Source organism: Lactobacillus sp. YT155 (assembly GCF_030504545.1).
In the GTDB taxonomy this organism is placed as follows: domain Bacteria; phylum Bacillota; class Bacilli; order Lactobacillales; family Lactobacillaceae; genus BQUT01.
This window is the reverse complement of the sequence record NZ_JAUKWP010000004.1, coordinates 115,191-172,861: the sequence shown is the minus strand read 5'-3', so window position 1 is coordinate 172,861 and position 57,671 is coordinate 115,191. Positions and strand designations below refer to the sequence as shown.

The 57,671-nt window shown below is 34.5% G+C and carries 55 protein-coding genes and 2 other annotated features (2 of these 57 cut by a window edge); of the genes, 46 read left to right on the top strand and 9 right to left on the bottom strand.

Annotated elements, in window-relative coordinates; genetic code table 11:
• From Q2T76_RS06125 to Q2T76_RS06110, 4 genes are all read left to right on the top strand, one after another.
• Positions 1-128 carry the 3' end of a YlbF family regulator gene (locus Q2T76_RS06125; protein ID WP_302084651.1) on the top strand. 217 nt of this gene lie to the left of the window's left edge, so only the last 128 of its 345 coding nucleotides appear in the window; its start codon lies beyond the left edge, outside the window; its stop codon occupies positions 126-128.
• 83 nt (positions 129-211) lie between these two features.
• The gene (locus tag Q2T76_RS06120) at positions 212-1,396 is read left to right on the top strand and encodes a DNA repair exonuclease (RefSeq protein WP_302084650.1); all 1,185 of its coding nucleotides are present in this window, start codon (positions 212-214) and stop codon (positions 1,394-1,396) included.
• A gap of 4 nt (positions 1,397-1,400) precedes the next feature.
• Complete coding sequence (locus Q2T76_RS06115) at positions 1,401-3,833, top strand: AAA family ATPase (RefSeq protein WP_302084649.1); 2,433 nt, start codon at positions 1,401-1,403, stop codon at positions 3,831-3,833.
• Positions 3,814-4,749 carry a 3'-5' exoribonuclease YhaM family protein gene (locus Q2T76_RS06110; protein ID WP_302084648.1) on the top strand — a complete coding sequence of 312 codons (936 nt, stop codon included), beginning with the start codon at positions 3,814-3,816 and terminating at the stop codon, positions 4,747-4,749. Before Q2T76_RS06115 ends, Q2T76_RS06110 begins: the two co-directional genes overlap by 20 nt.
• Positions 4,750-4,789: 40 nt before the next feature.
• On the opposite strand, the gene Q2T76_RS06105 is transcribed toward Q2T76_RS06110, so the two are convergent.
• The gene (locus Q2T76_RS06105; RefSeq protein ID WP_302084647.1) at positions 4,790-5,548 is read right to left on the bottom strand and encodes a GntR family transcriptional regulator; all 759 of its coding nucleotides are present in this window, start codon (positions 5,546-5,548) and stop codon (positions 4,790-4,792) included.
• Positions 5,541-6,266: a GntR family transcriptional regulator gene (locus tag Q2T76_RS06100; protein WP_302084646.1), complete on the bottom strand. Its 726-nt coding sequence runs from the start codon at positions 6,264-6,266 to the stop codon at positions 5,541-5,543. Before Q2T76_RS06100 ends, Q2T76_RS06105 begins: the two co-directional genes overlap by 8 nt.
• A 265-nt stretch (positions 6,267-6,531) precedes the next feature.
• Between Q2T76_RS06100 and Q2T76_RS06095 the strand changes: the two genes are divergently transcribed.
• From Q2T76_RS06095 to Q2T76_RS06070, 6 genes are read left to right on the top strand one after another with little or no spacing between them, the layout of a single operon-like run.
• Positions 6,532-7,644 carry an SIS domain-containing protein gene (locus Q2T76_RS06095; protein ID WP_302084645.1) on the top strand — a complete coding sequence of 371 codons (1,113 nt, stop codon included), beginning with the start codon at positions 6,532-6,534 and terminating at the stop codon, positions 7,642-7,644.
• The gene (locus Q2T76_RS06090; protein ID WP_302084644.1) at positions 7,641-8,069 is read left to right on the top strand and encodes a PTS sugar transporter subunit IIA; all 429 of its coding nucleotides are present in this window, start codon (positions 7,641-7,643) and stop codon (positions 8,067-8,069) included. Before Q2T76_RS06095 ends, Q2T76_RS06090 begins: the two co-directional genes overlap by 4 nt.
• A 12-nt stretch (positions 8,070-8,081) precedes the next feature.
• Complete coding sequence (locus tag Q2T76_RS06085) at positions 8,082-8,558, top strand: PTS sugar transporter subunit IIB (RefSeq protein WP_302084643.1); 477 nt, start codon at positions 8,082-8,084, stop codon at positions 8,556-8,558.
• A gap of 4 nt (positions 8,559-8,562) precedes the next feature.
• Entirely contained in the window at positions 8,563-9,360 is a 798-nt protein-coding gene (locus Q2T76_RS06080; RefSeq protein ID WP_302084642.1) for a PTS sugar transporter subunit IIC, read from the top strand.
• The gene (locus Q2T76_RS06075; RefSeq protein ID WP_302084641.1) at positions 9,350-10,183 is read left to right on the top strand and encodes a PTS system mannose/fructose/sorbose family transporter subunit IID; all 834 of its coding nucleotides are present in this window, start codon (positions 9,350-9,352) and stop codon (positions 10,181-10,183) included. Before Q2T76_RS06080 ends, Q2T76_RS06075 begins: the two co-directional genes overlap by 11 nt.
• Positions 10,184-10,216: 33 nt before the next feature.
• Complete coding sequence (locus Q2T76_RS06070) at positions 10,217-11,236, top strand: SIS domain-containing protein (RefSeq protein WP_302084640.1); 1,020 nt, start codon at positions 10,217-10,219, stop codon at positions 11,234-11,236.
• 52 nt (positions 11,237-11,288) lie between these two features.
• Here Q2T76_RS06070 and Q2T76_RS06065 read toward each other — a convergent pair whose 3' ends face one another.
• The 3 genes from Q2T76_RS06065 to Q2T76_RS06055 form a co-directional block, all read right to left on the bottom strand.
• Positions 11,289-12,176, bottom strand: a complete 888-nt coding sequence (locus Q2T76_RS06065) for a peptidylprolyl isomerase PrsA (RefSeq protein WP_302084639.1) — start codon at positions 12,174-12,176, stop codon at positions 11,289-11,291.
• A gap of 111 nt (positions 12,177-12,287) precedes the next feature.
• On the bottom strand, positions 12,288-12,572 hold the full coding sequence (locus Q2T76_RS06060; protein ID WP_302084638.1) for a YtxH domain-containing protein: 285 nt from the start codon (positions 12,570-12,572) through the stop codon (positions 12,288-12,290).
• Between the two features lie 3 nt (positions 12,573-12,575).
• Positions 12,576-13,016, bottom strand: a complete 441-nt coding sequence (locus Q2T76_RS06055; RefSeq protein ID WP_302084637.1) for an HIT family protein — start codon at positions 13,014-13,016, stop codon at positions 12,576-12,578.
• Between the two features lie 88 nt (positions 13,017-13,104).
• Between Q2T76_RS06055 and Q2T76_RS06050 the strand changes: the two genes are divergently transcribed.
• From Q2T76_RS06050 to trmB, 3 genes are read left to right on the top strand one after another with little or no spacing between them, the layout of a single operon-like run.
• Entirely contained in the window at positions 13,105-13,839 is a 735-nt protein-coding gene (locus Q2T76_RS06050) for an ABC transporter ATP-binding protein (protein ID WP_302084636.1), read from the top strand.
• Positions 13,839-15,032: an ABC transporter permease gene (locus Q2T76_RS06045; RefSeq protein WP_302084635.1), complete on the top strand. Its 1,194-nt coding sequence runs from the start codon at positions 13,839-13,841 to the stop codon at positions 15,030-15,032. The genes Q2T76_RS06050 and Q2T76_RS06045 overlap by 1 nt, the downstream gene beginning before the upstream one ends.
• 11 nt (positions 15,033-15,043) lie before the next feature.
• Positions 15,044-15,688, top strand: coding sequence for a tRNA (guanosine(46)-N7)-methyltransferase TrmB (trmB, locus tag Q2T76_RS06040; RefSeq protein ID WP_302084634.1), 645 nt, complete (start codon positions 15,044-15,046; stop codon positions 15,686-15,688).
• On the opposite strand, the gene Q2T76_RS06035 is transcribed toward trmB, so the two are convergent.
• Positions 15,685-15,996: a hypothetical protein gene (locus tag Q2T76_RS06035; RefSeq protein WP_302084633.1), complete on the bottom strand. Its 312-nt coding sequence runs from the start codon at positions 15,994-15,996 to the stop codon at positions 15,685-15,687. The two genes, trmB and Q2T76_RS06035, sit on opposite strands and share 4 nt — an antisense overlap.
• A gap of 118 nt (positions 15,997-16,114) precedes the next feature.
• Between Q2T76_RS06035 and Q2T76_RS06030 the strand changes: the two genes are divergently transcribed.
• The 24 genes from Q2T76_RS06030 (at position 16,115) to Q2T76_RS05915 (ending at position 37,055) form a co-directional block, all read left to right on the top strand.
• The gene (locus Q2T76_RS06030; protein ID WP_302084632.1) at positions 16,115-16,438 is read left to right on the top strand and encodes a thioredoxin family protein; all 324 of its coding nucleotides are present in this window, start codon (positions 16,115-16,117) and stop codon (positions 16,436-16,438) included.
• A gap of 20 nt (positions 16,439-16,458) precedes the next feature.
• The gene (gene ytpR, locus Q2T76_RS06025; protein WP_302084631.1) at positions 16,459-17,073 is read left to right on the top strand and encodes a YtpR family tRNA-binding protein; all 615 of its coding nucleotides are present in this window, start codon (positions 16,459-16,461) and stop codon (positions 17,071-17,073) included.
• Positions 17,074-17,083: 10 nt separating this feature from the next.
• The gene (gene murC, locus Q2T76_RS06020) at positions 17,084-18,412 is read left to right on the top strand and encodes a UDP-N-acetylmuramate--L-alanine ligase (protein WP_302084630.1); all 1,329 of its coding nucleotides are present in this window, start codon (positions 17,084-17,086) and stop codon (positions 18,410-18,412) included.
• Positions 18,413-18,495: 83 nt separating this feature from the next.
• Positions 18,496-21,162 (top strand): DNA polymerase I, encoded by a 2,667-nt coding sequence (gene polA / locus Q2T76_RS06015; RefSeq protein ID WP_302084629.1) that lies wholly within the window; start codon positions 18,496-18,498, stop codon positions 21,160-21,162.
• Positions 21,163-21,179: 17 nt separating this feature from the next.
• Complete coding sequence (gene mutM / locus Q2T76_RS06010) at positions 21,180-22,010, top strand: DNA-formamidopyrimidine glycosylase (protein WP_302084628.1); 831 nt, start codon at positions 21,180-21,182, stop codon at positions 22,008-22,010.
• Complete coding sequence (gene coaE / locus Q2T76_RS06005) at positions 22,011-22,607, top strand: dephospho-CoA kinase (RefSeq protein ID WP_302084627.1); 597 nt, start codon at positions 22,011-22,013, stop codon at positions 22,605-22,607. It begins immediately after the preceding gene.
• A 60-nt stretch (positions 22,608-22,667) separates the two neighbouring features.
• Positions 22,668-23,153, top strand: a complete 486-nt coding sequence (gene nrdR / locus Q2T76_RS06000) for a transcriptional regulator NrdR (RefSeq protein ID WP_302084626.1) — start codon at positions 22,668-22,670, stop codon at positions 23,151-23,153.
• Between the two features lie 11 nt (positions 23,154-23,164).
• Entirely contained in the window at positions 23,165-24,493 is a 1,329-nt protein-coding gene (locus tag Q2T76_RS05995; protein WP_302084625.1) for a DnaD domain protein, read from the top strand.
• Positions 24,490-25,428 (top strand): primosomal protein DnaI, encoded by a 939-nt coding sequence (dnaI, locus tag Q2T76_RS05990; RefSeq protein WP_302084624.1) that lies wholly within the window; start codon positions 24,490-24,492, stop codon positions 25,426-25,428. The genes Q2T76_RS05995 and dnaI overlap by 4 nt, the downstream gene beginning before the upstream one ends.
• Positions 25,429-25,691: 263 nt before the next feature.
• On the top strand, positions 25,692-27,632 hold the full coding sequence (thrS, locus tag Q2T76_RS05985) for a threonine--tRNA ligase (protein WP_302084623.1): 1,941 nt from the start codon (positions 25,692-25,694) through the stop codon (positions 27,630-27,632).
• 45 nt (positions 27,633-27,677) lie between these two features.
• Positions 27,678-27,784 (top strand) — a sequence feature (ribosomal protein L20 leader region).
• Positions 27,785-27,829: 45 nt separating this feature from the next.
• Complete coding sequence (gene infC, locus Q2T76_RS05980) at positions 27,830-28,330, top strand: translation initiation factor IF-3 (RefSeq protein ID WP_302084622.1); 501 nt, start codon at positions 27,830-27,832, stop codon at positions 28,328-28,330.
• 32 nt (positions 28,331-28,362) lie between these two features.
• Entirely contained in the window at positions 28,363-28,563 is a 201-nt protein-coding gene (gene rpmI, locus Q2T76_RS05975; protein WP_302084621.1) for a 50S ribosomal protein L35, read from the top strand.
• A gap of 57 nt (positions 28,564-28,620) precedes the next feature.
• A complete protein-coding gene (gene rplT / locus Q2T76_RS05970) occupies positions 28,621-28,977 on the top strand; it encodes a 50S ribosomal protein L20 (RefSeq protein ID WP_302084620.1) in 357 nt (118 codons plus the stop codon).
• A 70-nt stretch (positions 28,978-29,047) separates the two neighbouring features.
• Positions 29,048-29,566, top strand: a complete 519-nt coding sequence (locus tag Q2T76_RS05965; protein WP_302084619.1) for a YqeG family HAD IIIA-type phosphatase — start codon at positions 29,048-29,050, stop codon at positions 29,564-29,566.
• Entirely contained in the window at positions 29,567-30,682 is a 1,116-nt protein-coding gene (yqeH, locus tag Q2T76_RS05960; protein ID WP_302084618.1) for a ribosome biogenesis GTPase YqeH, read from the top strand. It begins immediately after the preceding gene.
• Complete coding sequence (locus Q2T76_RS05955) at positions 30,682-30,999, top strand: YhbY family RNA-binding protein (protein WP_302084617.1); 318 nt, start codon at positions 30,682-30,684, stop codon at positions 30,997-30,999. The genes yqeH and Q2T76_RS05955 overlap by 1 nt, the downstream gene beginning before the upstream one ends.
• Positions 31,000-31,011: 12 nt before the next feature.
• Positions 31,012-31,647 (top strand): nicotinate-nucleotide adenylyltransferase, encoded by a 636-nt coding sequence (locus tag Q2T76_RS05950; protein WP_302084616.1) that lies wholly within the window; start codon positions 31,012-31,014, stop codon positions 31,645-31,647.
• Positions 31,634-32,224, top strand: coding sequence for a bis(5'-nucleosyl)-tetraphosphatase (symmetrical) YqeK (gene yqeK, locus Q2T76_RS05945; RefSeq protein ID WP_302084615.1), 591 nt, complete (start codon positions 31,634-31,636; stop codon positions 32,222-32,224). Before Q2T76_RS05950 ends, yqeK begins: the two co-directional genes overlap by 14 nt.
• On the top strand, positions 32,225-32,581 hold the full coding sequence (gene rsfS / locus Q2T76_RS05940) for a ribosome silencing factor (RefSeq protein ID WP_302084614.1): 357 nt from the start codon (positions 32,225-32,227) through the stop codon (positions 32,579-32,581).
• The gene (locus Q2T76_RS05935; protein WP_302084613.1) at positions 32,581-33,309 is read left to right on the top strand and encodes a class I SAM-dependent methyltransferase; all 729 of its coding nucleotides are present in this window, start codon (positions 32,581-32,583) and stop codon (positions 33,307-33,309) included. Before rsfS ends, Q2T76_RS05935 begins: the two co-directional genes overlap by 1 nt.
• Before the next feature lie 10 nt (positions 33,310-33,319).
• The gene (locus tag Q2T76_RS05930) at positions 33,320-34,426 is read left to right on the top strand and encodes a nucleotidyltransferase (protein ID WP_302084612.1); all 1,107 of its coding nucleotides are present in this window, start codon (positions 33,320-33,322) and stop codon (positions 34,424-34,426) included.
• Between the two features lie 2 nt (positions 34,427-34,428).
• Positions 34,429-34,971 (top strand): DUF177 domain-containing protein, encoded by a 543-nt coding sequence (locus tag Q2T76_RS05925; RefSeq protein WP_302084611.1) that lies wholly within the window; start codon positions 34,429-34,431, stop codon positions 34,969-34,971.
• 59 nt (positions 34,972-35,030) lie between these two features.
• Positions 35,031-36,452 (top strand): NADP-dependent phosphogluconate dehydrogenase, encoded by a 1,422-nt coding sequence (gene gndA, locus Q2T76_RS05920; RefSeq protein WP_302084610.1) that lies wholly within the window; start codon positions 35,031-35,033, stop codon positions 36,450-36,452.
• Positions 36,453-36,524: 72 nt separating this feature from the next.
• Entirely contained in the window at positions 36,525-37,055 is a 531-nt protein-coding gene (locus tag Q2T76_RS05915; protein ID WP_302084609.1) for a hypothetical protein, read from the top strand.
• Between the two features lie 34 nt (positions 37,056-37,089).
• Here Q2T76_RS05915 and Q2T76_RS05910 read toward each other — a convergent pair whose 3' ends face one another.
• Positions 37,090-38,316 carry an aminopeptidase gene (locus Q2T76_RS05910; RefSeq protein ID WP_302084608.1) on the bottom strand — a complete coding sequence of 409 codons (1,227 nt, stop codon included), beginning with the start codon at positions 38,314-38,316 and terminating at the stop codon, positions 37,090-37,092.
• Between the two features lie 241 nt (positions 38,317-38,557).
• Between Q2T76_RS05910 and Q2T76_RS05905 the strand changes: the two genes are divergently transcribed.
• The 5 genes from Q2T76_RS05905 (at position 38,558) to Q2T76_RS05885 (ending at position 51,979) form a co-directional block, all read left to right on the top strand.
• Entirely contained in the window at positions 38,558-41,893 is a 3,336-nt protein-coding gene (locus Q2T76_RS05905) for an LPXTG cell wall anchor domain-containing protein (protein ID WP_302084607.1), read from the top strand.
• A 166-nt stretch (positions 41,894-42,059) separates the two neighbouring features.
• Positions 42,060-45,365, top strand: coding sequence for an LPXTG cell wall anchor domain-containing protein (locus Q2T76_RS05900; RefSeq protein WP_302084606.1), 3,306 nt, complete (start codon positions 42,060-42,062; stop codon positions 45,363-45,365).
• A 105-nt stretch (positions 45,366-45,470) separates the two neighbouring features.
• Entirely contained in the window at positions 45,471-49,697 is a 4,227-nt protein-coding gene (locus Q2T76_RS05895; protein WP_302084605.1) for a SpaA isopeptide-forming pilin-related protein, read from the top strand.
• A gap of 147 nt (positions 49,698-49,844) precedes the next feature.
• Positions 49,845-50,528, top strand: a complete 684-nt coding sequence (locus tag Q2T76_RS05890; protein ID WP_302084604.1) for a response regulator transcription factor — start codon at positions 49,845-49,847, stop codon at positions 50,526-50,528.
• An 83-nt stretch (positions 50,529-50,611) separates the two neighbouring features.
• Complete coding sequence (locus Q2T76_RS05885) at positions 50,612-51,979, top strand: HAMP domain-containing histidine kinase (protein WP_302084603.1); 1,368 nt, start codon at positions 50,612-50,614, stop codon at positions 51,977-51,979.
• An 8-nt stretch (positions 51,980-51,987) separates the two neighbouring features.
• Here Q2T76_RS05885 and yidC read toward each other — a convergent pair whose 3' ends face one another.
• Positions 51,988-52,992, bottom strand: coding sequence for a membrane protein insertase YidC (yidC, locus tag Q2T76_RS05880; protein WP_302084602.1), 1,005 nt, complete (start codon positions 52,990-52,992; stop codon positions 51,988-51,990).
• A gap of 70 nt (positions 52,993-53,062) precedes the next feature.
• Positions 53,063-53,341, bottom strand: coding sequence for an acylphosphatase (locus tag Q2T76_RS05875; protein ID WP_302084601.1), 279 nt, complete (start codon positions 53,339-53,341; stop codon positions 53,063-53,065).
• Between the two features lie 65 nt (positions 53,342-53,406).
• Between Q2T76_RS05875 and Q2T76_RS05870 the strand changes: the two genes are divergently transcribed.
• From Q2T76_RS05870 to pheT, 4 genes are all read left to right on the top strand, one after another.
• The gene (locus Q2T76_RS05870; RefSeq protein ID WP_302084600.1) at positions 53,407-54,171 is read left to right on the top strand and encodes an RNA methyltransferase; all 765 of its coding nucleotides are present in this window, start codon (positions 53,407-53,409) and stop codon (positions 54,169-54,171) included.
• A 68-nt stretch (positions 54,172-54,239) separates the two neighbouring features.
• Positions 54,240-54,740 carry an HD domain-containing protein gene (locus Q2T76_RS05865; RefSeq protein WP_302084599.1) on the top strand — a complete coding sequence of 167 codons (501 nt, stop codon included), beginning with the start codon at positions 54,240-54,242 and terminating at the stop codon, positions 54,738-54,740.
• A gap of 42 nt (positions 54,741-54,782) precedes the next feature.
• Positions 54,783-54,967, top strand: a binding site (T-box leader).
• Between the two features lie 56 nt (positions 54,968-55,023).
• Positions 55,024-56,076, top strand: a complete 1,053-nt coding sequence (gene pheS, locus Q2T76_RS05860; protein WP_302084598.1) for a phenylalanine--tRNA ligase subunit alpha — start codon at positions 55,024-55,026, stop codon at positions 56,074-56,076.
• Positions 56,077-57,671 carry the 5' portion of a phenylalanine--tRNA ligase subunit beta gene (pheT, locus tag Q2T76_RS05855; RefSeq protein ID WP_302084597.1) on the top strand. The gene runs 865 nt beyond the window's last position, so the window shows 1,595 of its 2,460 coding nt (coding positions 1-1,595); its start codon is at positions 56,077-56,079; its stop codon lies beyond the right edge, outside the window.

The following is a 57,671-nucleotide window of genomic DNA, read 5'->3' as shown; positions in this document are numbered from 1 at the left end:
CTGAAGAATTTGGTAAATACCCAGTAATTAACGAATTGATGGAATCTGAGAAGAAAATCAATGACTTAATTAATGAATTAAACCAAATCATCACCAAACCAATTGCTGAAATTTACCAAGGTAAATAAATTAAAGACTTCCAAGGGAGGTCTTTTTTTGTTGATAAAAAAGTAAGGTATAATGTTTATAAAGATAAATTTAGGAGACATTTATGAAGTTCATTCATGCAGCTGACACTCACTTGGGACATTTATTTCAAGGAGTAAAAAGAATTTCGACAGATTTACAAGAAGAATTTAAAGAATCAACATTCAATGCTTTTGAAGTTGTTATTCAAACCGCAATCGAGCAACAGGTCGATTTTTTAGTGTTGGCTGGTGATGAATATGACCGTCATAAAAGAAGTCTTAAAGAACAAAATTTCTTACGTGAACAGTTTTTGAAATTACAAGAACATGAGATTGATGTCTTCATAATCTATGGTAATCATGATTATTTAGTTGAAGAATCGACTTTTATTGAATTCCCCGAGAACGTCCATGTCTTTGGTGAGAATGTTTCGACAGTTGACTTACAAACTAAAGCGGGTGAAAAAGTTGCCGTTTCTGGATTCAGTTATAAACAGCAACATGTTTTCAAAGATTACGTAACTGATTTTCCAAGTAAAATAAGCGATCAAGATTATCATATCGGGATGTATCATGGAATGCCTGGAACTCTAAGCAAAGACTACGCACCATTTGATATTCAAGAAATGATTACCAAAGGATACGATTATTGGGCCCTTGGTCATATTCACGATGCTGGAATAATTAATCAAAATCCACCGATTGTGTATTCAGGTGACATTCAAGGACTTAATCGAACCGAGACTGGTGAAAAAGGTTTTTATCTAGTGGAAATGAAGGATGGAAAAACCACTCAAGAGTTCATTTCATCGCAGATTTTTATTTGGGATGAAATTAACGCCATGATGGAACCAGGATTTACGATTGATGATATTAAGAATGCTGTAGTACAAGCAGCCGAAGAATTGAAACCAAATACCTTGATTTCTATTAATCTTGATAATGTCCAATGCTTGGCAAATGAAGTTCAAAATCAGATTGAAGATGGTGAATTTTTGCCATACATTCAAACCTATTTAAATAATCAACAAATATATGCTTACAAGGTTAAGACAATTTATCGCAATGAAACTTTGTTTGAAGATATGGATGAATCTTATTGGGATGAAGCCAGAAAAGATATTTTCACTCGTGAAAAAATTATTGGCTTAGATAAGAAGATAATGTCACTTGATTTCATCAAGGAACATGTTGATGAGGATAACTATATTGATGAAATAGTTCAAAAAAGTTACGGAGTTTTAAATCATAAGAGAAAGGATAACTAAGTTTATGTATGTCAAAAAAGCCAATATATTTGGGTTTGGTAAATTAATAGATACAAGTTTTGATTTTCATAAAGATTATCAAGTTATTCGTGGACTCAATGAGTCAGGAAAGACAACGCTACTTTCGTTCATTAAGTCAATTCTTTTTGGTTTTTCAACTGCTTCGGGAAAGAATAAATACGACCAATATATTCCTAAAAATGCCAGTCAATATGGCGGCGAACTGGTCATTATCAATAATGATGATGAATGGTTAATCCGTCGAACTAAAGGAAAAAAAGGTGGGGATGGCACACTTTTTAAAAACAACGTTGAGTTACCTGAAAGTGAATTGGCTGAGTTATTAAAAACCGTTGATAAATCAATGTATGAGAGTGTTTATGATTTAAATCAAAGCAACATTGGTAAGGCCGGAGAATTAGATCGTCAAGATTTGATTACTGAGGTTCTGACAGTCGGTGCGATTGGTGGGACTTCTTGGCTAGAATTAATGAAAGATATTGAAAAAGATAGTGGTAACATCTATCGACCAAGTGCGAATGCTAAGAAGCCTTTAAATCAAGAATTAAAAGCATATCAAGAATTACTTGATACTCAAAAAAATTATCAAAATCAAAAAGCTGATTTTGATCAGAAAAATTCAGAATTACAACAACAAAATGATGAACTTTCTAAATTAAATCAACAGCGAGATCAACTGAACAAAACGATTGCAACTCAAAAGAGTTTCTTAGCCAAAAAAGACCAGTATGAAGAATACTTGAACCTATCTGACATTGGTCAACAACCAAGAATTAGTAATGATGATTGGGATCATTTCAATAGTACTGAACAGCAAATCCAAGCACTTGATGCCAATATAAAACAATTGCAGAATCAAACTAGTGACTTAAGTGAAGCAGATCAACGAGTTTTAGCAAATTACGAAAACAATCATGAAGCCATCAAACAGTTGACGAATAATCTCGATGAAGTTAATCGCGATATGTACAGTCTTGAGCAGTTAAAAGGACAAATAGAGCAAGATCAAAAAGAAAAAGAGCGACTACTTTCTAGTGACTACAAGCTTACTGAAGCAATGACACCTTTGTCTAAGGAAGAATTACAAGCTGTTAATCAAACTGATACGAAGAAAAACTTATACTGGATGGTTCTAGGAGTAGGAATTTTTATTGTGTTACTTCTAGCGCTTCCGGGTAGTCTGAAAATTGTCTCAGCTATTGGAATTCTGATTGCTGGTTGGTTTTTATATCAACATTTGTCGACCAACAATCATCAAGACAACAATATCTTCGCCCAACACAACTACGGTAAAATGACAGTTGAAGAAGCTTTGATTTTGCAGCCCTCAATCATTCAAATTCAAAATTTAAATGATGAAATTAAGCAATTAACTCAAAAGATTAGTGCAATTTCTCAAGAAATTGAATTGTGGCAGAATCAAATTAGTTCATTGAATATCGTTGCTTCACCAACAGTAAAAAACGTTACAAAGTATTTAGAAGAAGTTAATTATTTATCAAAGAAGCAGACTGATCTGCGTCAAACTGATTTACAAAAAAGCACTCAAGTTAATGAACTATCACAACAGTTATTAAACTTGAAGCAACAACAAAACGAGTTAATGCAAAAGTATCAAATTTTTGATACTGAGAAGTTTATTAATAAGCGTCAAACAGATATTCAATTACAAGACCAGTCGAAACGTAAAGAAGTATTAATTGAAGCATTAACTGATGACTTGATAAATAGACTAAAAGATAATCCAGCAGAGTTCGATGAAGTTAAAACACAATTAGAGCAAAATGTTGTAGAACTAAGTCGAATTGAAACTGACATTAACCAACTTACTCAACAACTAGCTGCTTCAAAAGTAGCCCTCGGGAATTTAGCTAATGATGAAGACTACTTACGCTTAGAACAAGATTTAGCTGAACAAAAAGACAAAATCATTGAATTATACGACGCTTGGGTCGCCGATGAATTAGCTGTTTCGTGGATTTATGAGACATTAAATTTAGCAACTAAGAATCGTTTTCCTAAGATGTTGGAACGTTCAAAGAAGTACTTTAATATTTTGACGGATAATCATTACACTGATATCATTCCAGGAGATAAGAATATTGAAGTTCAAAGCTCTGACCAGCAAAAATATGAATTGATGGAATTATCAACTGGAACAATTGCCCAATTATATATTTCCTTAAGATGTGCCTTTGTTATGGAAATATCAGACATTGTTTCATTACCAATTTTGATTGATGATGCTTTTAGTGATTTTGATAAAAAAAGATACGAAAATGCCTTAGAATTAATCAAAGAAATGAGCACTGAAAATCAAATTTTTTATGTAACGACCAATAATAGTTCTGTTGATTATTTTGAAAAGGACCATGTAATAGATTTAGGAGGGTATGATGACCAAAAAATTAGTTGATTTTAAAGTGAACGATACAATTGACTTGAATGTTCTCATTAAGCAATCTGACTTACGAACTGCTAAGAATGGGAAAAATTTTTTATCACTAGTGTTTGAAGATGCTAGTGGAACGATTTCTGGTAAATACTGGGATGCTAAAGAAAGTGACGCCACAGACTTTGGAGTGGGAAAGATTGTTCATTTAGTTGGGAAGAAAGAACTCTATCAAACAACTCCTCAAGTAAGAATTTCTAGCTTAGAAACAGTCGACGAAAGTACGGTTGATAAAAACCAGTTTGTTAAAACCGCACCTATGACTCAAGAACAAATGGAAAAAGAATTCAATGAAGTCTTTTTTGAAATAACTAACCCTGTTTGGAATCGGGTGGTTCGTAATCTGGTTCAACGTCATCAAGACAAGTTCTTTAGTCATCCTGCTGCTAAGAGCAATCATCATGATTTCGAAGGGGGATTGGCTTATCATACGTTGAGTATGGTTAGATTGGCAAAGAGCATTGCTGAATTGTACCCTCAAGTTAATAAAGAATTACTTCTTGCAGGTACAATTATTCATGACTTTGGAAAGACTGTAGAGTTGTCAGGATCAATTGGAACCGAATATACGCTTGAAGGGAACTTGCTAGGACATATTGTCATTATTGATGAAGAAATTGTTCTAATAGCCAAAGACTTAGGAATTGAAGAAGATGATGAATCTCTCTTGTTATTAAGACATATGGTCTTGTCACATCACGGACTACTAGAATATGGTTCACCTCAACGTCCTAAGCTACTAGAAGCGGAAGTGTTACATAACATTGATGAGATGGACGCTTCAATTAATATGATCAGTAAAGCATTAGACACGACGGAAAAAGGACACTTTTCAGAGAAAGTCTTCGGACTTGATAATCGTAGTTTTTATAAATACTAATTTAACTAAATAAAAAAACCGACAATTATGTCGGTTTTTTTTATTTGTCTGCATTCAAATCAATTGTGTACTGCATATGAACTTTAGAAGGGTCTAAATAACTTTCTGTATACTCAACAATCCTACCAGAGCTATCAGTGCTGGAGTATTGAACATAGTAAAGAACTGTGCCAGTGTCGACTTCTAATAAGTTTGCTTCTCGTTCAAGAGCAGGAATAGCTTGGACATTTTGAAAAATTTGAGTGGGTTGATGATTACACGAACCCATATAATCATATAGTCCAACTTGCTTAAAGTTGATATCCTCTGCATCAATAAACAAGTCGTAAGGTAAGTAATTATATTCAATAGCAAAAGGAGAACTATCATTTAATCTTAATCGATGAAGTCCAAAAATTTTATCAGTTACATTGAGATTGAGTTTTTGTTGAAAAAAGGAGGTAGTTAAAAATACCTCGCTACCTAGAACTTTATTGGTAAGTTTGATGCCTGTCTGGCTCAATAACTTAGTCATTCCAGCATTGGTGTTTTCATCGTTAAAAGCTAAATCAAAATAGAACTTGTCACCAAGATTTTTCGATTGAACAAAGGTGCCACTACCTTGTTTTCTAATTAAGAAGCCACGTTTAACCAGAGCATCTATAGCTCTTTTGACAGTCATACGATTGACACCATATGTTTCAGCAAGTTGACGCTCACTGGAAATTTTTTCACCAGGTAAAAACTCATTTGTGGTTATTTTTTGAGCTAATAGATTTTCAATTTGAATATACAAAGGTGCTTCATATGGACTATTCATTAAAACTCATCTCTTTCGTCTTCAATTCATTGTTTCGCTGAGTAATAAGCGCAGATTCTACCACTTTATTAGATACCAGATGCAAGAAAAAGTCTGAATTCTCAGAAATAAATAGAGAATCACGTACCAAGATAGATTGAGCAGTAGGAATTTCTAATTGTGTAGCAATTTCAGAACTAGCTTTTACAATTGAAATTTTTTGTAATTCTTTAACAAATGGATGATTGTATTTTTTACTAATTTCTTTTAGGGCTGAAGCGTTATTTAAGCGCCATATGTCATCCGTCAACGCGTTTTCCGGTATAAGGACTTCATCAACAGAATAAGGATGGCCATCTTCTTCGTATCGAATATAAATAATCTTTTTTAGTTTAGTTCCTAAAGGTTGCTGGATTTCTCGGGATAGTGTTTTATCAGCTTCAAGTCTAGAGACTTTCAATACTTTATTATTTAAATACTCATTTGGTTCTATATCGTTTGCCTCTAAAGTATCGTAATCGATTTTAGGATCATTCAAAATATAGTTTTTATCATTAAGGGTAATTATTCCTTTATTGATCAATATATACAAGGCTTTACGTATGGTGTTTCTTGAAGTCTGATACTCATCTGATAGATTTCTTTCGGAAGAAATGATATTAGCAAAATTTTCATTTCCTGAGAGAATTCGAAACTCTAAATCTTTGGCAATTTGCTCATCTTTTTTTATTAAACTCACGGTTCTTCTCCTAAAAATTGAAATGTTATTTAACTATACCAAGTAAATTTTAATGCTGGTATCGATACTTATAAAAGTGGATGAACCACTAATCCAGTTTGCTCTTTGGTTATATTATCTACTTTGATAGTTGATTTGTCAATGGTTTAGTATAACGTTTTTCTTAAAGTAAGCGTTTACAAATTGTTATTACATTGGTATACTAAATTTGTAAATTGGAATATATATAGAACCTTTTTATTGATAAGCGGAAAGGAGAATGCGGATGAAAATGCAAGATTATGTCAAATATTCACCAAAACAATTACAAAAAAATATTCAAGCAAACCCAGTTCTTACTGAGAAATTAGATTCAATTTATCAAGAATCTAATGCACAGTATGTAACGTTTGTAGCTTCTGGATCTTCGTATAATTCTGCCAAAATGGTAGTTCCTATAGCTCAAAAATTATTGAACAAGCCGGTGTTTTTACAGACTCCAGAAGCTGTTTTAGAAAATGGGATTTTTGATCAAAATGATAATTTTGTGATCGTCATATCTCAAAGTGGTTCCTCAACTAATATCATTCAATGCTTGAAGTATTTGCAAGAAAAAAAGATACAAGAAGTTTCGCTGACTGGAAATGTTGAAAGTCCGATGGCTAAGTATTCTACAGAGATAATTGATTATCAAACTGGTAATGAATATGTTGATTTTGTGACTGTTGGTGTGACGACGCTTGTATTATTTTTAGAACTCTTTGCAATTAATTCTTCTGGACTAAGTTTCCAGAAAAAACAAGAGCTAATTCAAAGAATTGGTGAATCAATTAATAGTCAAGATAATGTTTTGAAGCAAGTTGATCAATTTATCGATGTTAATCGATATGCTTTATCACAAGATTTACCAACCTTTTTCGTAGGGAATGGCGTTAATAACGGGATTGCAAAAGAAGCGGCTTTAAAATTTCAAGAAACTTTAAAACGACCTGCTATGTACTACGAGTTGGAAGAATTCTTACATGGACCAGATATGCAATTAAATCCAAACTATACAGTGTTTCTATTAGATGACTTCAATCATTTAGGAAGATTTGATGAAGTCTATCGAACTCTCAAAATAATTACTAAGAATGTATTTTTGATAACTGATAATCATGAATACCAAACTGATTCTTCCGTTATAGTAGTTCCCAAAATTAATCAAGAACTTAGTTGCCCATTTCTATTCTTACCACCAATTCAGCTGATCGCATCAGTTATGACTGATGAGTTGAACCATTGGAGTAATCATAAATACTTTGATGACTTTGATAAAAAAGTGTCTATCAAAAGTGCCGATTATCAAGAAGAATTGAAACAAATTAAACATAAATGGGAAAAGGGTGATGAAAAATGACACAAGTAGTAATAGCAACACATGGTTACTTAGCTGATGGGCTAAAAAAGTCTTTTGAATTCATTATGGGAGAAAAAAATAATTTAACAGCGATTAGTGCTTATACTCCTGATTGCCCAAACTTTACATATGTTTATCAGGAATTTATTGATGATCACGTAAATGAAGAAATTATTTTTATCACAGATATATATGGTGGAAGTGTAAATAATGAATTAATGCAGGCAATGACGGACAATAACAAAATTCATTTGATATGTGGAGCCAATCTGCCACTCTTGCTGCAGCTATTCATTAATCTAGATTCACTTGATATCGAGAATACAATTACGGATGCGATTAAGGCTGGTCAAGAAGGAGTGAAACATTGCCAAAGAATTGATGTTCCAAATGAAACTTCAGCAAATGATTTTGATTCATTTTAGGAGGTGATTCAAATGATAAAAATGATACGTGTCGACTATCGATTATTACATGGACAAGTTGCGTTTTCTTGGACACAACAACTAGGGGCAGATGCATTGCTACTAGTTAGTGATACTTTAAAAAGTGATCCTTTGAGATTGGAGGCCTTGAAGTTAGCAAAGCCTGAAGGAACAAAAGTAGTCATTAAGAACACTGATGAGGCAATTGAAGTATTAAATAGTGGCGTGACTGATAAATATAAACTCTTTATCATCTGCGAGACTGTACAAATAGCTGCCAAGATTACCGAAATAACCGGTGTTAAGTCAATTAATATTGGAAACATTGCTTATTCAGCAGAGAAGAAACAAGTAAGTAAAAGTGTTTTCTTAGATCATGAGGATGCTGAATTAATAAGAAGTATGTTGGATCAAGGATATGATTTGTTTTTACAAATGGTTCCAACAGAAAACAAAATTGATGCACGCTCAGTTGTGAAAGGAGTTTAAATTCATGTTAATAAATACTTTATTGATATTTTTTATAACATTTTTAGGATATTCAGAATGGCTTCTAGGAACGAGTTTTTTACAAAGACCAATAATTTTGGGACCCTTGGTTGGGTTAGTTCTAGGAGATGTTACGCAAGGAATTATCATGGGTGCAACTTTGGAATTGGCAATGGTTGGAGCAGTTTCAGTTGGAGCCTATAATCCTCCTGATTTGATTGCTGGAACGGTTCTAGGAGTGTCATTAGCAATTCAATCTCACGCAGGACCTGCAGCTGCCTTAACCTTGGGAATTCCGGTTGCAACTATTATGTTGGCAATGAACACAGCTTTTGGTCAGCCAGTTATGTTGTTATTAATTCATAGAATTGATAAGAACGCGGCTGAGGCCAACACCAAAGCAATGACTCGAAATATGTTATTAGCAGGTTGGGCTCAGAACTGGTGTGGGATTGTATTCATTCCATTAGCATTTTATTTCGGATCGGCATTTGTAACAAAACTGCTAGGAAATATTCCTGACTTTATACAAACAGGTATGAACATTGCCGCAGGATTACTTCCAGCTCTTGGATTTGCAATGTTGGCCCAAATGATTATGAATAAAAAGGTTGCGGCTTTCTTCTTTATTGGATTCTTTATTGTCGCTTACGGTGGCATTAGTACAACAGGAGTTGCAATTTTTGCAACACTTGTAGCGATTGTAATGTATATATTCATTGATAAGCCAATGCAAAAAAAGACAATTATTGCTGAAAATACAGCAAATACTACGGAAGAAGGTGGATTTGATGAGTTTTAGTTTAAAACCAAATTATAAAAATATTTTAAATAAAAAAGATCTGCAAAAATTATTCTGGCGTAGTATTCCGTTTGAACATTCTTGGAATTACGAACGTATGGGAAATGTTGGATTTTCGTGGGCTTTAATGCCAATTTTGAAAAAATTGTATCCCGATAAGAAAGACTTTTCAAAAGCATTAACAAGGCATCTTGAACTGTATAATGTTACACCGTATATTTCTACTCTTCCATTATCCATTGCAGCGGCCATGGAAGAAACCAATGCTAGTGACGAAAACTTCAGTGAAGAATCTATTTCCGCAGTTAAGTTGGCAATGATGGGACCTTTATCTGGAATTGGTGATGCATTCTACTGGGGAACATTAAGAATTTTGGCTACGGGAATCGGTACAAGCTTGGCTTTACAAGGGAATATTTTAGGACCAATTTTATTCTTCCTAGTATTCAATGTTCCTCATTACTTAATTCGTTATTATGGAACTTTCTTAGGATATGGATTGGGATCAAATGTTATTAGTGAAGTTCAGAATTCTGGTGTCATGGATACTATTACTAAATACGCTACTATTATCGGAATGATGGTAGTAGGGGCCATGTCAAAAGAAATGGTGTCGATAGACTTTGTTACCAAAATCGGAATTGGAAAAGATACCAGTACTGTTCAATCGCTACTTGATGGTATCTTTCCAGGGCTTGCTACATTGGCACTGTTTGGATTGATGTATTGGCTGCTCAAAAAGAAAATGAATCCACTTCTAATAATGTTGCTGATTCTTATTTTAAGTATCGGTGCAGCATACTTCAAAATATTAGGTGCATAAAGAAATAATAAACAAACTAAAGGAGATTTTAAAATGACTTTGATGAAAAAATTTGATGTAGAAAAATATCTAGAGAGTGGCAAAAAAACTTACGCACAACGAAAAAATATTGAGGAGTTAGCAGATAAGCTATCCAAAAAAGACTTTGACAATATTATTATGATTGGTATTGGTGGTACTTGGATGGAATGGTATCCAGTCGCAATGTACTTACGCCATCTTGCAGATTTTCCTGTCTATTTGGAAAACGCGGCAGAATTTGTTATTAGAGAAGATCTTGATTATCTCTCAGAAAAATCATTAGTACTTACTGCTTCAGCTTCAGGAGATACAAAAGAAATTCTTGATGCAGTCAAATTTGTTAATGCAAAAGGAATAGACGTATATGGCTTTACTAAAGATGACACAACACCACTAGACAAATTACTCAAAGAAGATATCTATAATCCAATGGGTGACTGTGAGGATTCATATCTTATGTATTTCATGCTAGCACTTCGTATTTACAAAAACTGGGGTTACTTTAATGATTATGATCGTTGGGCCGACCAGATGAAAAATCTTCATTCAAATCTTCTTCGTTTCCGAGAAGAATTTGAACCTAGAGGAACTGAAATTGCTAAGAAATACTATAATGCTCCTTTGACAATGATTGTGGGGTCAGGAATGACTTGGGGTGAAACTTCACTTTTCTCAATGTGTATCTTAGAAGAAATGCAATGGGTTAGAACTCGTCCAGTCACTTCAGCAGAATTCTTCCATGGGGCCATTGAACTTGTGGATGATACCTTACCGGTATTTTTAGTTCTAGGAGAAGATGAATATCGCCCAATGGATGAACGTGTAGAAAGATTTGCTAAAGAACATACTAATAAGTTCGAAGCCTTCGACACAAAAGATTTTGTATTCGAAGGAATTGATGATGACTTTCGTCGAATCTGTTCACCAATGATTGTTACAGCGATTTTAACTGATCGTTTAGCTACTTTATATTCATTGAACACAGGACATGATTTAGATTTCCGTCGTTACTATCGTCAATTTGCATACTAATTTAACCAAATAAAAAAACCGACATAATTGTCGGTTTTTTTATTATATATTTTTATTTAGAACTTGAAACGTAGTCTGAAAGAACATCTTTCAAGTCTTTATCCTTAATTGATACATCAGCTTTCTTAAGCACTTTAGCAATAACGTTTTGCATTACGCTTGAGTTTGATGCCCAACTAGCATAAATTTCTTTTTTCAATTCTTTAATGTGATCTTTCTTTTCACCCTTAGCAGGTTTCTTAACAAGTTTGATTACGTGGTAACCGTATGATGACTTGATAGGTGTCTTGGTGTAGTCGCCTTCTTTTTCAAGTTTGAAAGCACCCTCTCTGAAGTTAGTATCAATAGAAGTATCAGAGTTGTTGAAAGCTGGCATCTTACCACCGTTAGCTTTTGTACCGTTATCTTGTGATTCTTTCTTAGCTAAGTCTTCGAAGTTAGCCCCACCGTCAAGTTGTTTAACAATGTCTTTAGCTTTGTCTTCACTGTCTACTAAGATATGTTCAACAGTAATTTTTGGTGTGTATTTCTTCCATTGTTTATCAATGTCAGAATCACTGATTTTCTTAATATCTTTAAGAGCTACTTGTGTAAGTAGGTTAGTTTTGATACTTCTCTTAAATGATTTTGTTGTCATACCATTTTGAGCAAGAATTTGGGCAAATTGAGCACCGTATTGTTTCTTGTATGTATCGTATTGTTTATTAACCTTCTTGTCGGAAACTTTATCTCCATATTCACTTTCTAAAGCTTTAGAAATGATTAATTGTTGTAAAGTTTGCTTTCCAGTTGAAGAAGCTTTCATTTCATCATAATATTCATCTTTAGTAACTTTGCCACCTTTAAGAGTTGCAACTGTCTGGCTACCACAACCAGCAACTACAGCTACCATCAATAGAGCAGCAACACTAAGAACTATTTTTTTGAATTTCTTGTTCATATAAACACATCCTATTCTTGATTCATATTAATAGACTTCGAATCACAATTTTTAGATTACCATAAAAAAGATACTTTTATAAGATTTATAAGAAAAAAGATGAAAATTTCATTAATTGTTAATATTCTCTTGTAAGTCTTCGAGATCTTCTTGAAGCGCCGCAACTTGAGGTTTAATTTCTTCCATATAACCATTAACATCAGCTGAAATACCTTGAACAACTTGAGGTAGGGTTGTTGAAAGTTCATTTTTCAAAGTAATTAAATTATCTTTTGTATCTAAGATATTATTTTTAATTCTGTTGGCACTTTCAGAGATTGACTCTTCATTATTTTGAATTAGGGCGGCGGCAACACCGACGATTGAACCTAAAGCTAAACCAGTTATAAATTTCATGAATTAATCCTCCAAATTAGTTTTAATTTTATCAGCAATTTCTTGTAGTTGATCAATTGAATACTTATCAGTATTGTCAGCCCAAGTCATTGAGAAACCATCGTCATTAGAGTAACGAGGAACTAAATGAATGTGAGTGTGCATAACTGATTGATAAGCTAGGGCACCATTATTTTGACAAATATTCATGCCTTTAATTTCTGGATTTGATTTTTTAACGGCTCTAGCAATTTTAGGAATTCTTGAAAAAATTGTTGCTGCCATTTCATCATCATATTCAAAAATGTTTTCTACGTGATCTTTTAGAATTACTAACGTGTGACCAGGTGTAACTTGAGAAATATCTAAGAATGCTTTAACACTATCATCTTCATAGACAGTGGTGCTAGGAATTTCGCCTTTAATTATTTTACAAAACACACAATTACTATCATAATTAGCCATTGAGATTTTCTCCTTTATATAAAAGCATATTTGCTATTTTCATGCTATCATAAAGCTAATCATATTTACAGAAAACGAGAGTATTCACATGACTTTAGAAATAACAAATCTTAGTGGTGGTTATGGACCTCTGCAAGTATTAAAAAAAGAAACATTTACGGTTAATAATGGTGAAGTAGTTGGATTAATCGGACTTAATGGTGCGGGAAAATCTACCACAATTAAACATATTATTGGCTTACTGCAAGCTCGTAGTGGAGAAATTAAAATTGATGGTGGACAATTAAAAGATGATATTGAAGGATATCGTAAGAAGATTGCCTATGTTCCTGAATCACCAATTCTATATCCAGAATTAACTTTAAAAGAACATATTGAATTAACAATCATGGCTTATGGCCTTGATGAGAATAAGACATGGGAAAAAGCTCATCATTTATTAGAAAAATTTCGCTTGAGTAATAAGCTAGATTGGTTTCCTGAGAATTTTTCTAAGGGAATGAAACAAAAAGTAATGATTGTTTGTGCTTTCATGAGAGATGCTAGTGTTTTCATTATTGACGAGCCTTTTACGGGATTAGACCCAATTGCTGTGCATGACTTGCTGGAATTAATTGAAGAAAAGAAAAATCAAGGTTCAGCAGTTTTAATGTCTACTCATATTTTGATTACAGCTCAAGAAAACGCCGATCGTTTTGTCTTAATTAATGATGGACAAGTTGTTTCTCAAGGAACCATAGAACAACTACGTGAGAACTTCCAAATGCCTGATGCCAGTTTGGACGATATTTATTTAGAAATGACCAAGGAGGCAGTTAAGTAATGAACCTCCTTTTTAAAGAGCGTTTAAAAAGACATCAGACGAGCCAGTTAAAATATTTAAGATTAATCTTTAATGATCAATTTGTAATTGCTTTGATTTTTTTGATTGGATCTTTGGGTTTTTGGTATTCTAATTTTCTAGAAACACTCACTAATTCATTTTGGTGGGCTAAGATTGTTGTTGCCTTGATTGCTACAATTTTAGTTTCTGTAGGACATTTAGCAACCTTACTGGAGAATGCTGACAGTACTTTCTTGCTAGCCAAAGAAGCTCAGATGAATGAGTATTTAAAAAGTGCTAAGAAGTATAGTCTAATCTTTCCTGTTGTGTTTTTGGTAGTATCACTATTTATTATGTATCCATTTGCCAACATCGCTGCCGAGATGAAAATGGTCGACTACTTAATTTTTGCCAGTTCAATTATCGTTATTAAAGTAGCAATGATTGAAATTGAAGCGTTAGAGCTGTTTTCTAGCAAGAGCTATCGCTATTTAATCTTAGGACTAGTTTTTGCTATCGAAGTTTTGGCATTGTACACCAGTATTTATGGAGCATTATTGGTTGCAGCTGCTCTTTTAATCGCAGTTATGTTGCAATCAACAACCGGAAAATTATTTAACTGGTATAAAGCAATCAAAAAAGAAGATGCTCGTTCTTTTAATGTAAAGAAATTCTATAATCTCTTTACAGATGTTCCTGGATTATCGAATAAGATAGTACGTCGTAAATATCTTGATTTCATAGTTAATCGAGTTAAGTTAATTCATCAAAACACGTACTTGTATATTTATAGTCGTGGATTTGTTCGTAATAATGAATATATTGGCTTATTCTTTAGATTAGTGGTAATTCAAACAGCCATTCTTTTCTTTGTTAAGAATGTGTACTTGTCGGCAGCCATTGGTGGATTATTTATCTATTTAGTAGGGTTCCAACTCAAGCCATTCTATAAGCAATATGCTAATAATTTAATGCAAAAAATTTATCCAATTGTTAATTTGAACAAAACAAAAGATTTTCAAAAGTTAGTTATTACCGTTTTAACAATTCAATGGATTATTAGTTTAGTACCTATTTTTTATATTTATGGATCAACTCTTTATTCTTTAGTTGTCGCCGGGGTTGAATTATTGGTAGAATTAATCTTTGGATTTATTCTCTTGCCAAGAGATTTAAAAAAAATAGATGAATAGGATTTATTAACATGAGACTCAGAAACAAACCTTGGGCTAAGGAATTAATTGAAGCCAATCCGCAATTAATCATGACTGATCCTACTGATATGATTAATAAGTGGCAATCACGTTTTGAAAAGAATCAGCCCATAGCTTTAGAAATTGGCTCCGGAAAAGGGCAGTTCATTATTGGCATGGCACAAAAATATCCCGATATTAATTTTATCGGGATGGAAGTTCAAGAAGCAGCTATTGTCTTGATATTACAAAAACAATTAGAATTAAAGTTGCCAAATCTACAGTTGCTGTTAGCTAATGGACGTAACTTAAGTGAATATTTTGGCGAAGGCGAAGTTGATAAATTATATTTAAACTTTTCTGATCCATGGCCAAAAACTCGTCATGAAAAAAGAAGATTAACTTATCAAAGTTTTTTACAACAATATCAACAAGTTGTTAAAGAAAAAGGATTTTTACAATTCAAAACTGATAATCAAGGATTATTCGAGTATTCATTAACTAGTTTGAATAACTATGGAATGAAGTTCGATCAAGTAAGTCTTGATCTACATAGCAATGATGAATTAATGGTTGATAATGTTGAAACAGAATATGAACAAAAATTCACAAAAAAAGGGCAGAGAATATATTATCTCAATGCCCAATTTGATTAACTTGCTTTTTTAAGGTCTAATAGTTCGCCGGATAAAGCATCAGCGAGGAAGTGATACTGAACGATGTTATCACCGCTGATGACGTTGATTCCGCCAACTAAACAGAATTTGTTGCGACCATCAACGTTGACTCTTTGATACATTGGTTCACTCCATGAACTGATTACTTCGATGTCATCACCAAGTTCGGATTCAATAAAGGAAATGACTTTTTGGCTGTCAGATTTATGTTTAAAATAAACTGCGGTAACTGAAGCAGCGACAAGTGTTGTTGTAAAGGCTAAAGTTGTAAGAAGTTTCTTTCTCATTATGATCACCTACTTTTATTTGATTATGGTTTTATTCTACCTTAGAAAAAGTTATAAGTAATCTAAATTGACCTTAATTTATTAAAAAAGTAATATATTGTCGTGGAGGTTATAGATTATGAAACAGTTTAACGAATATAATGAAAAAGATTTAAATAAAGTGGTTGGTGAAAAACGTGTAATGCTATTTTTCACTGCCGATTGGTGCTCTGATTGCCGTTTTATCAAACCAAGAATGCCAGAAGTAGAAGCAGAGAACAGTGACTTTACTTGGATTGAAGTTGATCGTGATGACAATATGGATATTGCTCGTGATTTGAGAATCATGGGAATTCCTAGTTTTGTTGCCTTTGATCAAGGAAAAGAAATTGGTCGTTTGGTAAATAAAGATCGTAAAACTAAAGAAGAAGTGCAAGCTTTTATTGATACTCTTCCTAAATAAACTAAAAAGGTTGTAATAATATGTTATTAAGCTTTTTCAATCCCCAAACTTTGGGAGATGTTTTATTAATTACTGTCAGAGAAGATAGTCAAAATCAAGCATCACAAACTAATGGCAATGTAACTCGATTATTCGATGAAAAAACTAACGAGTTGATTGGGTTTAATATTTTTGACGTTGCTGATGAATTGAATTTAGAAACTGCTGGACAGGTTTTGTTGAACGAAGAACAGGTATCTAAACTAAATGAAATTATCAAAAACAATGGGTTTGACGATGAATTAGTTGTTGATGAAAAACCAAAATTTGTCGTAGGGCACGTTGATGAAATCAGTGAACATCCTGATTCAGATCACTTGCATATTACTAAGATAAATGTTGGTGAGTCTGAAGATCTTCAGATTGTCTGTGGTGCTCCTAATATCGATCAAGGACAAAATGTGGTCGTGGCAATTGCTGGAGCTGTGATGCCTACTGGTAAGATTATCTGGCCGGGACAACTTCGTGGTGTTGATAGTTTTGGAATGGTTTGTTCGGCAAAGGAACTAGGCTTACCCAATGCTCCAAAAGAGCGTGGTATTTTAGTTTTAGATGAGAATCAAGAAGTCGGTTCGGCTTTTAACTTTAATAAATAAGGATAAGAATATGGCAAATAAAACTTTTCATTTCGTTGGTATAAAAGGAACTGGGATGAGTGCTTTGGCACTTGTACTTAATGATTTAGGCTATACAGTTCAGGGTTCTGACATTGATAAATACACTTTTACACAAAGAGACCTTGAAAAAGCCGGAATTAAGATTTTTCCTTTTGCTGCTGAAAATATTCAACAAGGATTGACTGTTATTGAAGGAAACGCCTTCGATAATACCAATGTTGAAATTCAAACAGCTCTTGATAAAAATATTAAAGTAGTTAGATATACCGACTTTTTGGGAAGCTTATTAACCAACTATATTTCAATCGGAATTGCTGGATCGCACGGAAAAACCAGTACAACTGGATTAATGTCACATATTTTAAGTGGTATTGAAAAAACTTCATATTTGATTGGTGATGGAACTGGTAAAGGAATTAAGGATTCAAAATATTTTGTGTTTGAAGCTGACGAATATCGTCGCCATTTCCTTTCATATAGTCCTAACTATCTAGTGATTACTAATATTGATTATGATCATCCTGACTACTATACAGGGATCGATGATGTTATTGATGCTTTTGAATCAGAAGCTAGAAAAGTTCAAAACGCCATCTTTGCTTGGGGTGATGATCCTTATATCAAAAAAATTAAAGCCGATGTTCCAATTTATTATTATGGATTAAAAGACACTGATGATTTCCAAGCGGTAAATATTACGCGAACAACTAATGGCTCATCATTTGATGTTTTACATAAAGGTGAAAAGATTGGGACATTCGAAATTCCAATCTTTGGTGAACATAATATTTTGAATTCTTTAGCTGTAATTGGAGTTAGTTACTTAGAAGATGTTTCAATGGAAAAAGTTAATGAAGAACTAAAGACTTTCCATGGAGTAAAAAGACGTTTCAGTGAAAAGAAAGTTTCTGATGTGGTTGTAATTGATGACTATGCTCACCATCCTCAAGAAATCAAAGCTACTTTAGATGCTGCTCGTCAAAAATATCCTGACAAACAAGTGGTAGCAGTTTTCCAACCACATACTTATACCAGAACCTTGGCACTAATGGATGACTTCGCTAAGAGTTTGGATTTAGCCGACAAAGTTTATTTAACTGATATTTTTGGTTCAATTAGAGAACAACAAGGAAACATTACTAGTGTCGATCTCGGCAACAAGATTCATAAGGGTGGAGAAATTCTTAAGTTAGAAGATATGTCACCTTTACTTGACTATGACAACGCTGTAATGGTCTTTATGGGTGCCGGCGATGTCCAAAAATATGAAATTGAATATGAACGACTATTAAGTAGTTCAATTCCAAATAATCAGTAATTAGAAAAAAGAAGTAGACATATTCCGTCACTTCTTTTTTATTTTTGTTAGAATTAAGATATTAAATATTTAGAGGTTAAATAATGGCAAAAAATAAATTGGTATTGGTAGATGGAAATAGTGTGGCTTTTCGAGCATTCTTTGCCATGTACAATGTTTTAGACAAATTCGTAAACGGAGAAGGACTTCATACAAACGCCATTTACGCGTTCAATAATATGTTGGAGTCAATTCTAAAAAGTGAACAACCAACTCATATGTTGGTGGCTTTTGATGCTGGAAAAACAACTTTCCGTACCGAAATGTTCGATGATTATAAAGGAACACGTTCCAAAACCCCTTCAGAATTGATGGAACAATTGCCATATATTAATCAATTATTAGCTGCTCGAGGTATCAAAACTTACGAATTAGCTAACTATGAAGCCGATGATATTATTGGGACTCTGTCCAAACAAGGTGGCAGTGATTTTGAAACAGTCATTGTAACTGGAGATAAAGATTTAACTCAATTAGCTACTGATGATGTAACTGTCGCAGTAACTATTAAAGGTGTTTCTGAGATTGAAAAATACACTCCAGATCACGTCTTGGAAAAATTAGGAGTTACTCCTAAACAAATTATTGATATTAAAGGTTTGATGGGTGATACTGCCGATAATTATCCGGGAGTTGAAAAAGTTGGCGAAAAGACTGCGATTAAGTTAATTGATCAATATGGCTCAATTGAGAATCTTTATGAACATGTTGATGAAATGAAAGCAAGTAAGTTAAAAGAACATTTGATTAATGATAAAGACAAAGCTTCCATGAGCAAGAAATTAGCCACTATTAATACCGATGCACCAATTGAAATTTCGATTAATGATTTGGACTATCATGGCGATAATCATGATGAATTGGTCAAATTCTATCAAGAAATGAATTTCAAATCGTTTCTTTCAAGAATGAATGTAGCTGCTGAAAACGGTGAAGAAGAAAAACAACAACCTGTAACTAAAGCATCATTTAATGTATTGAATGATAAAAATATTAGTGAAGTTTTGGCTGATAAAACTGTTGACACAGTTCACATTGAAGTCTTTGGTGATAACTATCATTTAGATCCAGTGGTAGCAGTTGGACTTGGTTCAGAAAACGAATTTTATGTTAGTGACGATGTTGGTCTGTTAGCCAATCCTGACTTTAAGCAATGGTTAGAAAATGAAGATATCAAGAAAAATGTTTTTGATATTAAAAAAACCATTGTTGCCTTGAAAAAGAGTGGCATTGATTTTACCGGCGGTGTGTATGACACATTATTAGCTGCATATTTATTGGATAAGAGTGATAATCAAACCGACTTTGGAATTATCGCCAATAATTGCGGATTAGGTTATGTACCTACAGAAGAAGATTTCTATGGTAAAGGTGCTAAAAAAGCACTGCCAAGTGAAGCAAAAGAGTTACAACAATTCGTGGCAAATAAGTTAAAGGCTATTTCAGAGCTCAAAAAACAATTCCTAGACACATTAAAAGATAACTCTCAAGATAGCCTATTTGATGAAATTGAGTTACCTTTGGCCAAAGTTTTGGCAAGTATGGAGATTGAAGGAATCACTGTTGATGCACCAACACTTCTTAAGATGAAAGATGAACTTGAAGTTCGCTTACAAGAAATTGAAAAAGAAATTTATCAAGAAGCGGGTGAAGAGTTCAATATTAATTCGCCTAAGCAATTAGGTGTAGTCTTATTCGACCATATGGGCTTGAAACCTATTAAAAAGACTAAGACAGGATACTCAACATCTGTTGAAGTCTTGGAACAATTAGAGCACGTTTCACCTGTTGCTAGGGATGTCTTGAGATATCGTCAGATTGCTAAAATTCAATCAACTTATGTTACTGGTTTGTTGAAAGTTATCCAACCTGATAACAAGGTTCATACTCGATACGTACAAACTTTAACGCAAACTGGACGTTTGTCGTCAGTGGACCCCAACTTACAAAATATTCCAGTCCGTATTGACGAAGGGAAAAAGATTCGTAAGGCTTTCTTGCCAGCGCATGACGATTGGCAAATATTCTCATCTGACTATTCACAAGTTGAATTACGTGTCTTAGCTCATATTTCTGGTGATCAGAATATGCAGCAAGCCTTTAAAGAAAACTATGATATTCATGCTCATACTGCGATGAATATCTTTGGTCTCGATTCAGTTGATGATGTAACTCCTGATATGAGAAGAAAGGCTAAAGCTACTAACTTCGGTATTGTTTATGGAATTAGTGATTATGGTTTGGCTAAGAATATTGGAATTACTAGAAAAGAGGCAAGTGAATTCATCAGTGCTTACTTTGAACAATATCCAGATGTTAAAAAATATATGAATGACATGATTGATTTTGCGGAACAAAATGGCTACGTTGAGACTTTAATGCATCGTCGCCGTTATCTACCAGATATTCATGCTAAGAACTTTAATATCCGTTCATTTGCTCAAAGAACTGCCATGAATACACCGATTCAAGGAAGTGCGGCGGATATCATCAAGGTTGCGATGATTAACATGCAAAAAGTTTTGAAAGAAAATGGTTTAAAAACCAAAATGCTATTACAAGTACACGATGAGTTAATCTTCGAAGCTCCAAATTCTGAAATTGAAATTTTGGAAGAACTAGTACCAAAGACTATGGATTCAGCTATTAAATTAGATGTGCCATTGAAAGTAGAAACATCATACGGTAAGAGTTGGTATGATGCCAAATAAGTAAAGTAGGTGAGAAAATGCCTGAAATGCCAGAAGTAGAAACAGTTCGTCGCGGACTTGTAGAATTAGTAAAAGGCAAGACAATTGAACATGTTGAAGTTCGTTATGCACCAATTATTGACGATGACTCTCAAATGTTTCAAACCTTATTAAGTGATGCCAAAATTATTGATATTAGAAGAAGAGCTAAGTTCTTGATTTTTGATTTTGACAATGGTTATTCGATGATTAGCCATTTACGTATGGAAGGTAAATATCAAGTTAGAGATAACATTGATGACTTTGATAAGCATGTTCACATCATTTTTCACTTTACTGATGGTTCAATGCTAGGATATCGTGATGTTCGTAAATTTGGTCGGATGAAGTTAGTCAAGACGTCAGAAGTATTGGCAAACAAATCATTAACTAAATTGGGACCAGAACCATTATCACCAGAGTTTAATTTTGAAAATATTTATCCACGAATTATGCGACATAAGAAAAGTATTAAGACGGTCTTGTTAGATCAAAGTGTTGTTTCTGGACTAGGCAATATTTATGTGGACGAAGTGCTGTGGATGAGTAAAATCCATCCTGAAACAAGTGCTAATAAACTTACCAAAAAAGATGTTCAAAATATCATTGATGCTTCAAATGAAGAAATCAAAACAGCCATTGAAGCTGGAGGAACAACAATCAGATCTTATGTTGATTCCCGAGGTAATTCCGGAACTTTCCAATTAATGCTTCATGCCTACGATCAAGAAGGACAACCTTGTGAACGTTGTCAGACAATAATTGAGAAAATCAAGGTTGGTGGTAGAGGAACTCACTTCTGTCCTAACTGCCAAAAACTGGTGAAGTAAATGGCAAGAGTATTTGGCATTACTGGTGGTATCGCCACTGGAAAATCTTATGTAAGCAATATTTTGAAAAAACAGGGATATACCGTGTATGATGCTGATCAGATAGCTCACACAGTAGGCAACCAGCCGGAAGTCTTAGCTAAGATAACTGAAGAATTTGGTGATGACGCCAATAATAATGGACAGCTTAATCGTTCGTACATTGGAAAAATAGTTTTTAACGACAGTGAAAAACTCGAACGATTGAATAACATCATCCAACCTCCGATTTTAAAAAAAGTTCTGCAAATTATTAGAGAGATTCAGTCTGATAAAACGAAAGAACTTTGTTTTATGGAAGTTCCTTTATTGTTTGAAGAAGGATACGAAAAATATTTTGACGGAACAATTGTAGTTTCTGCCGATAGGAAGACTCAACTTCATAGGTTAATACAACGAGACCAAATCACCGAAGATTTCGCAAAAAGTAAAATTGCTAAACAGATGTCATTGAGTGAAAAAAGACAAAAAGCAGATTTTGTAATCGACAATTCCGAGGGACGAAATGTCAATCGACAAGTTGTGGATTTGTTGGAAGAGCTTAAGACAAATTTATAGTTGATTTCTTGATTATTCATTGTGTTGTATAATAATAAAAAAGTGAAGTAGGAGAAGCTTATGATTTGTCCACATTGTCATAAAAATTCATCCCGAGTAATCGACAGTCGTCCAAGTGACGAAGGGCGTGCTATTCGTAGACGTCGAGAATGCGAAAACTGTGGTTTTAGATTTACCACATTTGAAAAAATTGAAGAATCACCACTTCTAGTAATCAAAAAGAATGGCGATCGTGAAGAGTTTAGCCGCGATAAATTATTACGTGGTTTAGTCAGAGCTGCTGAAAAACGCCCAATTTCAATTGACCAAATGAGAGATGTTGTTAGTCAAGTTGAAAACGAATTGCGTGCGCTCGGTGAAAGTGAAATCCGTTCTCAAGAAATTGGTGAACACGTTATGCAAAAACTAGCCAAAATTGATGATGTTACTTACATTCGTTTTGCTAGTGTATATCGTGAATTCAAAGATATGAATGTCTTCATGCAAGAAGTTAAAGACATGATGACTAATGGTGGTAATGCCAAAAAAGATTCAAATAAAGAATGAGGGAATAGTTAATGGGTGATGCGTCTATTAATCCACTAGCTGGGTTTTGGATTTTAAAAAACTTTCAACTTAGTGACGTTCAAACAAAAGAATTAATTGACTTATATCAACCAATTGTTGGGCCAGTGGGAATTGGCCTTTATTTGTTGTTGAATAATGAAGCTGAACAGCAACAATTGATTTCTGAACGTCAAAACCATGCTCACTTGCTGGGATTACTGGATTGTGATGCACCTAATTTTTATTCTGCTCGAATCAAATTAGAAGCACTTGGCTTAATTAAGACCTATCAAAAAGAAGACCAATTAGGACAATACTTCATTTATGAATTATTAAGTTCAATTTCGGCGGTTGATTTTTTCAACGACAGTTTGTTAAGTGTATTGCTATTAGAAAAAATTGGTCAATCTGATTTTAAAAAACTCAGTGAAAAATATGAGAATCAAAGTAATGTACTTCAAAATTCAGAAGACATCACCAAAACATTTTTAGAAGTTTTTGAAGTTGGTAAGAATGAGCTTTTAGAGACTCCTGAAGTTATTAAAGAAGCTCAGGCTAAAATGACAGTTCCTAAGAAAAATAAGCCTCAAATCAAAAATGTAGAAAATGTTTTTGATTGGACATTTCTTGCTCAGTTAGTTACTCAATATGGGATAACTCAACAAGAAATTGAGAAAAAAGAAGATCAACTTTATGAATTACAAGTATTCTATGGACTTGATGAATTAGAGTTATCAATGTTGATTGCCAAGGCAGTAAATACTATTGATAATACGATTGATGTAAAAAAAGTTGCTCGTGCTGCTCAACAAAAATATGAAAACAGCACCAATATTACTCAAAGAGCGGTGGTAAATACTAACGCTGGGCAATCTGACAATCCAATAATTAATAAAGCAAATGAATTAATTCCAAGTGAATTTTTAGCATATAAAAAAAGACAATCTAATGGATTTGTTGGTTCAAGTGAAACTAGAGTTCTAAGAAATCTACAAAATCGTCATATCTTACCAAACTCGGTAATTAATATTTTGATTGATTATGTATTGCAAAACTCACCAACTCTAGCACAAGGACTGGTTGAAACAGTTGCTAATGATTGGTCGCAAAATAAAGTTGCTACCCCAGAAGATGCTCTGAAACGAATAAATGATTTTAATAGTGGAAGAAGTAATAATCGCAAAAATAACGGCAATAAACGAGTTGAACAAGGAACTGACTGGAGCAAAGTCAATCAAGAAAATGAAGTAAACGATGACGATTCAATTGCATTAATTGAAGAAGCAAATGAACGCTTAAGAAAATTACATGAAGCCAATCAAACAGGAGATAACTCATGAAAAATCTAGGTGACGAATTAAAAAATCAAATGGCTCAAAGAAATTGGCAAGCACAATATCAAGAATTAATTGGTGATGCAATTAATGATAGTGAAGTGAAGGCCTTCTTGAGTGAGCATGCCGAAGAGATAAAAGATGAGAACTTGAATCGTAGTGCCGCTCGAATTTATGAGTTCGTTGAAGAAAAGAAAAAAATTCAAAATGGACATGATTCATTTGCTAAAGGATATATTCCACATCTAACAATTAATCATGAGACGGTTGATGTGGTTTATGAACCAAGTAAGCAAAAATTGGCCAATGAAGCCGTTAGTCAATTTAAGCAAAACTTCAAATTGATTGATTTGCCAGCAGATATCAGAGAAGCAAGTTTAGCCGATTATCCTAATCGCGATACTAAAGGGCGTGCTAAGGCATATGCCGCTGCTAATAAATTTCTCGAGAGTTATCTTGCTAAAAAAGAATTTGCACCAGGACTTTATTTATCAGGTAATTTTGGAGTTGGTAAAACCTATTTATTAGGAGCTATTGCTAACGAATTAGCTCAACAAAATGTCGGAGTTACCATGGTTCATTTCCCATCATTTGCAGTTGATATGAAATCTTCAATTGGCGATAATTCAGTCCTAGATAAGATTGAACGCTTAAAGAAAGTTCCGGTCTTGATGATTGATGATATTGGAGCTGATTCGGTATCTGTTTGGATTCGTGATGAAGTTCTAGGAGTTATTTTGCAATATCGTATGCAAGAAAAACTCACAACTTTCTTCACATCAAACTTCTCAATGAGTGATTTAGAGAAGCATTTGGCAATTTCCAAGAATAATGAAGAACCAATCAAGGCCCAACGAATCATGCAACGAATTCAATTCTTGAGTCGTGAAGTAGTTGTGGCTGGGGACAATCAAAGATTGAAGAATCAAGTTGAGTATTGATTTTTTGAATAGTACTGTTATTATATAAAACAAGAAAAGATAACAAATGATTTACACGCAGGGAGAGCAGGCATAACTGAAAGCCACTCATTAAGAATTATTTCACCACTTTTCTATAAAATTGAATAATTGGTTTAAGACCGATATCATTTTAGAGATGAAACAATCTGATTGTTTTAAAGTGGGTGGAACCGCGTAGTAAATACGTCCCTTGAGTATATGACTCAAGGGATTTTTTGTTGCAAAAATTGGAGGTATGCCAGATGGCAGATTTGGAATTAATTTTTCCTGATAATTCAAAAAGGGAATTCGATAAAGGAACAACAGTAAAACAAGTAGCGGATTCAATTAGTACTTCACTTGGTAAAAAAGCCGTTGCGGGAAGACTAAATGGAGTATTGATTGATGTTAATCGTCCTATTAATCAAAGTGGAAATATTGAAATTATGACGGATAGTGATGAAGATGCACTTGAAGTTCTTCGCAATACATCTGCCTTTCTATTTGGGTACGCAGTTAAGAAATTATTCCCTGAGGCTAGTTTAGGAGAGCATAGTTCAAATGATGACGGCTTCTTCTATGATACTGATAAAGAAGGAACACAAATTTCAGTTGATGAATTACCTAAGATTGCTGATGAAATTAATCGTTTGATTAAACAAAATGCTCCTATCGAACGTGAATTAATGGATAAGAGTGAACTCGAAAAGATTTACCAAGATGATCAATATAAGATGTTACAACTTAAGTCATTAGATGCAGTTCAAATTCCTGTGTTCAAAATGAATGATTATGTGGATTTTGGCTTCAATGCTATTCTTCCAAAAGCAAGTAATGTCAAATTCTTCAAACTTCTCTCAGTAGCTGGAGCTTACTGGCAAGGTAAATCAAGTAACCCAATGCTTCAAAGAATTTATGGAACTGCTTTTTATAAACAAGATGCTCTTGAGGCAGACCTGAAACGTCGTGAAGAAATTAAAGAGCGAGACCACAGAACCTTAGGACGTGATCTTGACTTATTCTTTGTTGATCCCGATGTTGGTGCAGGATTGCCTTACTGGATGCCAAATGGTGCCACAGTTCGCCGAGTTTTGGAAAGATATATTATTGATAAAGAAGTTGCTTGGGGATATGAACATGTTTATACACCTGTTTTGATGAACCTCAATGCTTACAAAACTTCAGGTCACTGGCAACATTATCGTGAAGATATGTTTCCACCAATGGACATGGGCGACGGCGAAATGCTTGAACTTCGTCCAATGAACTGTCCTTCACATATTCAAATTTATAAACATCACATTCGTTCTTATCGTGAATTACCGGTTAGAATTGCTGAATTGGGTATGCAGCACCGTTATGAAAAATCCGGTGCTTTGTCAGGTCTACAACGTGTTCGTGAAATGACTTTGAATGACGGACATACATTCCTAGCTTTAGATCAAGTTGAAGATGAATTTAAACGTACACTTCAATTAATGATGGAAGTGTATCGTGATTTTGATATCAACGATTATACATTCCGTTTAAGTTATCGTGATCCTAAAAACACTGACAAGTACTTTGATGACAACGAAATGTGGGATACATCTCAAGGTATGCTTAAGAAAGCTATGGATGATCTTGGACTTCAATACTATGAAGCAGAAGGTGAAGCAGCATTCTATGGTCCTAAGTTAGATGTTCAAACTAAGACTGCTTTAGGTAATGAGGAAACACTTTCAACAATTCAATTAGACTTTATGCAACCAGAACAATTTGGTTTGAGTTATGTTGGAGCTGATGGTGAAGAACATCGTCCAGTGATGGTTCATCGTGGAATTGTTTCAACAATGGAAAGATTCATTGCTTACTTGATAGAAATGTACAAAGGAGCATTCCCAACTTGGCTAGCTCCAACACAAGTAACAATTATTCCAGTTAAAGAAGAACTTCATTTAGATTATGCTGAAGAACTTAGAAAAGAAATGGCAAAATCTGGGATTAGAGTTAAGATTGATGACCGTAATGAAAAGATGGGTTACAAGATTAGAGAAGCTCAAACAAACAAAATTCCATATACAGTCGTAGTTGGTGACGAAGAAGTTAATAGTGCCCAAGTTGCCGTTCGTAAATACGGTGAGGAAGAGACTAATTCAATGGACCGTTCAATGTTCATTGATAGCATCTTATCTGATATTGAAAATTATAGTCGCGAATCCTAAGAAATTCTTGACAAGTAAACTAGTTTATTGTTTAATATAAACATTGAGATTAAGTAGAAACGCCCGTTTCTCGCCTAAGTCATTGACCTCTAGGTTTATAACAAGTTGTTATATTAACGTGGGTGTTTTTACGCCCACGTTTTTTGTTGGGTTTTTTCTAAATCACTCGGAGGTGAGTAACAATAGCAAAAGATTTGATGGTTAACGATAATATTCGTGCCCGTGAATTAAGACTGATTTCTGCAACAGGAGATCAATTGGGTGTTAAGACAAAAGCAGAAGCATTAGAACTAGCAGAAAAATCCAATTTGGACGTCGTTCTTGTTTCACCAAATGCCAAACCACCGGTTGCTCGTATCATGGACTACGGTAAATACCGTTTCGAAATGCAGAAAAAAGACCGTGAGGCACGAAAGAAACAAAAGATTGTCAACGTCAAAGAAGTTCGTGTTAGTCCTACTATTGGACAGAACGATTTCGACTTCAAATTGAAGAACGCCGTTAAATTCTTAGAGAAGGGCGACAAAGTTAAAGTATCAATCAGATTCAAAGGTCGTGCTATTACCCATAAAGAAATTGGTAAAGAAGTACTTGACCGGATGGCTGAAGCAACTAAAGATATTGCAACTGTCACTACTAAACCTAAGATGGACGGAAGAAGTATGTTCTTGATGCTCGATCCGATCAAAAAAAATTAGATTCAAAATGAAATTATTGGAGGTCATTTTTTATGCCTAAGCAAAAAACACACCGTGCTTCAGCAAAACGTTTCAAGAAAACAGCAAATGGTGGTCTTAAAAGAAGCCACGCATTTACAAGTCACCGTTTCCACGGAAAGACAGTTAAGCAACGTCGTCAACTAAGAAAATCAGCAATGGTTTCAAGTAGCGATATGAAACGTATCAAACAAATGTTGACACAAATGAAATAATACAAAAACGAAAAATTCTTAGATTTATAATAAAGAAACAATAAGGAGGGAATTACTATGCCCCGTGTTAAAGGTGGAACAGTAACTCGTAAACGTCGTAAAAAGACATTAAAATTAGCTAAAGGATACCGCGGTTCAAAACATATTCAATTTAAAGCAGCTCATACTCAAATTATGAACTCTTACCGTTATGCATTCCGTGATCGTCGTCAAAGAAAACGTGACTTCCGTAAATTATGGATTGCTCGTATTAACGCTGCAGCTCGTATGAATGACATCAGTTACAGCAAATTAATGCATGGATTAAAACTAGCAGGTGTTGATATTAACCGTAAGATGCTAGCTGACCTTGCATACACAGATGAAACAGCATTTGCAAGTTTAGTAGAAACTGCAAAAAAAGCTTTGGCTTAGTCATCAAATGTTAAACGTAATTTGGAATGCCAAATTACGTTTTTTTATTACTTATGTTATGAGGGCAATTATGGCAATTTTTAAACCAACTTATATGATTAACAATACGTTCGAATTGAATCCAGAGAAATTAAAGTTGATGGGGATCACGCATATTTTAAGCGATTTAGATAATACTTTAATACCCTGGGACTCACCTGATATTACTCCTGAGCTAAAGAGATGGGTCAGTGAACTTGAGAAATATCATATTGAGTTAGTTATTGTATCTAATAATAACTACACTCGTGTTCATAAGGCAGTAGCTTCACTTAATGTGAAGATTATTGCTCGTGCTAAAAAACCACTACCTTTTGCAATCAGAAACTTTGTGAGCATGTCTAGTGTCTCAAAGAATCGCGTGCTATTCTTAGGTGATCAGTTAATGACTGATATTATTGCTGGTAATTTAGCAGGAGTTAAGACAGTTCTGGTAAAACCACTAACTGATACTGATATGAAGAAAACTCGTGTGAATAGATTTTTCGAACGTCCTATTTTAAAATTAATACAATCAATTTACAAAACGACTTGGAAGGACAAAATCTAATTGACTAACAATCAAGATTTATACTGCATCGGCTGCGGTGCAAAGCTCCAAACAACTGATAAGACCAAAGCTGGTTATTTACCAGAGAATACTTTGAACAAATACTTGGAATCAAAAGAAGAAGAACTATATTGTCAAAGATGTTTCCGTTTGAGAAATTACAACGACATTATGGATGTTCAAATGGATGATTCCGAGTTTTTGAGTATTCTAAATAAAATCAGTGATGAAGATGCTTTAGTAGTTAATTTAATCGATATTTTTGATTACAATGGCTCAGTTATTCCTGGAATTCATCGCTTTATTGGAAATAACAAAATGATTTTGGTAGCTAATAAAGAAGACTTGTTACCTAAGTCGGTTAAACGAGATAAGCTAAAACGTTGGTTCCATCAACAAGCTGAAAAAGACGGATTAAACCCCGTAGCAGAGATTTTAATTTCTGCTAAGAAGAATACTAATGTTGATGAATTATTAGCTCTAATCAATCAATATCGTGGAAATAAAGACGTTTATATCGTCGGAACTACCAACGTTGGGAAATCGACACTAGTAAATTCCATTATTTCAATGAGTTCCAAAATTAAGAATCTGGTGACGACTTCACGTTTTCCAGGTACAACCTTAGATCGAATTGAAATTCCTTTAGATGACGGAGCAATGTTAATTGATACTCCTGGAATTATTCACAGTTATCAATTAGCTCATTTCTTGAATGAAAAAGAGCTAAAGGAAGTTACTCCAAATTCTGAAATCAAACCAAAAGTTTATCAATTAAGAGGGTTACAAACATTATTTATTGCCGGACTTTTCCGAATTGATTTCGTACAAGATGTAAAAACTAATGCGATTATTTATGCCGATAACAATCTGCTGATTCATCGGACAAAACTTGAAAATGCTGATGATTTCTATCATAAACATTTAGGTGATATCCTGACTCCACCTTATGACAAAGATAGTTTACCAGCGATGCAGATGTTTAAGTTTACTACTAAAGAAAAATCCGACATTGTTATTTCCGGTCTTGGTTGGGTAACATTACCGGCCAATGTGACGATTAAAGCATATGCACCTAAAGGTGTCGAAGTTACAATTAGAAAGGCAATCGTTTAATGAATTTTAAAACAAAACAAAGAAAATTTTTGATGAGCAAAGCGCAAACTATGAAACCAATTATGCAAATTGGTAAAATGGGATTGACCGAAACTGCTCTAGAACAATTAGTTCAGTTAATTGATAAAAGAGAGTTAATTAAGATAAGTCTTTTACAAAATACTGAAGTAACTGGTGATGAAATCACTGAAATTTTAAGAGATTTTGATCCAGCAATCAAAGTTGTTCAAGTAATTGGTAGTAAGGTGATTTTGTATAAAAAAGCTCCTAAAGAAAGTAATCGGAAGATATCAGTGGAGCTAGATAGTTTGAGATAAGAGGTTTTATCGATGTCCAAAATTATTACTGATGAACAAATTCAAGTTAAAGAATTGAAGAATGATTCAAAAAAACGAGTTGGAATTCTTGGTGGTACTTTTAATCCAATCCATATCGCTCATTTAGTGATGGCTCAACAAGTTTTGGATCAATTATCATTAGATGAAATTTGGTTCATGCCGGATAATATTCCACCTCATGTCGACAAAAAAGATGCCATCGCACCCATGCATCGAGTGGAAATGATTCGCTTAGCGATTGAAGATAATCCTAGGTTTCAGCTGGATTTAACGGAGATTAACCGTGGTGGTGTCAGTTATACTTATGAAACGATGAAACTGTTGAAAGAAGCTAATCAAAACACCGATTTTTATTTTATAATTGGTGGTGACATGGTGGAATACCTACCAACTTGGAACAAAATTGACGAATTAGTTAAGCTAGTGGATTTTGTGGGAGTTTGTCGCCCGGGGTATGAAAAAGATACACCTTATCCAGTTATCTGGGTGAACTCACCAGTCATGAATATTAGTTCAACTGACATTCGGAAGCGACTTACTTCAGGACACACTGTGAAGTATTTAGTTCCTGCAGAAGTTGAAGACTATATTAAAAAAGAAGGATTATACACTGATGGACAAGTATGATAGTTTAGCTAGTTATGATCGAGATTTCTTTATTGAGCAACTGCAAAAGAATCTGGATGAGAAGCGTTTCAATCACTGTTTGCGAGTTGAAGCAAAGGCAGTTCAATTGGCAGAGCTATTTGTAGCTGATGTGAGTCGTGCTAGTATTGCCGGATTACTTCATGACTATTGCAAGCAAATGCCAGATGCTAAATTTATTGAAACAATTAAGCAAAAACATCTAAATCCAGAACTTGTCGAATATGGTAACGGAATTTGGCATGGAATTGTCGGTGCCGAAATAATTGCGGATGAATTAAATATTCATGATGAAATAATTTTAAATGCCATTCGTAAACATACAGTCGCTGATCCGTACATGACTGATATTGATAAAATTGTTTTTATTGCTGACTTTATTGAAGATGCTCGTGATTTTCCTGAAGTAGATGAGGCTAGAAAACTAGCGAGAACATCTCTGGATAATGCTATGGCATTTGAAATCAAGCATACTTTAGAATATCTAATTACAAATAAGAAAAAGATCTATCCTAAGATTTTGGACAGTTATAATCAATGGGTAGTGGAGGATAATTAATTGAATTCAAACGAATTAACTGAAATCATCGTCAAAGCAGCCGATGACAAACATGCTAACAATATTAAAGTTCTAGATATTTCAGAACTTTCGATTGTGGCGGATTATTTTGTCATTATGGATGCTTCATCAACTCGTCAAGTTGGTGCGATTGTAGATGAAATTCAAGATAAAATTGAAGAAAATGGTGGTTCCGTTGGACACATCGAAGGTAAAAAAGATTCTAGCTGGATTCTAATGGACGTCAATGACGTAATCGTTCATGTTTTCTTGAACGAAGAACGTGACTTTTATAACTTAGAAAAACTCTGGGCTGATGCCAAAGAAGTTGATACAGCTAAGTGGATTGAAGCCTAATGATTTACGCAAAATTTGCCGAAATATATAATGAGTTGATGGATGATTCTTTGTATGAAAAATGGTCGAACTATGTTCAACAAAGAAGTCAAAAATCGACTTTATTAGAATTAGCCTGTGGCACTGGTGATTTGGCAATTTTATTAAAGAAAGCCGGCTATGAAGTGACGGCCACGGACTTATCAATTGAAATGCTCGAAATTGCCGCTAAAAAAATCGAAGCAAATAATGAGTACTTCGAGTTAGCTCAGTTAAATATGTTAGATTTATCACCAATGGGAACTTTCGATACAATTACTTGTTTCGATGATTCAATCTGTTATTTAAGTGATAAAAAACAGCTTCAATTGGCTTTTAATCAGGCATATGAACATTTAACTGATAATGGGAAATACTTGTTTGATGCTCATTCGTTATATCAGATGGACGAAGTATTTCCTGGTTACATGTATAACTTCAAGAATGAAAATTCTGCATTTATGTGGAGTAGTTATGAAGGTGAAGTTCCACATAGTATTGAACATGATTTAACTTTCTTTGATTGGAATGAAGACAAACAGGCTTATGATGTTAGTGAAGAACTCCATAAAGAAAGAACATATGAATTAGAAGTTTATCTAAAATGCTTAAAAAAAGCTGGGTTTAAGGATGTCAAAGTAACCAGTGATTTTGGTAATGAAGAAGTTAATGAATCAAGTACTCGTTGGTTCTTTGAGTGTAGTAAGTAAAGGATAAAACATGAAAATTTGTGGGATAGTTGCGGAGTTTAATCCATTACATAATGGTCACAAATATTTAATTGATCAGGTTAAAGAGCAATTGCAACCTGATTTTTTGATTGTCGTCATGTCGGGAAACTTTGTTCAACGAGGTGAATTTGCTAGCTTTGATAAGTGGGATCGAACTCAAGTAGCGCTAGAAATGGGCGTTGACTTGATTGTTGAACTACCATTTCAATATGCAGTAGCTTCAGCAGATATTTTTGCTCAAGGGGCAATTGAAATCTTGAATTCATTAGGCTGTACAGATTTAGTATTCGGTACAGAAGATCCAGATTTTGATTATGAACAAGCAGCTAATGAAATTTTGAAACATGAAGCTAGTGGCAATTTTGGTGATTACTCGCAATCTTATGCTAATCAAATTAATGACTTTTACACACAATTGGGAATAAAAGTAACCAACCCTAATCAAATGTTAGGGCTGAATTATGTTTTACAAATTAAAAAACATAACTTTGCGATCACGCCAACTGCTATTAAGCGAGTAGAAGTGGCACATGATGCTAAACAAGTAAGCAATAATTTTGCTAGTGCAAGTCAATTACGAATGAAGCTGGCAAACAATGAGTCGATAGAACAATTTGTACCTGAAATAAGTGGTAATTACATTCAAAGTGATTATTTCAAGTTACTCAAGTATCAAATAACTGCTAGCTCTCTTGAAGAACTAGCAGAGATTTATCAGATGAATGAAGGACTTGAGAATAAAATTAAACAAGAGATTTCGAATACTGATAGTCAAGAAGAATTACTAGAAAAAATTAAATCTAAACGTTATACCTATGCTAGATTGCGAAGATTGTTGTTGTATATCGTTTTGAATGTGAAGAAGTCAGACGTAAGAATTGCTAAGAATTTCATTCATATTCTCGGATTCAATCAACACGGACAGAAATGGTTGAACCAGATTAATCATGATTCACAATTGCCGATTATTACTAAAGTCGGTAAGAATGATGGTTTGAAAAATGGTATTATGGCATTGCAAATAAAAGTTGATGAAATTTATAGCTTATTTTCAAAGACAGATCAAAATTTTAAAAGAAAGCCAGAAATAAAATAAACATGCTTACATGGAAATTAGATGAATTACAAAAATTTAAAAATCGTCCCCTTGAAATCAATGAGACACTTGATTTAAAAGATCAGTTACAAAAAAGAGATGACCGTGTTTTAGATGCAAAACCAACAACGCTAAAAGGTCACTTATTCTTCGATAAGGGTCTTTGGTATACAGATTTTGATATTGAAACAACTATCACGGTTCCTTCAACAAGAAGTCTTGAACCAGTTGATATCAAAATTAAGGAACATGTGACTGAGGCCTATCCAGAAGATCCAACCGCTGAATTAGAAATTGACGATCAAGAAATTATTATGGAGCTTGAAGAAGAAGGTATTAACTTGGAACAAGCTACTGCCGATAATGTTCTACTTTCAATTCCTGAGCGAGTATTAACTGATGAAGAAAAAGAGTCTGACAGTATGCCCGAGGGTCAAGATTGGCAAGTTATTTCTGAAGACGAGTATATTGAAGAAGTAGAAAAACCAAAACCAAATCCTGAATTTGCTAAGTTAAAAGGTTTATTTAAAGAAGACAAAGATTAACAAATAATCGTTGTTTTTGGTATCATTATCATATTGATTAAATGGAGGCGTTATTTAGAATGAACAAACCACAAATTGGTGTAATTGGTATGGCTGTTATGGGTAAAAACCTAGCCTTAAATATTGAAAGTCGCGGCTATACAGTTGCGATATATAACCGTACAGCCTCAAAGACAGAGACTGTTGTTAAAGAACACAGTGAAAAGAAATTAGTTCCTAGTTACAAGATTGAGGATTTTGTTGAATCACTCGAAAAACCTCGTCGTATTATTATGATGGTTCAAGCTGGTAAAGGTACTGATGCTGTTATCAATGAATTATTGCCACTTCTAGACAAGGGTGATGTTTTAATTGATGGTGGAAATACCTTCTTTGAAGACACTATTAGAAGAAATGCTGAATTGGACAAGTCAGGAATTAACTTCATTGGTATGGGAGTTTCTGGTGGTGAATTAGGTGCCTTGCATGGTCCTTCAATGATGCCAGGTGGACAAAAAGAAGCTTACGATTTGGTGGCGCCAATTCTTGAACAGATGTCAGCTAAAGCTGAAGACGGTAAACCATGTGTAACTTATATCGGACCTAATGGTGCTGGTCACTATGTCAAAATGGTTCATAACGGTATTGAATACGGCGATATGCAATTAATTGCCGAAAGTTATTCCTTACTGGCTGAAGTTTTTGATGGTGATTTAGACCAAATCTCAGACATCTTTACTGAATGGAATGATGGCGAACTTTCAAGTTACTTAGTAGAAATTACCGCTGATATTCTTAAACGTCGTGATGATGAAGGTAGCGATGATTATATCGTTAACAAGATTTTGGACAAGGCTGGTAATAAAGGAACTGGTAAATGGAGTTCACAAAGTGCTCTTGAACTAGGAGTTCCACAATCACTAATTACAGAAGCTGTCTACGCTCGTTATATTTCAACTTATAAAGATCAACGTGTGGCAGCAAGTAAGATTTTGCCTAAGCCAGCTGCTCACAGTAATGACTTTGACAAAAATGAATTCGTTGAAAAAATTCGTGAAGCGCTCTACTTCAGTAAAATTATGAGTTATGCTCAAGGATTTGCTCAAATGGATGCGGCTTCGAAGAATTATGATTGGAACCTTGAATTTGGTAAGATTGCTTCAATTTGGCGTGAAGGATGTATAATTCGTGCTCAATTCTTACAAAAGATTACCGATGCATATGACAAGAAACCAGATTTAGATAATCTATTATTAGATAACTACTTCATTGATATTTGTAAGAAATATCAAGATTCAGTTAGGGATGTAATTGCTTATGCTGTTAAAGCTGGTGTGCCTGTTCCTGGATTTATGGCTGCTGTATCATACTACGATTCATATCGTAGTGAAGTTTTACCAGCTAACTTAATCCAAGCACAACGTGATTATTTCGGTGCTCATACCTATGAGAGAACTGATAAAGAAGGAATTTATCACTATACATGGTATGAAGAACAATAATTATTATTAAAGAACGAGTAAAATCGTTCTTTTTTTATGCTATATTTTAAGTACCTTTGGGGAGGAATGAAGATGCACGAAGAAATATATACTTTAAAAAGAGATAATGGTGGGATTAAATGGCTGAATAGTGTAGGGCTAGTGGTAACCTGTGCTGCACTTTTAGGATTTGGATATTATATGACTAGAGGAAATCCAATTCTATCCTATACAGTTGTTGGAATGGCCGGCATGGCGATAATAATTGGTAATATTGCATTATTTACCGGGAACTCTGGTAAAACTGGAAAAACAATTATGAAGCTAAATAGTGCCGAGTTAGAATACTATCCTTTACCGGATGAAAGTGTTGTTTATAAACTAGCACTGAACGAAATTAAAGACATCCATGTATTATGGTGGGGTAATGGAACAAATAAAGTTACGATAAATTTTGCTAAAATACCTGAAAAATCAAATCGTATCGAAGATGGAGTGTCTGTACAACTATCAAAACCAGTAATTGAGTTTGAAAGATTAGATGTCAGTCACAAAGACTTTCACGAGTTCTTTAGTGAAGTAAACAAAGTAACCGATTTTCAAGTGGTAGTTGATAAAAGATAAAATAAAAAAAGCAGGATATTTTCCTGCTTTTTTTTTATGCCCAATCACCATTTCTAAATACTGGTTCGGCTTGACCATCTTTAGTTATTCCGTCAATATTCATTTGGCTAGAACCAATCATGAAATCGACATGAGTTTTACTACGATTCAATCCTGCTTTAGCAAGTTCATCTTCAGACATTTGCGTACCGCCTTCAATTGAAAAGGCATAGGCTGAGCCTAAAGCTAAGTGATTCGAGGCATTTTCGTCAAATAATGTGTTATAAAATACTAAGCCTGATTGTGATATTGGTGAAGGATCAGGGACTAGAGCAACTTCACCTAGACTTTTGGCACCTTCATCAGTTTTTAGAATTGTTTGTAGAACATCATTTCCTTGTGAAGCTGTACCTTCAACAACTTTTCCATCTTTGAAGGTTAATTTGATATCCAAGATAGTAACACCAGCATGACTTAATGGTTTCGTTGAAATCACATAGCCATTAATGTTTGCTGAATTAGCAGCGGTGAAAACTTCTTCAGTTGGCATATTAGGCATGAATGGGCGACCATCTGAACTCATATTGTAACCACCAAGCCAGACATGATTTTCGGGTAAGCCAATTGTTAAATCAGTTCCTGAAGCTGTGTAATGCAATTCTTTGTATTGAGTTTTGTTTAATAGATCAGCTCTTTCTTGAAGATTTTTTGCATGAATTTCCCATGCTTTAATAGGGTCTTCTTGGTCGACACGAGTGGTTTTGAAAATTTCTTCCCAGAGTTTTTGAGTTGCAGTATCTGCATCATCATTTGGAAAGACCAACTTAGCCCAAGCGGGACTAGCTGCAGCAACCACAATCCAACTGTTCTTACTTGCTTGAGTTGCCTGACGAACTGCGTTCATAGCAACGTTGCCAGCTTCTTGATAAGTAGAGATACGTTTGTGATCAATTCCGTTGAGATTATCTGGATCACTGGAGATAACAGAAATCATTTTTGCATTCTTATCAAGCCAATATTGGAATTGAGCTTTTCGATGAGGAGGGAAATCTTTTAGACGATCGAATTCCTCATGTTCTAAGTTCAAACGTGTTACTAGATCATCGTTATAAGCAATATCCACTTCAGCTGCTCCTAAATCGTAACAAGCAGCTACCAGACAACGTGTCAGTTCGACTTGATCAGCTGCTACTCTTAGTGCAACAGTGTCACCGGGTTGAACATTAATACCGACCTTAGCTATTAAAGCGGCATATTTTTCTAGTTGTTTTAGTAATTCCATAAGCAAAACCTCCAAAATAGTTATTCTATTGATAATATCATAAAAAAATAAGGAAGTCGGATTGATTTCTTCTAATATTTATATATTATATCTAATTTAATACATATATTAATGGTATATATTATTAATATAAAAAATTGGAAAATATTAGAAATATCTTTAAAAATTATGTTACTATAAAGATACATAAATAATGTAATTAATTTATATTTACTTATGTGTTAGAGGGAGGAATAAGAATATGAAGTACAAAAAACTAGCTATATTAGCAAGTTCTTTTTTGCTTGCGGGACAATTGGCTATGTCAGTTGCTCCAGTAATTGCACAGTCGGATAATTCAATTACACCTACGGCATTTCCCACAGGAAACTTCCAAGGTGATTTTACAATTGACGCACAAAGTAAAACTGTAAGTGCAGGACAAACTGCCAATTTCAGTTTGTATTTGAAGTCAACAGGTGCCAATACTAAATTGACAAATGTTGATTTGGAAATTCAGTTACCTGACAATCCTTATGTGACCTTGAGTCAAGCTACTAAGGATTTGAAGATTTCAGGTGTTGAACCAAAATATGATGCTACTAAGAAGGTATTAAAATATCACTTCGATGAATTAGTAGCTGGTCAAGTTAACAAGACTGTTCTGAAGTTAACCACAGTTAACGGTGGATTTAATAACGGTTCTGAACTAACGATTAAAGGTAAGTTAACCGCTGATAGTACTAATGGAAAGATTGAAGCGACAACTGGGGACGTAGTCACAGTTAATTCAACTAAGAACCTTTCATTAGTTAACAAAGTAAAATCAATTTACAATAACGATCCAGGTACAGTTGGATATCATACTAATCCAGCTATTGGTGATACAATTCTTTGGAATGCCAGTGTAGGTGCTCCTAAGAAAGTTGAAGGATCAGTTTTCTTAAAACCAGGTTCAGATATTAAAGTAACTTATGTTCTTGATAGTAAGTTAGAGTATATTTCAATGGAAAATGAAACATTACCACAGCCAACACTTTCTAGTGATAAACATACTTTGACATGGACACTAAAAGCACCATCAATTGCCGAACAAATGGCTAATCCATCATTTATGGAACAAAACTTAAGTATGAAGTTATTTGTTACCAATGATAAGACAAATGTTTTCAAAGATGCTATCAATACTCTCAGCATAACTGCTGAGTTTAATGATGGTACAACGATGACTCCAGAGGCACTTGATGGAAAGATTACCATTTCACAATCTAATCCAGATACCTTGCCACCTCTTGTTAGTGGTGGTGGTTATACTTCGCCTCACTATGGACCGATTGATGACAATGGTTCTACCGGTGGAACTTCAGAGTTTCCAGATATTTCGGTAACTGATGAAGCTACTTTAGGCTTTGCGTTCTTGCCTGGATCACTTTGGAATACTAGTGCATGGTTTGATTTCCAAGCCTATACAGTTCACTACAAGATTGATCCAAATTTGAACATTAAGAGTTTTTATACTGGGAAATTTGTTTATCATCCAAGTTCAACTGTTGGTAGTAAAAATACACCGTTGAAGAATCAGCCTCACTATTCATTTAACGTTAGATATGATGAAGATGAAGACGATGCACCTAGTACTTATGTGAGTGGTAAAGGCAACTCAGATCCTGTCACTGGCGAGTCAGTTAGTTATGCTGATGCACATAAAAATAATTGGCATACTTTAATAGCTGATGTTCCGCAAGGGACTTGGCTTTCAGCTAAGGACCTTAATATTCCAGCTGGTAAGCATGTTAAAGAAGTTATGCTTCATTTTCATCCTGCTAAAGGAACTGCCATTAAGGCATATGATGGAACTACACATATTGCTACTGGAGATGAGGGTGGTCTAACCGACTACTACGAATCTGATACAATTGGTGATTTTGGGCAAGGAAAAGAAAGTCAAGGTGACTACGGTTATATCAATAACTGGGCACCTGCTGGAATTTCAGCCAACACTGTTTTGCACTTCAATATGAGCGTTAAGAAAGGCTACATTGGAACTGTTCAAAACAGCATGTACATGAATAATCGTGGGGCTGCCGATGATAATTATATTTATTCGGTTGGTAGTGAATATGATTGGAATAACAGTTACCCAGTATGGGCAGCTAGATCCGGTCCTCAAAAAGCTGAAATTGTAAAACCTAGTGAAGGTACTAACCGAGTTCTGACAACGGGTGTTCAATTTGATAACTTAACTGTTCTACCAGATGGTACTAAGAATCTGATTGAAGGTAAGAACACTGTTACAGCATCAATCACTAATACCGCAACATCTAAACAAAGTGCTCCAAGTCCTCTAGTAAGTTATGTATTACTTCCTAAGGGAGTTGAATACACTGGTAACGTTGCTGGAAGTACTGAAACAGAATTAGTTTCTCAAAACTATAAGTCAACAGGTAGAAGTTTGGTTAAGGTAAGTCATAGATATAACTCTGATTATGGACTTTCACCAAACACTTCTATTTCGACTAAGTTCAATGTAAATGTTACTAAGTCTGCTGTAGCCAGCCCACAAATTAACATTTACAGTTTTGTGAATACTGAAGGATTTGATGTACCTAAGATTGAGGGTAGTCCTGTAATTACCGATACTGTTAAGGAAAAAGACACTGATAACATGAACGGTAAAGGAACTGACAAACCAATGTTCACTTCCGGAAGAGATTATCACTTTGATAAATCAAGTTCGTTAGCTGTCAGCACATCTGTTGATGGCGTGACTAATGGCGGAGCTAAAAAAGCTCCTGGGCAAAAAGCTGCTTATTCAATTTCAATGAAGAACACTTCTGATGAAGATCTTCAGGATTTGATTTTGATGGATACTTTGCCAAATGTTGGTGACTTATCAATCACCACCAATGAAGCACGTGGCTCACAATTCAATATGACTTTGGATGGACCAATCACATTATCAGCAGATTGGAAAGACAAAGTGAATGTTACTTACTCAACCAGCAACAATCCTAAAAAAGCTGGTATCTTAGACAAGAATACAGTCTATCCATCATCTGCTCAAAAATTAGCTGATGCACCAGGTGCTGAAGATGCAACTTGGGTAGATGCTAAAGATGTGAAAGATTGGTCAACAATTAAGTCATTCAAGATTGAATTGAAAGATAACAGTACTTGGGTAAGTGGTTCGAAGATGAAGATTGACTTTAAACTAAAAGTTCCTGCAAAAATTGAAACGGCTGAAAAGAAACAAGCTCAAGCTGCTTCAACTGATCCAGCCAAACCAATACCTGCTGCTGAAAGTAGTACTGCTGGGTTAGTGGCAAGTAACTCATTTGCAATTGCTGCAAACTCTTCACAAGTTATTGAACCATATAAACAAACTGTTACCACAAAAGATCCAACGGCACCAGCTGACCCAGAACCAATTAAACCAACTGCTCCAAAAGAAAAAGTTGAAACTAAGACAGTTAAGAAATCATTGCCAAGAACTGGCGAAGATATTCGAAATGCAACAATTCTAACTGTTGTAGGTTTGATTATTCTAGCTGCAATCATCTACTTTGTAGTTAAGAATAGAAAAAACAAAAAGAACTAGTTTAAAAAGCCTTCTGTGAGAAGGCTTTTTTTATATGCCCATAAGTAACACTTGCACGAATAATTGACAGGCTATATAATGTGAATTGTTAATTATATTATGTAGTTAATAAATAAGGGGTCCAGGGAAAAATATAAGTTCGTATAGTGTTAAAAGGGGAAATAATATGAAAATAAAGAAGTTTGTTTATGCTGGCGGCGTGGTATTGCTGTTGGGGCAAGCGCTTATTCAAGCGGCACCAATATCTGCTATTGCCAATCATGATGCAATTGTGACAGATTTCCCAACAGGAAATTTCCAGGGAGATTTTTCAATTGATGCACAAAATACTTCGGTTAGTGCTGGTCAAACAGCTAATTTCAATATTTATTTGAAAGCTACCGGAGCTAATACAAGACTAAGTAATGTAGATTTAAAAGTTCAATTACCAAAACAAGAGTACGTTTCATTTAATCAATCATTAGATGCATTGAAAATAAATGAAGTTGCACCAAAATATGACTCAGACAAAGGTCTTTTAACTTGGCATTTCGATAAGTTAGAAGCAGGTCAAGTTAATAAGGCAGTTCTCCGTCTTACAACGGTTAACGGTGGTTTTGCTGAAGAGACTCCAATTAAAATATCTGGTGAAATGACCGCAGATAGTACTAAAGGACCTGTTGATGTAAAAACTGACGGAAGTACTGTAATTAAAGGATCAAAGAGTCTTTCAACCGTTAATAGATTCAAATCAATTTATGATAACGATGAAGGATCAGATACTTATCATAATAACCCTGCAATTGACGACAACATTCTTTGGAATGTGACAGTTGGTGCTCCTAAAAAAGTTGATGGTTCAATTTTCTTGAAGCCAGGATCAAAGATCAAGGTTACTTATAAAATTGATCCAATGTTAGAGTATGTCGACATGGCAAATTCTGATGCTCCTAAACCAACAGTTGATGGAAATACTTTGACTTGGGAACTAACTGCTCCTTCAATTCCAGAACAAATTACTAATGAAGGAAGTTTCTTCACTAGTGACTTAAGTATGAAAATCCATGTAAAAAATGATGTTGCTAGTGTCTTCAAGACAGCAACTAATACATTGTCTGTCGAAGCAACATTTAATGATGGGCAAACATTTGCTCCAGATCCAATCGATGGGAAAATAACAATTTCTCAATCAGATCCTAGTTCATTACCACCCGATGTAAATGGTGGTGGATTCACTGGACCACATTATGGACCAATAGACGGTAACGGAAATGCTCTTCTTAAATCAGGAGAATTTCCTGATATATCTGTTGATGATGAAGCTACCTTAGGATTTGCATTCTTACCAACTTCACTTTGGGCCAACAGTCCATCCACAGATTTTATGGCTTATAGTATTCATTACAAAATTGACCCTAATTTGAATATTAAAAAATTCTTCACTGGTGATTTTGCATATTTTCCAAATCCTAGTGTGGGAAGCAAAAATACTCCATTGAAAAATGCAGTTCACTACTCAATTAGTGTTCGTTACGATGAAGATGCTGATGATACACCAGTTACATATTCTAATGAAAAAGCATCTCCTATCAATCCAAATACTGGAGAAACTGTTCCTTATAAAGAAGCCCATAAGAATAATTGGCATTTATTAATTGCTGATGCGCCTAAAGCTACTTGGTTAACAGCAGATCAATTAGGAATTCCGGCCGGCAAACATGTAAAAGAAGTATTGCTTCATTTCCATTATGCTAAAGGAACTGTTCTAAAAGATTTATGGGATAAAGATAAAACACATACTGTTTCTGGAGACGAAAATGGTGTGGGCGACTTTTATGAAAACAATGTCGATGGTGATGTTGGTCAAGGTCGTGTTGACAATCCTGATGGCGCATATCAAGATAATCAAGTTCCGGCTGGTATATTTGCTAGTCAAGTATTGCAATTTAATATGACACCTAAAAAAGGATATGTTGGTCACGTTGAAAACAGCATGTACTATACTTTCCGAGGAGTTAATATTGATAAAGAATCCAATGAATATGTAGCTTGGAATGGTAGTGAATATGATTGGCATAATGTTGGAAATGGAAAAACGTTCTCTCCAAAATCAGGTCCTCAAGGTGCTGAAATTATCAAACCTGTTGAAGGTGTTGATCGTCGTCTAAAAACTGGTGTTCAATTTGATCAACTAGCTACTTTGCCTGATGGCTCAAAGACCTTGACCGAAGGTCCTAACACAGTAACTGCAGCTATTCAAAATACTAAAGAATCAAAAAATGATGTTACTGGTCCACTAGTTAGTTATGTCTTGCTTCCAAAAGGTGTTACATTTACAGGTAATATTGACGGATACAAGATTGCTGAGGAAGTAACTGATAATTATAAAGGTACTGGTCAAACATTAGTTAAGATTACTTATTCAGATGAGTACTTGACTGTTGACCAAACTTCAAATGCAACTTTCAATGTCAATGTATCAGCTAAGACATCTAGTGATCCAGAAATCATGGTTTATAGTTTTGTACCAACTGATAAATATAAAGTTCCTGATATTCAAGGAACACCAACTATCACTGATACTCAAAAAGATGTTGATAAAGATAACATCAACGGTGGTGGAACAGATAAACCAATGTTCTACTCTGGTCGTGATTATCACTTTGACAAATCTAGTGTCTTATCTGTAACTAATACTATTGATGGTAAGAATAAAATTGTTGAAAAATCAGCTGGTAGTGTTGCTAAATACGAATTGCTATTGAAGAATACTTCTGAAGATGCCTTGAATAACATGGTATTGATGGACACTCTTCCTAACGTAAATGACTTAGCAATTACTACTAACGAAAACCGTGATTCACAATTTAATATGACTTTGACAGGTCCAATCAGTCTATCTAAGAGTTGGAATGACAAAGTTAACGTCTTGTATTCAACAAGTAATAATCCTAAAAAAGCTGGCATTTTGGACAAAGATACAGTTTATCCATCATCAGCTCAAAAATTAGCTGACGCACCTGGTGCTGAAGATGCTAAATGGATGAGTGCTAGTGAAGTTAAAGACTGGTCATCAATCAAGTCATTCAAACTTGAGTTAAAAGCTGGTCAAACTTGGGTAAGTGGGGCTGATATGAAGATTGGTTTTAACATGAAAGTTCCTGAAACTGCTAAGACAGGAACACTTGCTCATAATTCATTTGCTTTTGCTGCAAATGATTCACAAGTAATCGAACCATATAAACAAACTGTTAAAGTTGTTGATAAAAATACGCCAACTGATCCTGGTACTCCAAATAAACCAGGAACTGGTGATTCATCAAATAATTCATCAAGCAAGTCAACAACTACAAAATCCAATTCGAAGAAGTCACTTCCAAGAACTGGTGAAAACATTAGAAATGCAAGCATCTTAACAATAGTAGGATTAATTCTTTTAGGATTGATTGGTTACTTTGTTGTTAAGGCAAGAAGAAATAAAAAAGAAGACTAGGTAAGAAAAGCTTTCATAATTTGAAAGCTTTTTTTGCGCCCAAAATAGTATTACGAGTGGACAGTCTACTGAGTTATTAATAATGCGTGAATGTGGAGGAAAGTTATGAATAAGATTAAAACGCTTTTTGCCATCCTGATTATTACTTTAAGCACTTTTTTACAATCAGGTATTGCAATTGCTAATGCTAATACCAAAGCAGAAGAGATTTTAAGTAGTAAACCTGTTCTTGGTAATAGTGACACTGTTGATGTGAAACCTGGGGACACTAAAGCAGTGTTTGAGAACTTAACCATTAAACCTAATGTTTCCATTTCTGAAGGTGTATATTCAATTATTGATTTACCAAAAGCTTACTATGATAAACCAACTGCTAATGATTTAACTACTGATGCCCAAGTCGCTAAATCAGAAATTGGCGAAACAGATACTACATATCAAATTAAATATTGGTATCAAGGATTGAAGTCAGGAACTGAGTTAAGTATTCCTTTCAAGGTTCATGTTCGAAAAGATGTCAAACCGCAAACAATTCTTAAATCCATTATCGACAAAACTTACGATAAAGATGGAACAATCTTGAGTAATGGTGGTAGTTTGGACTTACGATATAAACCAATTATGCCAACACCATCTATCCAAGATTTCGAGGAAGATATCTCCAAAGATGATGTTGACAGTGACAAGAAATTAAACAAAGACTACACAATTAAGAATGCTTGGTATGGTTCTCCAGATGGCCGTAAAAGCTTTGTATGGTTTGGTTTTTCAACATCTAGTAATTGGAAAACTATTATCGATGTTAGAGATTATGAAGTGAAGATAAAATTGGAAGCTGGTTTCAAGTTTGATGAATCAGCTAATGATGGTTCATGGACTTTTGATGATGCAACTCATACAGCTACATATTTGAACAAACCAGATGCTAACGGAGTTCATAGTTTTGAATCAATGAATATCCCATTGATTGCTGAAAAAGGTGTAACTACTGATGTTAAGCATGCAATTGACATTTCTTACAATCCAGTTGGTCAACCAGATGAGGTCTTTGATTCTGGTTCGGGAAGTATTTTATTACACCCAGACGAACAATTAATCCATGGATTAGGGAAGAACTTCTTCACTGTTAAAGCTGAACGTGACAATAGATATTGGACCGATAATTGGTTTTTGCCAGCAACTAAGATTAGACTTTTAGATAAAATTTACCCGGCTAATCCCGACGGTCAAGAAATTGATCCCATTAAAGTAATTAAAACCAAAGTAACTTCAATTGTTGATGAGCCACAACCTGATGTAGAGGCTTCAGCTGATTATGAAGGAACAACAAATAATGACGAAATGTTAAAAGGTTATGGACAAGTCTATGACCGAATTGCCTTCATCAATGATGAGATCTCAAGGAATGCATATCAACAAATGATTGTCGATATGGGGTTAAATGAAAATACTTTCACTGTCACTTATGAAGACGATACAACCGAAGTTAAACAAAACGTAGATTTAAGATACAACGTTACTTTCAACAAGGATTTAAAAGGTGTCAAAAAAATTGAGCTAAAATTTACTAATCCTGCTGTATTTAATTCCGATGATAAAAGTGCCTTCTTTTATCTTCAAATAACTGGTGATTCAACCAATAATAGTGTTAGTATCACAGACAAAATGCGTAATGAACAAATTCAACCTGAGGAATTGATAGATTATTATTTTAGAAACAAAGCTACAATTTCTTATGATGATGGTGACCCAGATCGAATGACTTATGAAGAAACACCAGGAGTTAACCTTTATAAGGTTCTTCCTCATATTACGGCTAAGAATCTAACTTATAGCGAAGGACAATTATTATCTGGTGGAACTATCAATGCCACCACGAATTTCGATGTGTACAATGCGCAAATGTTGAAAGATCCTAACTTGAAGAATGCTAAAGTGGCTTTCTTGTTCAACCCAGGAGTTAAACTAGATGATTCAAAAATGGATCAAGTTAAGAACCTTAAGAATTTACAAGTAATTAACAATTATAAGAACTCTGGAAAAACTGCGATTATTGGTGATATTACTAATGATCAAATTTCATCATCTAAGAAAAATGCCAAACCAGTTGACCAAGATGATGGGAATTTCTTAACCACAACATTAAGCTATACCATTCCTATTACTGCTACCAAGGCGTTGGACCGTGGCAAGGTTAATGGCGAAGCATTCTTAATCTTAGATAATGACAAATCGACTTATGACTATACTCAAGTTGATCAACAAGGATATAAAGTGCCAAATAAAAAAACTGCCACCAATTATGGTTTGTATGATGACACCGATTATGTAGATGGGTATGTTCATACAGCCGGAACTTTTGACTATGAACCAGCTGCTCGTTTGACAGTTATTAAGATGGTTTCAAAAGAAAACGAAGACAATTGGGTAGAAGACACTGGTAAAGTTGCCAGTGCACCTGGTGAAGCCTATAAGTACAAATTAAAGATTGCTAACTACAGTCTTCACAGTGACTTTAATCAACTAGATTCTGTTGATGTTTTACCAACTAAAGATGATCATATGATTACTGAGGATAAAGAGCGTGGCTCACAATTTCCTATGCAATTATCTGGACCAGTAACTGATATTCCAGATAATGTAAAAGTATATTATTCTACTGATACCCCTAAAGATAGTATTGATTCTGATTTAGATTCCAACTGGGTCGATGCTAGTCAAGTTAGTGATTGGTCAAAAGTGACGATGATTCGCATTAAAGGTGACGACTCATTTGTTTTACAACAAGGTAAGAGCATTACCATGACTGCACATGCTGTGACACCAGAAGGTGTTGATTACAGTAAAGATATGATTTCTGGAAACACTTTTGCTGCCAAGGCAACTGATGAGAACGGAAGTATTCAAGCTCCTGTTGAATCAGATACCGCACTTATTGGAACAACAGGAGAAGATCCAGTAATTCCCGATAAACAAGGAAGTATCAAAGTTATTAAACAAGATGAACTAGATTCATCTAAACTGCTAGCAAATGCAGAATTCAAGTTAACTAGTGCCGATAATAAGGAATACACCGGAACTACTGATAGTAACGGAGAAATTAATTTTAGTAATTTACCAGTTGGCGAATATAAGTTAGTTGAAACTAAAGCGCCAACAGGATACAAGTTAGATACTGCTGAATACACCGTTACCGTAGAGGATGGTCAAACCACAACTCAAATTGTGAAAGACCAACAAGAAGTTACGCAAGAATTTGGTGGTTTAGAAATTAAAAAGGTTGATGATACTAATGCAACCATGTTCTTACCAGATGCAGGCTTCAAATTAACTTCAGCCGATAATCAAGAATATACCGGTGTCACTGATGCAACAGGAACTTTGAAATTTGATAGTTTACCAGTCGGTGAATATACACTTGAAGAAATTAGCGCTCCTGCTGGATATGAACTTAATTCTGAAAAATATACGATTACTGTTTCTAAAGACACGGTAACCACTCAAACTGTCACTGACAAAAAAGTTGTTGTACCGGAACAAAAAGGAACTTTCAAAATTGAAAAAGTTGATGCTGATAATCATAGTTTGAAATTAGCCGATGCCGAATTTACTTTGAAAGATCAAGATGGAAAAACTGTTCAATCAGATAAAACCGATAGTAATGGTCAACTGCTCTTTGAAAATGTTGATTTTGGAACTTATCAACTAGTAGAAACTAAAGCGCCAACTGGTTATGAGATAGCTAAAGAGCAAACAATTACGATTAGTAGCGATGACGAAAGTCCTAAACTAATTACGGTTGAAGACCATAAAAAAGACATTCCTGAACAAACTGGTAGTGTCAAAATTATTAAAGTTGATAGTCAAACACATCAAAAATTAGCCAATGCAGAATTTGAATTGACTGACGTGAACGGCAAGACCTATCAACTAATAACAACTAATAATGGTGAAGTGATAGCTAATAATTTGCCAGTTGGAGAGGTTACTATTAAAGAAACCAAAGCACCAACAGGTTACAAAATTAATACTCAAACATACAAAACAAGTGTGACTGCTAATAAGACGAGTGAAATCACTGTTCAAGATTTAAAAGATGAAAACAATAGTGGCAATAATGGTAATGAAGGAAATAATAATTCTAATTCTAACCATGATAAAGGACAGAGCACTGTGCCCGGTGGTGTAACTAAAAAAGCTACTAAACATAAACATCTTCCTCAAACAGGTGAAAATCTTATTGAAGAAATACTTGTAAGTATGCTAGGTTTGATGACTATTACCACTGCATTTTACTTTTCATTCTATAAAAGAATTAGTAAAGATATCTGATTATTAAAAAGCTTTCAATTTTGAAAGCTTTTTTTAATGGAATAGGACAATTGCACTATCGTGTGATAAAATAATTTTTGAGATACAAACCTTGAAGTATCAGTCTTATAGATTCAAAATAAATTATTCGTTAATGAGGAAATCCGTATGGCAAAAATTTTAATAATTGAAGACGAAAAAAATATGGCTCGTTTCGTGGAATTGGAGTTACAACATGAGAACTATGAGACTCATGTTGAATTCGATGGACGTGCTGGGCTCAATGCCGCTCTTGATGGTGATTACGATGCCATCTTATTAGACTTGATGTTACCAGAACTAAACGGAATCGAAGTATGCCGTCGTGTTCGCCAAGAAAAAGACACGCCAATTATCATGATGACTGCCCGTGATTCAATTATTGATCGAGTATCAGGACTAGATCATGGGGCTGATGACTATATAGTGAAGCCATTTGCGATTGAAGAACTATTAGCAAGATTACGTGCATTATTAAGACGAATTGACTTAGATGACGAAAAGAAACTTAATTCGGATCAAATCCTTACTTACAAAGATTTAGAAATTGAAAAAGATACTCGAACTGTAAGACGTGGTGGTGAAATTATTGAATTAACTAAGCGTGAGTTTGAGTTATTGAAGACTTTGATGGAAAATCAGGGAACTGTCTTGAATCGTCAAACATTACTTGATGATGTTTGGGGTGAAGAAGGTAATGAAGAGACTAATGTAATCGACGTTTATATCAAATATGTTAGAAACAAAATTGATAAGCCCGGTGAAATTAGCTACATTCAAACAGTTCGCGGAAGTGGATACGTGATGAAATAATGGATGAGAAGGAAACAAAAAAAAGACCGCGAATTTCTTTAAGATTTAAGTGGACTTTTTTTATTACAATCGTAGTTTTTTTTATGTATGTTATTTTTGCCGTGACTAATTTTTACTTTGTCAGTCATACGATGATGAAGAATGAACAGGTGACGGTAAAAAATGCTGTCGATGCTACGATAAGTCGGTTTGAAGAATATAATCAACCTCTGAATAAAGAAACCGTCAAAAACCGTATCCTAGTAGATACTAAGAATAGCTATAAAGATACCTTGGTGGATCAACTCAAGAGAAATGACCTACAAATTGTCATTGCTGACGTTAATAATAAGCAGCTTTATGAAACTAAGAATTACAATATCCCCATTGAAAAAACTTCCGAGCTAACTATTAAAGAACAGCATAAAAATAATCGGTTGAAAGGCCTAGTTGGTACTGCACCAATTAAGTCAAAACAAACAGGCAAAATTATTGGATATGTGTCAATTTATAACAACATCCATATCTATCATGAAACAATTAATAGTCTGTTGAGTAAGTTATTACCAAATGCGTTCTTTGTGTTAGTAGCAAGTATTTTTGCGGGATATGTTCTAGTTGGTCTTGTGCTTAGAAGAATTAGAATGATTTCAAAAACTATTAAGTCAATTAATGAGTCGCCAGAATCAGAAGTTCGTATTCCAAAGCAAAAACAAAATGACGAACTAAGTGATGTTGCCGAGCAATTCAACTCAATGCTTGATCGTTTACAACAATATACCAATCAACAAAAAGAATTTGTTCAAGATGTGTCACATGAGTTGAGGACACCAGTTGCTGTGCTAGAAGGGCATTTACAACTCTTGAATCGCTGGGGTAAAGATGATCCAGAAGTGCTAGAGGAGTCCTTACAATCTTCCTTACAAGAAGTCAGTCGAATGAAGCATATGATTCAAGAAATGCTAGATTTAACTAGACTTGAACAAGATGAGAATAAATATGCAGACGAAGTTACAGATGCTAAACCAATCATCTTACAAATATATAATGATTTTAAAACTCTTCATCCTGACTTCAAAATAACTCTGGATTATGATGTTCGTGAAGATGCGCAGGTAAAGATTTATCGCAGTCATCTAGAACAAATAATTATTATCTTGATGGATAATGCTACCAAGTATTCTGATGATAAAAAAGAAATCTATATGTCAGTTTCTCGAAGTGAAAATTATCTTGAAATTGCCGTTCAAGACTTCGGAGTGGGAATTTCGACTGAGAACCAAGAAAAGATTTTCAATCGGTTCTATCGTGCTGATAAGGACCGTTCACGAGCAAGTGGAGGTACTGGATTGGGATTGCCAATTGCTAAACAACTGGTTAAGAACTACAAAGGCTTTATGTACGTTGAAAGTATTGTCGGTTCTGGCTCAGTCTTTAAAATTGAATTACCAATCGTAACAAAAAAAGATTAGTCAATTGACTAATCTTTTTTATTTTGTTGAACATTTCTATTTTTATTACGAGCATGTTGACTAGCTTTTGATCCGCCAGTTGTCTTAACCGCACCATCAGCAGTTGTTGTAGTGGTAGTACGTGAACCACTAATAATTGCATTGATAGATTCTTCGGTAACAACTTCTTTAACCGGATTCTCGGCCAAGTTTTTATCAATTGTTTTTCTAACTTTTGGTGTAACAATGTAGTTAACAATTAGTTGTTGAATCAAAATGATGATACCACCAACCAAGAAATATAATCCCAAGGCTGCTGATGAAACCATCGAAATGAAGAAGGTGATTACCGGGTTCATAAACAACATTGTTTGCTGTTGTTTTCTTTGTTCAACAGGAATCATTTGAGCAGCCAAGTAACTTTGAGCAACATAGAACAAAGTAGCTATGATAGCAATTATAATACTTGATTTACCTAATGGAATGCTGAAGAAAGTAGCACTACCGATTTCTTGTGAATATTGTACTGCTTGGTAAATTCCCATCATAAATGGCATCTGGATAAGTAATGGTAAACAACCAATTCCACCGACTAGACTCATGTTATTTTCTTTGTAAACTTGCATCATTAATTGACTAATTTGTTGCTTAACAGCTGGGTCAGTCACTTCATTTTGCTTGTCTTGGATTAGCTTAAGTTGAGGCTGAATAGCTTTCATTTTCTCTTGTTGAGTTGTTGCTTTGTATGATTGATTCAAACTCAAAGGTAACAAAATCAAACGTACAACAAAAGAAATAATAATAATTCCCAACGCGAAACCATTGTTTCCACCGATAGTTTGAGCCGTCCATTCAATTAATCGTTGAATAGGGCGACCAATATATTGGAAAACAAATGCATATGGGCCACCGGAAGGTGGTTTTATTACACCATTCGAATTTGCACCGGTTTGTGCACAAGCAGATACTGCCACGGCAACCAGTAATAACATGGCAATTAATGCCAAAATTCTTTTATAATTTTTCTTATTCAAAACGTTTTTTCCTCTCAATGCATAAATAAAACATTAACAAGGAATAATATACGTTAAACTGGCGGTCACTTCAACCAATCACCGAAAAATTAGTGAAGTTTTTTAATTCTTCATTTTCAGTAATTTCTAAATGTTTAACCTTAGCGAAGGCAGAAGGACCTTGTTTGATTTTTTTGATGAACTCATCAATAACATCATCAGGACCTTGGGCTTCGATTGAAACAGTTCCATCGATATTATTTTTTACTGTACCGACGACATCCATATCATCAGCAACCATTTTGGTTGAGAAACGAAATCCCACACCTTGAACTAATCCGGAAGCAATTAAAGAAACGTTTTTAGTCATATATTTAACCTCCCAAGTGTTGTATGCTGTTTGTATAAATTTAAAATAAGATATTGAGGCCTAAGATGCAACAAATAACGTCCAAGAAAAACGATATTATAAAAGAAACAAAAAAGTTACAAACTAAGAAATATCGAAAAAAGAATCAAGAATACTTAATTGAAGGACTTCACTTGATTGATGAAGCATTGAAATATAACGTTGAAATCGTCAATGTTTTCGCTACCGATAAGTATCGTGATCATCGAATTGTAAAGAAATATTTTGACCAGACTTATGAAATAACTGAAGAAATTGCCGAAGAAATTTCTGACACGAAAACTCCTCAAGGAATTTTTGCCATTGCGAAAATTGATGAGTCTAATTCAGAAATTGACTTTAAAGGACGTTGGTTGTTATTAGATAATGTTCAAGACCCAGGAAATGTCGGCACAATTATTAGAACTGCTGATGCAGCAGGGTTTAGTGGTATTTTAATTGGTGACAATACGGCTGATATCTATCAAGGGAAAGTTCAGCGTTCTATGCAAGGGAGTCAGTTTCATATCAAAATTCAAACAGGGGATAGTCACTACCTAATAGAAGAATTCTTAGACCATTCAGTTCCAGTTTGGGCGAGTGAAGTGAATAAGAGTGCGAAACCAATTACTGATTTAACATCTCCAGAAGATGTCCTAATTATCATGGGTAATGAAGCTAATGGATTAAATAAAGAAATCTTAAACTTAGCAACTGAACAAGTGTACATCCCGATATTAGGGCAAGCAGAGTCATTAAATGTAGCAATTGCAGCTGCAGTTTTGATGTATCAAGTAACTTTGAATTCATAATTATTGCAAATCGAAATAAACCTGTTAGAATTCAAGAGAAGTCGTCTTTATAATGAGGAAGCTATTAAATGAATAAACATAATGATTGGCATAAAGATCAACAATATATTGCGTTGGTCGCTGATTTATTAATTAAACCAGAAGTTTCAAAACTTGAGAACATCACGCAACATATTAACTCTAATCGATTAGAACATTCGATTATGGTTTCGTATAAGAGTTATAAAATTGGTAAAAAATTACATTTAGATTATCGAGCAATGGCCAGAGCTGGGTTGCTACACGATATGTTTTATTATGATTGGCGAACTACGAAATTTTCTGATGGTTCTCATGCCTATGTGCATCCTCGAATTGCATTAAAGAATGCTCGAGAGATTACTAAGCTTTCTAAAAAAGAAGAAGATATAATTGTTAAGCATATGTGGGGAGCAACAATTGCTCCACCAAGATATGTCGAAAGCGCGATTGTTTCTTTTGTTGATGATCAATGTGCAATTGTCGAGGCAGCATCGCCTTACTTTAAACAAAAGTATCAAAACATGAAATTGAAACTGAAATTTAACTAAGAGAATTGACCAAATACTCATTTTAGAGTATCTTAATAGTCATATTAGGCAATGAAAAAGAAGTAGTAGTCTATTAATTCAATTGCAGAGAAGGACGGTTGCTGAGAAGTCCTAGTTGATGTTAGACGAATTCGCTTTGGAGCTATACGATTGTCACCGTAGTGACTGATAAGTGCGTACAGATTACTGTGCGAATTTGGGTGGTACCGCGAATCCTCGTCCCGATTTTGGGTGAGGATTTTTTTGTTGTCAAAATTTACTTAATTATTAATTGGAGGGTCACATGTCATTAAAAGATGATCTAGAAAAATTAAAAGAAGAAGGGTTAAAGAATATTGCTGAGTCTGATGAACCGTCAGAACTAAATGATATTCGAGTGCGCTTATTGGGAAAGAAGAGCCCAATTACCGATGCCTTACGGCAAATGAAAGATTTACCTGCTGAAGAACGTCCTAAGGTGGGTTCTTTTGCTAACCAAATCAAAGAAGAAATAGCCAATGCTATTGCTGAGCAACAGGCTGAATTTGAAAAAATGATGATTGAAGCTAAGCTTAAGTCCGAAACAATTGATGTTACTTTGCCTAGTCACAAGACTAAAAAAACTGGAACCATGCACGTCTTACATCAGATAATTGCTGATATTGAAGAATTGTTTATTGGTTTGGGTTATCAAGTAATTAACGGTTCAGAAGTTGAAGAAGATAAGTATAATTTTGAGAAGATGAACATTCCTAAGGATCATCCTGCTCGTGATATGCAAGATACTTTTTATATTGATGACGAATTATTATTAAGAACTCATACTTCACCTCAACAAGCTCGTACAATGGAAGAACATGATTTTTCTAAAGGACCATTGAAGATGATTAGTCCGGGGAAAGTTTATCGCCGTGATACCGATGATGCGACTCATTCACATCAATTCCATCAAATTGAAGGATTGGTCGTCGACAAAAATATTACTATGTCCGATTTAAAGGGAACACTAGAAATTTTGGTTCGCCATGTTTTTGGTGCGGAAAGAAAAATCAGATTCCGTCCTAGTTATTTCCCATTCACCGAGCCTTCCGTTGAAGTAGACATTACTTGTTTTGCTTGTGGTGGTACCGGCTGCAAGATTTGTAAGGGAACTGGCTGGATTGAAGTATTGGGTGCTGGACTAGTTCATCCTAATGTCTTAAAGAACTCTGGTGTTAATCCTGAAGTTTATTCTGGATTCGCTTTTGGTATTGGACCAGATCGTTTGGCAATGCTCAAATACGGTGTTGAAGACATTCGAAACTTCTATTTGAATGATGTTAGATTCATCGAACAATTTAAAGGAGAAGAAGCATAAATGAAAATATCACTTAATTGGTTAAAAGACTATTTAACACTTAACGATTCACCGCTAGAAATTGCCAATCGTGTTTCTTTAACTGGGATTGAAGTTGCCGATGTGGAAGTTGCCAGTGATGGACTAAAGAAGATTGTCGTTGGACATATCAATGAAATTACCAACCATCCTGACTCTGACCATTTAAAAGTTTGCAAAGTCGATGTAGGCGAGAATGAAGATTATCAAATCGTCTGTGGTGCACCCAATGTTGCCGTAGGACAAGATGTTATTGTTGCTCTACCAAATTCACGAATTGCTAATAATGAAAAAATTAAAAAAGGTAAGCTTCGTGGTGTCGAATCTATGGGAATGATCTGTTCACTTCAAGAAATTGGTTTTTCTGACAGTGTTGTTCCTGCGGATTACAAAGATGGAATTTATGTGTTTGAAGAAGAAGTTATTCCTGGTAAAGAAGTCTATGAATATCTTGGTATGGATGATGCCATCTTAGATTTTGATATTACACCTAATCGAGCTGATACGTTGGGCATGAATGGAACTGCTTATGAAATGGGTGCTATTTATGACCAGAAGATAACTATTCCTACACCTAAAGTTTCTGAAACTGATGAGTTGAGTAGTGAATCAATCAAAGTTACTGTTGATGAAAATACTTTGACACGTCAGTATCGTTTACGCGTAATTAAGAATGTTCACGTTGGCAAGAGTCCAATGTGGGTGCAAATTCGTTTGTGGAATGCAGGAATTCGTCCGATTAATAATATTGTCGATATTACAAACTACGTATTACTAGAATATGGACAACCAATTCATGCCTTTGACATGGACAAAATTGCTGGAAAAAATATTCATGTCCGTAATGCTTATGCCGATGAAAAGATTGTGGCTCTTGACCAACAAGAATATCAACTAAATGAAAATGATGTTGTGATTGCTGATGAAGAAAAAGCAATTGGAATTGCTGGTGTCATGGGTGGTCAAAGTAGTGAAGTAGATGAGAATACAAAAAATATTGTCATTGAATCAGCTGTCTTTGACGAAACTAGAATTAGAAAAACCGCTCAACATTTAAACCTCCGTTCAGAAGCTTCAATTCGTTTCGAAAAAGGAATTGATAACTCAGCTACTGCAAACGCATTGGATCGTGTTGCTGAATTAGTGACTGAACTTGCAGATGGACAAGCGCTAAGTGGTCAAGTTGTGGGAACTGAATTACCAGTGAATGATATCGTTATAGATATTACAACTGACAAAATAAATCGTGCTTTGGGATTGGACATTTCAATTGATGATGTTCTCGAAATTTTTGAACGTCTCCAATTTAAAACCAGTGTGAAACATGATGTCCTTGAAATACTTGAACATTTACAAGATAAGGACAATAAGAAAAAAGATGTTATTTCTGTTGAAGTTCCACCAAGAAGATGGGATATTTCAATTCCAGCGGATTTGATTGAAGAAGTAATTCGTCTTTATGGTTATGATAATTTAGAAGGAACTTTACCGGTTGGCCGTCAAACAATTGGTACTCGTGATGAAAAAGAGAGATTTGGTAATAAAGCCAATGAAGAAATGCTTGCTAATGGATTCGA

Coding starts and splice junctions, on each gene's coding strand:
- Q2T76_RS06120 (WP_302084650.1), top strand. CDS start 212: ATGAAGTTCATTCATGCAGCTGACACTCACTTGGGACATTTATTTCAA.
- Q2T76_RS06115 (WP_302084649.1), top strand. CDS start 1,401: ATGTATGTCAAAAAAGCCAATATATTTGGGTTTGGTAAATTAATAGAT.
- Q2T76_RS06110 (WP_302084648.1), top strand. CDS start 3,814: ATGACCAAAAAATTAGTTGATTTTAAAGTGAACGATACAATTGACTTG.
- Q2T76_RS06105 (WP_302084647.1), bottom strand. CDS start 5,548: ATGAATAGTCCATATGAAGCACCTTTGTATATTCAAATTGAAAATCTA.
- Q2T76_RS06095 (WP_302084645.1), top strand. CDS start 6,532: ATGAAAATGCAAGATTATGTCAAATATTCACCAAAACAATTACAAAAA.
- Q2T76_RS06090 (WP_302084644.1), top strand. CDS start 7,641: ATGACACAAGTAGTAATAGCAACACATGGTTACTTAGCTGATGGGCTA.
- Q2T76_RS06085 (WP_302084643.1), top strand. CDS start 8,082: ATGATAAAAATGATACGTGTCGACTATCGATTATTACATGGACAAGTT.
- Q2T76_RS06080 (WP_302084642.1), top strand. CDS start 8,563: ATGTTAATAAATACTTTATTGATATTTTTTATAACATTTTTAGGATAT.
- Q2T76_RS06075 (WP_302084641.1), top strand. CDS start 9,350: ATGAGTTTTAGTTTAAAACCAAATTATAAAAATATTTTAAATAAAAAA.
- Q2T76_RS06070 (WP_302084640.1), top strand. CDS start 10,217: ATGACTTTGATGAAAAAATTTGATGTAGAAAAATATCTAGAGAGTGGC.
- Q2T76_RS06065 (WP_302084639.1), bottom strand. CDS start 12,176: ATGAACAAGAAATTCAAAAAAATAGTTCTTAGTGTTGCTGCTCTATTG.
- Q2T76_RS06060 (WP_302084638.1), bottom strand. CDS start 12,572: ATGAAATTTATAACTGGTTTAGCTTTAGGTTCAATCGTCGGTGTTGCC.
- Q2T76_RS06055 (WP_302084637.1), bottom strand. CDS start 13,016: ATGGCTAATTATGATAGTAATTGTGTGTTTTGTAAAATAATTAAAGGC.
- Q2T76_RS06050 (WP_302084636.1), top strand. CDS start 13,105: ATGACTTTAGAAATAACAAATCTTAGTGGTGGTTATGGACCTCTGCAA.
- Q2T76_RS06045 (WP_302084635.1), top strand. CDS start 13,839: ATGAACCTCCTTTTTAAAGAGCGTTTAAAAAGACATCAGACGAGCCAG.
- trmB (WP_302084634.1), top strand. CDS start 15,044: ATGAGACTCAGAAACAAACCTTGGGCTAAGGAATTAATTGAAGCCAAT.
- Q2T76_RS06035 (WP_302084633.1), bottom strand. CDS start 15,996: ATGAGAAAGAAACTTCTTACAACTTTAGCCTTTACAACAACACTTGTC.
- Q2T76_RS06030 (WP_302084632.1), top strand. CDS start 16,115: ATGAAACAGTTTAACGAATATAATGAAAAAGATTTAAATAAAGTGGTT.
- ytpR (WP_302084631.1), top strand. CDS start 16,459: ATGTTATTAAGCTTTTTCAATCCCCAAACTTTGGGAGATGTTTTATTA.
- murC (WP_302084630.1), top strand. CDS start 17,084: ATGGCAAATAAAACTTTTCATTTCGTTGGTATAAAAGGAACTGGGATG.
- polA (WP_302084629.1), top strand. CDS start 18,496: ATGGCAAAAAATAAATTGGTATTGGTAGATGGAAATAGTGTGGCTTTT.
- mutM (WP_302084628.1), top strand. CDS start 21,180: ATGCCTGAAATGCCAGAAGTAGAAACAGTTCGTCGCGGACTTGTAGAA.
- coaE (WP_302084627.1), top strand. CDS start 22,011: ATGGCAAGAGTATTTGGCATTACTGGTGGTATCGCCACTGGAAAATCT.
- nrdR (WP_302084626.1), top strand. CDS start 22,668: ATGATTTGTCCACATTGTCATAAAAATTCATCCCGAGTAATCGACAGT.
- Q2T76_RS05995 (WP_302084625.1), top strand. CDS start 23,165: ATGGGTGATGCGTCTATTAATCCACTAGCTGGGTTTTGGATTTTAAAA.
- dnaI (WP_302084624.1), top strand. CDS start 24,490: ATGAAAAATCTAGGTGACGAATTAAAAAATCAAATGGCTCAAAGAAAT.
- thrS (WP_302084623.1), top strand. CDS start 25,692: ATGGCAGATTTGGAATTAATTTTTCCTGATAATTCAAAAAGGGAATTC.
- infC (WP_302084622.1), top strand. CDS start 27,830: ATGGTTAACGATAATATTCGTGCCCGTGAATTAAGACTGATTTCTGCA.
- rpmI (WP_302084621.1), top strand. CDS start 28,363: ATGCCTAAGCAAAAAACACACCGTGCTTCAGCAAAACGTTTCAAGAAA.
- rplT (WP_302084620.1), top strand. CDS start 28,621: ATGCCCCGTGTTAAAGGTGGAACAGTAACTCGTAAACGTCGTAAAAAG.
- Q2T76_RS05965 (WP_302084619.1), top strand. CDS start 29,048: ATGGCAATTTTTAAACCAACTTATATGATTAACAATACGTTCGAATTG.
- Q2T76_RS05955 (WP_302084617.1), top strand. CDS start 30,682: ATGAATTTTAAAACAAAACAAAGAAAATTTTTGATGAGCAAAGCGCAA.
- Q2T76_RS05950 (WP_302084616.1), top strand. CDS start 31,012: ATGTCCAAAATTATTACTGATGAACAAATTCAAGTTAAAGAATTGAAG.
- yqeK (WP_302084615.1), top strand. CDS start 31,634: ATGGACAAGTATGATAGTTTAGCTAGTTATGATCGAGATTTCTTTATT.
- Q2T76_RS05935 (WP_302084613.1), top strand. CDS start 32,581: ATGATTTACGCAAAATTTGCCGAAATATATAATGAGTTGATGGATGAT.
- Q2T76_RS05930 (WP_302084612.1), top strand. CDS start 33,320: ATGAAAATTTGTGGGATAGTTGCGGAGTTTAATCCATTACATAATGGT.
- Q2T76_RS05925 (WP_302084611.1), top strand. CDS start 34,429: ATGCTTACATGGAAATTAGATGAATTACAAAAATTTAAAAATCGTCCC.
- gndA (WP_302084610.1), top strand. CDS start 35,031: ATGAACAAACCACAAATTGGTGTAATTGGTATGGCTGTTATGGGTAAA.
- Q2T76_RS05915 (WP_302084609.1), top strand. CDS start 36,525: ATGCACGAAGAAATATATACTTTAAAAAGAGATAATGGTGGGATTAAA.
- Q2T76_RS05910 (WP_302084608.1), bottom strand. CDS start 38,316: ATGGAATTACTAAAACAACTAGAAAAATATGCCGCTTTAATAGCTAAG.
- Q2T76_RS05905 (WP_302084607.1), top strand. CDS start 38,558: ATGAAGTACAAAAAACTAGCTATATTAGCAAGTTCTTTTTTGCTTGCG.
- Q2T76_RS05900 (WP_302084606.1), top strand. CDS start 42,060: ATGAAAATAAAGAAGTTTGTTTATGCTGGCGGCGTGGTATTGCTGTTG.
- Q2T76_RS05895 (WP_302084605.1), top strand. CDS start 45,471: ATGAATAAGATTAAAACGCTTTTTGCCATCCTGATTATTACTTTAAGC.
- Q2T76_RS05890 (WP_302084604.1), top strand. CDS start 49,845: ATGGCAAAAATTTTAATAATTGAAGACGAAAAAAATATGGCTCGTTTC.
- Q2T76_RS05885 (WP_302084603.1), top strand. CDS start 50,612: ATGTATGTTATTTTTGCCGTGACTAATTTTTACTTTGTCAGTCATACG.
- Q2T76_RS05875 (WP_302084601.1), bottom strand. CDS start 53,341: ATGACTAAAAACGTTTCTTTAATTGCTTCCGGATTAGTTCAAGGTGTG.
- Q2T76_RS05870 (WP_302084600.1), top strand. CDS start 53,407: ATGCAACAAATAACGTCCAAGAAAAACGATATTATAAAAGAAACAAAA.
- Q2T76_RS05865 (WP_302084599.1), top strand. CDS start 54,240: ATGAATAAACATAATGATTGGCATAAAGATCAACAATATATTGCGTTG.
- pheS (WP_302084598.1), top strand. CDS start 55,024: ATGTCATTAAAAGATGATCTAGAAAAATTAAAAGAAGAAGGGTTAAAG.